Consider the following 57,671-nt stretch of genomic DNA (forward strand, 5'->3'; position numbering starts at 1 on the left):
GTTAGCAGTTAGCAGTTAGCAGTTAGCAGTTAGCAGTTAGCAGTTAGCAGTTAGCAGTTAGCAGTTAGCAGTTAGCAGTTAGCAAAAATAAAATTTTTAGTGTAAATTATTGATACTTCAAAAGAATAATTTAGATTACACCTTATTAATTATTTATTAAAAATTAGTGTTGCTAATTACACATTACTCATTGATCATTACTAATTACTTTTATGACTCCACAGCTGCTTTTTTATATTCTTATTGCAATTATTGTCTTCAACTTTATCTTTGATCAAGTTTTAGATGCGCTGAATGCGAAACATTTTAACGATAAATTGCCCGAAGAGCTTGCAGATGTCTACAAAGACGCCGAGTATCAACGCTCGCAAGCCTACAAGAAAACCAACTACCAATTTGGGATCATTACCTCTACTTTCTCTTTATTGCTCACACTGGCTTTCTTCTTTTTAGATGGTTTTGCCTATGTGGATGAGATGGCTAGAAACACCAGCGATAATCCTATTATCATTGCATTGGTTTTCTTCGGAATTATTTTATTTGCCAGTGATATTCTAACCACGCCGTTTTCGTATTACAGCACCTTTGTGATTGAAGAAAAATTTGGTTTCAATAAAACCACTAAAGCCACCTTTTTTCTAGACAAATTAAAAGGCTGGCTGATGGGAGCCGTTCTTGGCGGAGGAATTCTTGCTTTGATTATTTGGTTTTATCAGCTTACCGGAAGTGATTTCTGGATCTACGCTTGGGCGATGGTTACTGTATTTTCTATAGTGATGAATATGTTTTATAGTAGATTAATTGTCCCGTTATTTAACAAACAAACTCCGCTAGAAGAAGGTTCTCTTCGACATAAAATTGAAGCTTACGCCAAAAATGTAGGTTTCCAAATCGATAAGATTTTTATTATTGACGGTTCCAAACGCAGCACCAAAGCCAATGCTTACTTTTCTGGGTTTGGGAAAGAGAAAAGAATTACGCTTTACGACACTTTGGTCAACGATTTAGAAGAAGAAGAAATTGTAGCTGTTTTAGCGCATGAAGTAGGGCATTACAAAAGAAAACACATTATCTATAACCTAAGCTTAAGTGTGATCACCACAGGAATCACCTTATGGGTTTTGTCACTTTTGGTTAATAATCCGCTGCTTTCCCAAGCTTTGGGGGTAGAAGAAACCAGTTTTCATATAGGTTTAATCGCTTTTGGAATTTTATACACGCCCATTTCAGAAATTACAGGTTTATTGATGAGTTTACTAAGTCGGAAATTTGAATATCAAGCCGATAATTTTGCCAAAGAAACCTACGCAGCTCTACCTTTAATTAGTAGTCTAAAAAAGCTTTCTAGCAACAGCCTCAGTAACTTAACTCCGCATCCGGCTTATGTATTTTTCCATTATTCACATCCTAGTTTAGCACAACGCATTTTTAATTTAAAAAATAAGAGATAATTAGTACCTTAGACTTATGATGACAGAAGAACAAATAAGCAAAGAGAACAAGAAAATTGCTCGAGAATATAAAGAACTCTTACGCATTAGTTACCGCGCTTTAACTGATGAGGACAAAGTTCTCATTAGAAAAGCCTTTGAGGTTGCGGTAGATGCTCACAAAGAACAACGAAGAAAATCTGGAGAAGCCTATATTTTTCACCCTATAGAAGTGGCAAAAATAGTAGCTTCAGAGATTGGTCTAGATGCGACTTCTATTGCAGCTGCCCTTCTGCATGATGTGGTAGAAGACACGGTTTTTACGCTTCAAGACATGGAAGACATGTTTGGAAAGGTGGTCGCTAAAATTGTAGAAGGACTCACCAAAATAAGTGATTTAGAGCACGATAAAGATGTTTCGCTTCAGGCGGAAAACTTTAGAAAAATGTTGCTTACGCTGAATGATGACATCCGAGTAATCATTATTAAAATCGCCGATCGACTCCATAATATGCAAACCATGGATTCTATGCGGGAGGATAAGCAGGTTAAAATTGCTTCAGAAACACTTTATATTTATGCGCCCCTAGCCCATCGTATTGGTTTATATAACATAAAAACCGAACTGGAAGATTTGAGTTTAAAATATACCGAACCAGAAATGTATAAGGATATTTTAACTAAAATAAAAGACAGTAAGGAAGAGCAAGACCTCTATATAAAAGATTTTTCTAAAGTAATTTCTGATACCTTAGATAAAGAAAATATAGATTATGATATTAAGGGAAGACCAAAATCTATTTATTCCATTCGGAAGAAAATTTTAACGCAAAATGTAAGCTTCGATGAAATCTACGATAAGTTTGCCATTAGAATTATCTACAAGGGTAAACCCGAAGAAGAGAAATTTTTAGCCTGGAAAATATACTCCATTGTCACCGATCATTTTCGCCCCAATCCCATTCGCTTAAGAGATTGGATTTCTTCTCCCAAAACTACAGGGTACGAAGCCTTGCACATTACGGTTATGGGCCCCAAAGGTCGCTGGGTAGAAGTACAAATACGCAGTGAGCGCATGAACGAGATTGCAGAAAAAGGCTACGCAGCACATTACAAATACAAACACGGTGCAAAACAAGAAGATGAAAACTTAGAGCAGTGGCTTAATAAATTGCAAGAAGCCTTAGAAAATAGTGAAGGCAACGCGGTAGATTTTGTAAAGGAATTTAAACTCAACCTCTACTCTAAAGAAATTTTTGTTTTTACACCAAAGGGAGATTTAAAATCTTTACCCAAAGGTTCTTCCCCATTAGATTTTGCCTTTAGTATACATACCGAAGTAGGCTTAAAAACTAGAGGCGCCAAAGTAAACGGCAAGCTGGTTCCGTTAAGTCATACCTTAAAAAGTGGAGATCAAGTAGAGATCATTACTTCTGAAAACACCAAACCCAACAACAATTGGCTGGACTATGCCACTACAGCAAGGGCCAAATCTAAAATTAAAAATGCCTTAAAAGATGAGCATAAAGATTTAGCAGAAGATGGCAAAGCCATTTTGCAAAGAAAATTACGCTCGCTTAAAGTGCCTTACAGCCCCCAAACCATTAACGAATTGGTTAAGTTTTTTAAACTCAAAACCAGTTTAGACCTATTTTACCGCGTAGGTATAGGGACTATAGATAATATAGCGCTTAAAGAATATAACGCTTCTAGAAGCAATGCCTTGGTTTCTTTCTTTAAAAGTAAGATGAGAAAACCAAGCGTTCCTGAAGAAGTGAATAAAGAGGAAATCACCACTAATTATGATTTGCTCGTCTTTGGAAAGGAGGAAGATAAGTTAGAGTATAAATTAGCGAATTGTTGTAATCCTATTCCTGGAGATTCTGTATTTGGTTTTGTCACCGTTAATGACGGAATTAACGTTCACAAGAAAGAATGTCCTAACGCCATTCAGCTGCAGAGTAATTATGCATATCGCATTATGACGGCCAAATGGGTGGACTCTACTCAACAAGAATTTAGAGCGATCATTAAACTTACGGGATTAGATGATTTAGGCTTGGTAAGTCAGATTACCAAAGAAATTTCCAATAACCTCAATGTAGATATGCGTAACATATCTTTTGATAGCCACGACAGTGTTTTTCAGGGAAAAATTACCGTTATTGTAAAAAATAAGACGATTCTAAAAAAATTAATGACGCGACTTAAAAAAATAAACGGAATTGATAAAGTAACCCGTGAATAAAGCTTAAATTTGCAACCAGCGTATGGAAAGCACAAAGAAAGAAAATAACGACCAAGCAGTAGTTAAAAACGTATTTACCAAGTTTTTAGAGGATAAGAAACACCGTAAAACGCCCGAGCGTTTTGCTATTCTTCAAGAGATTTATGATAATGAGGAGCATTTTGATATTGAGACCTTATACATCACGATGAAAAATAAAAACTACCGTGTAAGTAGAGCTACTTTATACAATACCATAGAGCTTCTTTTAGATTGCGGCTTAGTAAGAAAACATCAGTTTGGCAAAAACCAAGCACAATATGAAAAATCTTATTTTGATAAGCAGCACGATCATGTCATCTTAACCGATACAGGAGAAGTAATAGAATTTTGTGATCCAAGAATAGAATCCATTAAGAAAACTATAGAAGAAGTGTTTGATATAGAAATTAGCAAGCATTCCTTATACTTTTACGGAAATAAAAAAACATCCAAATAAAAATTTTATGGCAGTAGATTTGCTATTAGGACTACAGTGGGGAGACGAAGGAAAAGGAAAAATCGTTGACGTACTCACTAAGAATTATGATATTATTGCACGATTTCAAGGAGGCCCAAATGCGGGTCACACCCTAGAATTTGACGGCATAAAACACGTCTTGCATACCATCCCTTCGGGAATTTTTCACGATAAAACCATCAACTTGGTAGGGAATGGTGTGGTGATTGACCCTGTGATCTTTAATAAAGAACTGGACAATCTAAAACAGTTTAATATCGATATCGTTTCTAAGCTTTTTATCTCTAGGAAAGCACATATTATTCTTCCCACCCATAGGCTTTTAGATGCCGCTTCAGAAACGTCTAAAGGGAAAGCTAAAATTGGTTCTACCTTAAAAGGAATTGGCCCTACGTATATGGACAAAACCGGAAGAAACGGTTTGCGTATAGGAGATTTAGAAATGGACAATTGGAAAGAGAAATACCGTGCCCTAGCTAATAAGCACGAGTCTATGATTGCTTATTATAATGTAGATATTCAATATAATTTAAAAGAATTAGAGAAAGAGTTTTTTGGAGCTGTGAAAGCCTTAAAAGAACTTAGATTTATAGATTCTGAAGAATATTTAGATCAAGCGCAGAAAAATAATAAAACTATTTTAGCAGAAGGAGCGCAAGGTTCGTTATTAGATATTGACTTTGGAACCTACCCTTTTGTAACTTCAAGTAATACTACCGCTGCTGGAGCCTGTACAGGTTTAGGCGTAGCACCAAATAAAATTAAAGAAGTTTACGGGATTTTTAAGGCGTACACCACGCGTGTGGGTAGCGGTCCTTTCCCTACTGAATTGTTTGATGAAGACGGTGCCAGAATGGCAAAAGCAGGAAATGAGTTTGGAGCCACTACAGGAAGAGCAAGACGTTGTGGCTGGTTAGATTTAGTAGCTTTAAAATATGCCGTTCAAGTGAACGGGGTAACGCAACTCATGATGATGAAAGGCGATGTACTCAGCGGCTTTAAAACCTTAAAAGTATGTACTCAATACAACTATAAAGGAGAAAAAATTGATCACCTACCTTTTAATATAGAAGAAGAAAATATTTCTCCTATCTATGAAGAAGTGAAAGGTTGGAAAGAAGACCTTACACAAATGTCTTCGGAAGATCAATTCCCAAAAAACTTTAGTGATTACATCAAGTATATCGAAGACTTTATAGGCGTGCCTATTAGCGTAGTTTCTGTGGGGCCAGATAGAAAACAAACTATCATCAGGAATTAGTAATAACTGAAAATAATTTTAAAACGCTCCATTTTTGGAGCGTTTTTTGATTGAAGACAAATGCTAGCTTAACATAGCATTCCAATTTAATGATTACTTTTGATAAAAATTAAAGCATTGAAAAATCACCTTCTCTTTCTTTTTGGCTTTCTAGCTTTAGGATTCTCACTTCAAGCGCAAGAGGATTCCAAAAAAATAGATTATACCAGTGAAAGATCTATTAAAAACGAAGAAAAATATCCAGGAGCTTTCTTATTGAGTAAAGTTACCAAACAAGTATACTTTAATCACGAAGGGATTGAGGTTTGGTGTGATCAAGCTATTTTTTATAAAGAAGACGATTTCTTTAAGGCCTTCGGAAATGTAAAAATGGTTCAAGGCGATACCATTAATATGACGAGTGAATACGCCGAATACAATGGGAGAACAAAATTTGCTTTTGCCAGCACCAACGTATTTCTCACCACTCCAAAAAATACGCTTACTACCGATACCCTCTTTTTTGACCGTACCAAACAACAGGCTTTTTACAGAAGTGGTGGAACGGTAAGAGATACGGCCAGCACCATTAAAAGTAGGGTGGGAAGATTTTTTATGGAAGAGGATAAAATTTCATTTATTCAGAATGTGGTAGTCACTAATCCAGAATACGTGATTAATTCCGAGCAAATCGATTTTTATTCAGAAACAGGGCATGCCTATCTTTTTGGACCTTCCACCATTAAAGGGGAATCCAGTGAAGTTTACTGTGAACGCGGTTTTTACGACACTAGAAATGATAAAGGTTACTTTGTCAAGAACTCCACGATTTATTACGAAAATAGAAAGTTACAAGGCGATAGTATTTACTTTAATCGGGAGAATAGTTTTGCGTCTGCCACCAATAATATTAAAGTTACTGATACCGCCAACAAATCTCTTATTACAGGGCATTACGCCGAAGTGTTTCGAGCGAAAGATTCTGTTTTTATTACCAAAAGAGCTTTGGCCTCTATGAAGCAAGAGCAGGATTCTATCCACATTCACAGCGACACCTTAATGATTACCGGCAAACCAGAACGCCGATTAATTAGAGGTTATTACGATACGCGCTTGTACAAATCTGATATGAGCGGAAAATGTGATTCGGTGACCGTAAATGAATATACGGGCTTAACCGAAATGATAGGAAAACCCGTGGTATGGACCAGCGACAATCAAATGACGGGAGATACGATTCATTTATTGAACAACGTAAAAACCAATCAGCTCGATTCGTTAAAAGTCTATGAGAATGCATTTATGATTCAAAAAGACTCCATTAGCGGCTTCAATCAGGTGAAGGGAAAAGAAATGATCGGTTTGTTTGAAGACAATGAAATCACCGAGACCAATTTCATCAAGAATACGGAAACGATTTTCTACAGTAGGGATGATGATACTTCCCTTATCGGAATTGATAAAGCCATCTCCTCCTCCATCAAGATTCTCTTTGAACAAAAAGCCATCACCGATATTTATTATTACACCGATGTAGAAAGCACTTTATATAGAGAGGAAGACTTTCCCGAAAACGCTCGGGAGCTCAAAGGCTTCAATTGGCGTGGGGACGAGCAGTTACAAAAGAAAGAAGATTTGTTTATCAATGATCCTCCGCTAGATTTACCTAAAATACAAGGAATTCCGTTACCGGAAGAAGAGGAAGAATTTTTTGAAGAGAAAGGGGAAGGAGAAGAAGTTATCTTGAATAAAAACTCTAGACTTACCCCCCAACTACTTCAAAACAGGGACAAAGACAGTGTTAAATTAAAAGAACCCAAAGTCCCTGAATTAAAGAAAGAGAAACCCGAGTTAAAGTCGAAGCCATGAGAAAGGACTTTTTAACCTATCAAGCACAAACCACTCCGCATCCTTTAGGAATCGAAGTGCAGTGTGCCAAAGGCTGTTATATTTATGATACTTCGGGCAAAAGCTATTTAGATTTTGTTGCCGGAGTTTCTGCTTGTAGTCTAGGCCATTTGCATCCTAAAGTAGTCGCTGCGATCAAAGAACAATTGGAGTTGTATATGCACGTCATGGTGTATGGCGAATACGCTCAACTTCCCGCGATTGAGTTTTCTAAATTATTAGCTCAACATATCGAAATTGAAAATGCCACCACGTATATGGTGAATAGCGGCACCGAGGCAATTGAAGGAGCGCTTAAATTGGCGCGAAGGTATACAGGACGGCAAGAAATTATTTCGGCGCATCAAGCTTATCATGGCAATACGATGGGCTCTTTAAGTCTATCAGATTTTGAAGAACGAAAAAAACCTTTCTATCCTTTAATTCCGCAAATTAGCCACATTCGATTCAATGCGGTGGCAGATATTGAAATGATTACCAGTAAAACCGCTGCGGTAGTCTTAGAAACCATTCAGGGGGGCGCAGGAATTATAGTGCCTAAAGACGGTTATTTACAAAAAGTAAAAAAACGTTGTGAAGAAGTAGGCGCTTTATTGATTTTAGATGAAATACAACCAGGGTTTGGGAGAACGGGACATTTATTTGCTTTTCAGAAATATAGCGTAGTTCCAGATATTTTGGTCATAGGAAAAGGAATGGCAGGAGGTTTACCCGCAGGAGCATTCGTAGCAAGAAATGAGGTCATAAATACGTTAAGTGATGCCCCAAAAATGGGACATATTACCACTTTTGGTGGAAACGCAATCATTTCCGCGGCAGCGCTAGCCACATTAAAAGAAATTACTTCCTCTAATCTTATGCAAGAAACCTTAGAAAAGGAAGCCTTATTCAAAGAATTATTGCAACATTCGCTCCTTGAAGAAATTCGTGGCATAGGATTAATGTTAGCTTTAATTGTTACTTCGGAAGAAGTTGCTAACCAATTGATTTTAAAGGCGCAAGAAGAAGGACTTATCTTATTTTGGCTTTTATTTGAAAAAAGAGCGGTACGCATCACGCCTCCCCTCACCATTTCTAAGCAAGAAATTAGAGAAGGTTGTAAAAAGATTATACATCTCTTAGATGAGATCGAAACCCAAGCTGTTAATTAATTTGTTAACAACAAACAAAGGCTAGTGTTAGTTTTATTAAAATTACTGACTAACTTTAGTAATGTAGAAATATTAAACATTCGTGTATGTACTTGAGTCAAAACGAAGGACACCATTTCTCTCTTTCTAAATTTGAATCGATGCTTAAAACAAATGATATTTTGTTTTTTGACTCGGAAGAATTTGAAGCTATTATATTTCATTACCTAGAAGTCGGCAAAATTGCTTTGGCAAAAAAAGCGGTGCGTTTAGGTTTGGAACAGCATCCCAATTCAATACATTTACTGCTCTTTAAAGTGGAGATTTTCATTTTTGAAAATAAATTGGAAGATGCAGATTACATTTTGAATAATTTACACAAAATAGAACCTTCTAACGAAGAAATTTATATACAAAAAGCAAACATTCTCTCTAAAAAAGACAAACACCTAGAAGCGATTAAAATGCTAGAGATCGCATTAGAGAATACTACAGATGCGCCAGATGTTTACTCTTTACTGGCTATGGAATATATGTTTTTGGAAGATTTTGAAAATGCCAAAATCAACTATATGAAATGTTTGGAAATAGACCAAGAGGATTATAGTGCGCTATACAATATTATCTATTGTTTTGATGTGTTAGAAGAAAAAGAAGAATCTATAAAATATTTGCTTTCTTTTATTGAAATAAATCCTTATTGCGAGGTTGCTTGGCATCAAATAGGAAAACAATACTGTAATTTAAAGAAATACGATGAAGCTTTAGATGCTTTTGATTATGCCATTATTGCAGATGAATTTTTTATTGGCGCTTACCTAGAAAAAGGAAAAGTACTGGAAAGATTAAAAAGGCACAAAGAGGCGATTCAAAATTACCAGATCACCTTAGAGTTAGACGATCCTACTGCTTTCGCTTATTTGCGTATTGGAAAATGCTACGAAAAATTAGGGGTGGAAGATCTCGCCATTCATTATTATAAAAAAGCAACTCATGAGGATCCATTATTGGACAAAGCTTGGATTGCCATCACCGATTTTCACTGTCGCAAATTCAATTTCCAAAAAGCCTTATATTATATCAATAAAGCGCTACAGATTGATGAAGAGAACATATTGTATTGGAAGCGATTTTCTAAAATAAATAAAAAGCTTAACTTTTTGGAGGAAGCCGAAAAAGGACTTCAGAAAAGTTTAGAGCTGGGGAATTATGAGTTAGAAACTTGGATTACCCGCTGCGATTTACTCATTAGTTTGGGAGAATATGAAACTGCCATACAGGCAATGTATCAAGCTACTGAATTTTATCCAGATATGGCTGAAATTGAATACCGCTTAGCTGGTTTACACTTTAGCATTAACCAAGGCATAAAAGGATATGCCCATTTAGAAAAAGGCTTAACATTAGATCAAGAATATGTACTCTTAATGGATTATGTTTTTCCTAATATTTTTAATCGACCTAGTATTCAGAAGCTTATCAATAAATATAAAGCTTAATCAATTCTCGCATTAAAATTAGCGCCTTCTTTTCAATTTTAGTATTTTTACTTTTACAGAATTGAACCAACTTGATGAGAAGAACATTTAAAGACTATTTCTCCATAGGATTAAAAGGAATGGCTATGGGAGCTGCAGATGCAGTACCGGGAGTTTCTGGAGGAACCATCGCCTTTATCTCGGGTATTTACGAAGAATTAATCAACACGATTAGCAATATAGATATTGCACTAATTAAAACCATTCCCAAGGAAGGTTTTTCTACATTTTGGGAAAAGCTAAATGGCAATTTTATCCTTGCTTTGCTTTCGGGAATCATTATTAGTTTTGTTTCCTTTATGCAATTGGCAAAGTATCTCATTGAAAATGAATCCGTTTTAATTTGGTCGTTCTTTTTTGGCCTTATTGTCGCTAGTATTTACTTTATTGGCAAACAGATTAAAACTTGGAGCATTCCAGTTATAATTTCCCTCGTTTTGGGAGCCGCAGTCGCTTTTTATATTTCTTCCCTCCCACCACTTTCCAGTAATTCTAACTCGTATTTTTTATTATTTGCGGGAGCTATTGCTATTTGTGCGATGATTTTACCAGGAATTTCAGGATCCTTTATTTTATTAATTTTAGGAGCTTATAAAACCCTGAGCGATGCTATTCACGACTTAGATTTTAAAAAAATAGCCTTATTTGCGGTAGGAGCTGTCATTGGGCTTTTAAGTTTTAGCCGAGTTTTAAAATGGCTTTTTAATAACTATCATAATTGCACTCTGGCCGTACTTACCGGATTTATCTTTGGATCCCTAAATAAAGTTTGGCCTTGGAAGATTACCGAAAACGTATGGAGTAAAGAATTAGGAAAAGAAATTAATTTATCTCAAGTTTCAGATTATGGTACGCTAGCTGTTTTTCAAAAAGAAACGCAAGACTTTGAAACCCTCAAAACGATTTCTGAAATAAGTGTACTTCCCACAAAATATGAAGCCCTTAACCAAGGTATAGATCCGCAAATTATTTGGGCGATTATATTAATGATAATTGGGTTTTTAACCATCTTTTTATTAGAAAGATTTGGTCAAAAAGAAGTATAATGCAACAAACCCGAACGTTTACAGATAAGTTATTTTTGGTTCTAAAAGGACTTGCTATGGGAGCTGCTAATAAAGTTCCTGGGGTTTCTGGAGGCGTGGTCGCTTTTGTAGCTGGCTTCTATGAAGAGTTTATTCATTCGCTGCAAAGAATCAACTATCGTTCGTTTTTATTGCTTCTCAAAGGAAAATTTAGGTCTTTTTATCACTACGTAAACGTTAAGTTTTTGGGTCTTCTCATCTTGGGAATGGTGATTAGTTATTTTAGCGTTTCCAAAATTCTCGATTACCTCATCGTTCATTACGAACTCTATGTTTGGTCCACGTTTTTTGGAATGATCATCGGTTCTATTTACTTTATCGCTAAAGACTTTAATCTTAAATCTACTAAAAACCTTCTTTTTATCCTTCTTGGAATGATTGCAGGAGTCGGGATTAGTTTATTAGAACCCGCCACAGAAAATGACAACCTTTGGTTTGTATTTATTTGCGGAATTATAGGTGTTTCGGGAATGACACTTCCCGGATTGTCGGGATCCTTTATTCTTATTCTTATAGGTAATTATGTATTGTTGCTCGTCGATTCGGTCAACGCGCTTTTTGACACCATTACAGACCTTATGAAACTAGACTTTTCATTTGCTAACGATCCCGAGAGGGTTAGATTGCTGCAGGTACTTACCAGCTTTACCGCAGGATCTGTGGTTGGATTGGTGACCTTGTCTCATATTTTGGGTTTTGTACTTAATCATTACAAAAACATCACCTACGCCATTATTATTGGTTTTATTACAGGCTCATTGGGCGTAGTTTGGCCTTGGAAAGAAAAGATTTTTAAAACTGGATATGCCGGAGAGTTCTTAAAAGATGCCAATGGCAACCTTGTTTTAGACAATTACGACCGTTATTGGCCTAGTCTTTCAGATTCAAGTACTTACCTTGCATTTATTTTTATTATTATAGGTATCTTATTTGTTATAGGTTTAGAACGTTACGGAAAAACTTCAAAAGAAAAACAAGCATGAAAAAATTTGGACTCATAGGCAAAGACATCTCGTACTCCTTCTCTAGAAAATTCTTTCAAGATAAATTTAATCAGCTTCAGATTGATGCGGTTTACGATAATTTTGATATAGAAAACATCCAAGAGTTTAAAACTGTTCTTCGCAAAAACAAACAGCTTAAGGGGTTAAACGTTACCATTCCTTATAAAGAAAGCATCATTCCTTTTTTAGACGAACTTTCCGCGGAAGCGCAACAAATAAAAGCCGTGAACACCATCAAATTTGTAGATAATAGGCTTATTGGTTACAATACCGATGCTTTTGGGTTTATGAAATCTCTATTTCCTATCTTAGAAAAGCAACACAGCCACGCGCTTATTTTAGGAAAAGGAGGTGCATCAAAAGCGGTGGCCGATGCTTTAAAATCTATGGGGATTGATTATCGTTTTGTTTCTAGAAATCCGCAGCATAATGATTTCGCTTACGCGGAATTGGATGAGAAAATAATTCATGAACATCCTTTAATTATCAATTGTACACCCTTAGGAACCCATCCTAAAGTGAAAGAATCCCCAAACATTCCTTATAATTTTCTAAAACCTTCTCACCTCCTCTACGATTTGGTGTATAATCCTGCTATCACAGAGTTTTTAGCCAAAGGAAAAATACGCGGTTGTAGTATATATAACGGTAAGAAAATGCTAGAATATCAGGCAGAAAGAGCTTGGCAAATCTGGAATGAATAAACAAGTCCTCCTTCGGTTTATTTTTTCTTGCAGAAACAACTCGTAGTTACTATCTTTCAAGCCTGTAACTAAATGAACTTAAACATTGAAAAAAATGTCTGATAAGGAAACTCACGATCAAGAAAACGAAGAACAACAAAAAAATCCAACGCCATCAGCGGAAGCTAAAGAGAACAGCGATAAAGATGCTAATATAGAAGATGCAATGGTAGAGGAAGCAGATTTCGAAAGAAACGTGGAAACTCCTGTAAGCGCGGAAGATGATGAAGCGGAGACAGAAACAGAAATGTTAAAAAAATCAGGTTCCGATAAAAAATCTGAAACCACAGATTCTAAAACCAAAGAAGAAGGTAATGATGCCGATTTGGAAAATGCCATCGTAGATGAATCTGGTTCTGAAAAGCAAGCCGAAACTCCTATTTCTGATCCTGAAGAGAAGGAAGAAGAAGCTAAGGACGGCGATATGCATAAGGAAATGGATGAAGCCATTGCGGAAGAAAGTGAAGATGAGGATTCCGGGAAAAAACATGACATTGAAATGAAAGACTATCATGCGATGAGCATGAAAGACTTAGTTAGTGAGTTGCAGTCCTTGGTCAAGAATCAAAAAATTCAGGCCATAAAAGATCATATAGAGGAAATCAAAACCGAATTTAATGCGAAGTTTGAAGAAGAAATGGAGCAGAAAAAGGAGGATTTCTTGGAAGATGGTGGAAACATCATCGATTTTCAATACTCTACTCCCGTAAAAAAAGAATTCAACTCTGCTTATTTCGATTATAAAGAAAAACGTAACCTTCATTACCAGCAGCTAAAGCAAAATTTAAATGAAAATTTAAACCGCAGGCTGGCTATTATTGAAGAGTTAAAAGGGATGATTGGGGCTGGAGCCGACATGAATGCTAACTTTAAAGAATTTAAAGAGCTGCAAGAACGTTGGAAAAAAGCGGGTGCCATCCCAAGAGATCAATACAATACGGTTTGGAACAATTACCACCATCACGTAGAACACTTTTATGATTTCTTGCACCTAGATAGAGAGTTTAGAGACATGGACTTTAAGCACAATCTAGAGCAGAAACTTAAAATGATCACTAGAGCTGAAGAATTGGCTCAAGAAACCAATATCAATAGAGCATTTAGAGAACTACAAATGCTTCACAAAATGTGGAAGGAAGATGTAGGGCCTGTAGAAAAGCAGTACCGCGAAGATATTTGGGGAAAATTTAGTGAGGCTACCAAAAAAATTCACGAAAATAGACAAGCTCATTTTGCGGAATTAGATAAAGAGAAAGAGAAAAATCTAGAGGTTAAAAATGACTTGATTAGTCAAATACAAGAATTTGCAAGTCTAGACATCACCTCTCATAACCAAGCTCAACAACGCATTAAAAAGATAGAAGCTTTAAGAGAGCAGTTTTTTAAAGCGGGAAAAGTTCCTAGAAATGTAAATGAGGAAACTTGGTCTAAGTTTAAAGAAACGGTTAGAGAATTTAACCGCAAAAAGAATGCTTACTATAAAGATCTTAAAAAAGAGCAGTACCAAAATCTAGAGAAAAAATTAGAATTGGTAGAAATTGCCGAAGATAATAAGGACAATAACGACATGGAGGCGACTACGCCTATCATGAAAAAGGTACAAAGCGAATGGAGAAAAGTAGGTCACGTTCCTAGAAAAGATAGTGACAAGATCTGGAAACGCTTTAAAAAAGCCTGTAACCACTACTTTGATCGTCTACATTCTAAGCAAGACGAAGAGAATAAAGAAGGCATAGAAGCATTTGAAAAGAAAAAGCAAATGCTGGAAAAAATCAAAGAGCTTGAATTACCTAAAGATCACAAAGAAGCCTTAGCGCTGATTAAAACCAAAATTTCTGAATGGAAAGAATTGGGAAGAGTACCTTATAAAATGAAGTATATTGAAGGAAAATTCAATAAGATATTGGATCATTTATTCAATGATTTAGACTTGAGTAAGAAAGACTCTGAAATGCTGAAGTACGAAAATCGTTTACAAGCATTAGATGATGCAGACGATACCGAAAAAATAAGAAAAGAGCAGTTCTTTATTCGCAAGAGAATTGATGAGACCAAAGCAGAAATAAGACAATTGGAAAACAACATGCAGTTTTTCTCTAATGCAGATGAGTCTAACCCCCTATTTAAAGAGGTCTTAAAGAACATTGAAGGTCATAAGCTAGATTTGGAAACTTGGAAAGCTAAATTAAAGAAGTTAAGAGCTTTATAATCTTTAGCTCTCCTTATTACCTCCAAATATAAATTATGGCTTCAGGAATATTTGCAATTTTAGATGACATCGCTGCCTTAATGGATGATGTGGCGATGATGAGTAAAGTCGCTGCAAAAAAAACAGCAGGTATATTAGGAGATGATTTGGCGGTAAACGCCGAAAAAGCTTCCGGCTTTGTTTCTTCTAGAGAAATTCCTGTGCTTTGGGCAATCACCAAGGGTTCGCTCCTAAACAAAGCCATCATTCTCCCCATTGCCTTTTTATTAAGTGCTTTTTTACCTTGGGCCGTTACCGCGGTTTTATTACTAGGTGGACTTTATCTAGGCTATGAAGGTGCCGAAAAGATTTATCATTTCTTTAGTCCTCATCACGATGAGTCCAAAAAAGAAGAGTTAAAAGAAGTAAGTAGCAAGGAAGACATTTTGGCTTTAGAAAAAGAGCGGGTAAAATCGGCTATTCTAACCGACTTTATTCTTTCGGTTGAAATTGTCATCATTGCTTTGGGAACGGTCGTTAATGAGACGATTACTACCCAAATTATTGTAGTTACCATTATTGCTATCATTGCCACTGTAGGTGTCTACGGAATTGTAGCACTTATTGTAAGAATGGATGAAGCTGGTCATCATTTGATAGAAAAAAGCACATCAGAAAAGAGTTTTACCAACAAGTTAGGACAACTATTAGTCGCAGCTTTACCCAAAGTCATTAAAAGCTTAAGTGTTATTGGTACCATTGCCTTACTTTTAGTAGCAGGAGGAATTTTTGTTCACAATATAGAATTTATACACAACTTCTTACCAGAATCTATACCCTCCATTGTTTGGGAATTTTTAATCGGTTTAGTCGTTGGATTTGTGTGTTTGCTTTTGGTAGAATTATTCTTAAAAATTAAGAGAGCTTTTTAGAACCTATTAAGTTTCGTTATCTTTTTCTTACTCCTCATTTCATTGCAGAGATGGAAGCTTAACGATACTCTCTATGAATCATTTTTCTAATTCGGTTCCAAACTTATCCATTTCAATGCCACAGTTCGTACACGTATATCCACCGTATAAAGCTTGCTTCATATTATTTGGTTTTCGTATGATCTCTTGCTTCTCATTGCACTTAGGACAATGCACCCGACTTAAATTAATTCCCATCTTTGAGTCTTTACTTCCTTTTTGCAATAAAGTAAAAACAACTAATAGTGCAATCCCTATTATAACTCCTATAACCATCATACGTATAAAATTTTCTTGAAATTGATTTGAAATAGCTAGACTTCGTTATAAATATAAGCGTTTATTTCACTTAATTTCAAAGAATAACTACTTTATTGCGGAAGACTTTTAGGAGTTCAATATATTTAATTTTCAGCATTTATCACTCTTCCTCCTGGTTGATGTTGAGGAATCTCCTTGTTGTTTTATACAAATTTTAGGAAAATACCAGTTAGATTTGATTAATTTTAAAGCTATCTGTATTAACCCGTCTGTATGGGTAATCAGATTGCCTAGAAGTAGATCAATAATAAAGTTTCATCTCTGCTGAAGTCTCAGCATTAATTTTTAAAACACATTAAGAATGAATAGCAATAGAAAATACGGTATTGGCGGTAGTACGCCAGAAGAAGAACTTTCTAAGTTAAGCGCTCCAACCAAAAAGCCAACTCCTATTAAGGATAAAGAATTTCAAGATAGAATTGATAAAGCATGTGCAGCTTTAAAAGCAAAAGGATTAGATGCACTTTACATCAATGCAGGAACAAATCTCTATTACTTTACCAATACGCAATGGCATCCTTCAGAACGCTTAGTAGGAGCGCTTCTTTTTGCTGATGGAAGTCTTCAATATGTAGTTCCTGAATTTGAAATAGGTACTTTTAATGATTTCATCGGAATTAAAGGTGGCATCATTCCTTGGTTAGAACACGAATCCCCCATCCAGAAAATTGCTGAAGCTGTTGCAGAAGATACCCGTTTAGCGATGGATGATTCCACTCCGTTTACGATGGTTTCTCATTTTCAAGAACATAAAAAGTTTAAAATTAGCAGTGCGGAAGAACTCATTAGAGATATTAGAATGTTGAAAAGCAAAGCTGAAATCGCACACCTTCAATACCCAATGGACTTAACCCTGCAAGTACACCAAGCGACAGCGAGAATTCTAAAACCAGGAATTACCACCGCCGAAGTGGAAGACTTTATTCACAAAGCGCATCAAAAATTAGGTATTGCCAGTGGAAACTACTTTTGTATTGTTTTATTCGGAAAAGATTCTAGTTTCCCTCACGGCGTAAAATCACCAAAACCACTGGAGGAAAATGATATTGTTTTAGTAGATACCGGTACGCAGTATAACGGTTATATTTCTGACATTACCAGAACCTATAGTTATGGAGACGCTACCGATAAGGAAAAAGAAATTTGGAAAAATGAAAAAGCAGCTCAATTCGCTGCTTTTGATGCCGCACAACTCGGCAAGCCTTGCGGGCATATAGACGACCAAGTACGCGTGCAATTAGAAAAAGACGGACTCGGCCCCAACTACGACCTACCGGGTTTACCGCATAGAACAGGTCACGGTATTGGATTAGACATCCACGAACATCCATTTATTTTAAGAGGAAATGACATTAAGATACAAGCAGGAATGACGTTTAGTATTGAACCTATGATTGTGGTTCCAGATGAATTCGGAATTCGATTAGAAGATCACGTTTATATGACAGAAGAAGGTCCGCAATGGTTTACAGAGCCATCACATAGTATCGATAACCCGTTTGGAGTTTAACGTTGTTGTCACTTCGATTGGGCTGCTTTAGAAAACAAGCAATCTTAGATGGCGTAGCTTTTCTTAGTAGGTTGTATCGAGAAGACTCGGCTAAAACGATTTTCGTGTCTTGATCATGAGTTCTCGATACACTGCTTTCTCTCCATTGCATTACGAAAGAGCAGCACTCGAACTGACATGTCACTTCGATTGGGCTGCTTTAGAAAATAAGCAACCTTAGATGGCGTAGCTTTTCTTAGCCCGTTGTATCGAGAAGACTTGGTTAAAAACGATTTTCGTGTCCCGGTCATGAGTTCTCGATACTCTGTTTTCTCTTCACTGCGTTACGAAAAGCAGCACCTACCGCAGGCAGGCTTCTACTGACATCCATTTAAAAATAGAGCTCACGATAAATTTTTATTTACTAACTTAGTAATACAAAAACACAATACACTAAATGTAAACACTTTATACTGACTTAAGAAAGAAAAGATGCTAGGAGAAATTATAGGAGCGATTGTACAGATATTAGTTTTTACACTGATTCCATTTCTAGTATATCTGGTTAAGAAGAAAACTTTAAAAGGATTTTTAGATTCTATAGGCTTAAAAAAATCTAATATAAAAGCCAATTTACTTGCTGTCTTGGCATCACTTATTTTAGTGATTCCCCCCTAAAGAGTGATTCCTTTAGAGAAATTATGTTTAATCCGCATAGTATAACCGGGAAATTAGGAGAGATGGGGGTTGGGACTAATTCAATAATTATTCTTTTAATCGTGGCTATATTCAAAACATCTTTTGCTGAAGAGATTCTATTTCGTGGATTTATAGGCAAAGGATTAATTAATTCAATGAGGTTTATAAAAGGCAATACGCTCCAAGCAATCATTTTTGGAGTATTACATTTGGCGCTCTTTGCTACTATTACGCTTAACCTCTCTATTTTAAGTATCATTTTTATTTCTACAGCGCTTATAGCTTATGTTTTTGGGTATCTAAATGAAAAAAAAGCGAATGGGAGTATTATTCCTAGCTGGATTGCCCATGCCTTAGCAAATACGGCCACTTACATATGTGTTGGATTCTTGATGTAACGAGATAAAGTAGAAATAAATCGGTTGTCTTATCAAAAATAGAAGTTAGCGTTTACATCAATGATACCTAACCAATGAACGAAGGTGTTTTAATGGATGCAGTGCTCAACTCTGGATGATAAGTGATAAAAGTTTATTATTGGAGAGAGAGTGGATAGTACAATTGAATTTCATAAAAAAAACTTTAAAAAAATCCATAAAAAAAGCCCTCTCCAAAGGAGAAGGCTTTTTATTTATGGATAAATAGTCAGAAAATTACTTCCCTTCCATTTTATCTTTTAAAGCTTGTAAGTCTGCATTAGCATCTCCAAGAGTAGGTTTGTTCTCCTCTTGTGATTTCTTAGCGGCTTGTTTTACAATCTTAGCTTCGTCTTCTTTATGAATAGACATATGAGAAGCAACTACACGCTTAAATTCTTTATTGAATTCAATGATGATAAACTCAGCTTCGTCTCCTTTACCTAATTTAGATCCATCTTCTTTCTCTAAATGACGTGTCGGTACAAATGCGGTGATATCTTCGTTAAATTCAATCGTAGCTCCTTTGTCTACCATCTCATCGATAGTAGCGGTATGCTTCGTTCCTACTGCGAACTCAGTTACATACTTATCCCAAGGATTATCTTCTGTTTGCTTATGACCTAAACTTAATTTACGTCCTTCCACATCCAACTCAAGAACTACAACGTCTAATTTATCTCCTACGTTACAGAATTCTGATGGGTGCTTAATTTTCTTAGTCCAAGAAAGGTCTGAGATATAAATTAAACCATCAATTCCTTCTTCTAATTCTACGAACACACCAAAGTTAGTAAAGTTTCTTACGATACCATTATGACGAGAACCAACTGGATATTTAGTAGTAATATCTGTCCAAGGATCTGGCGTTAATTGCTTAATACCAAGAGACATTTTACGCTCTTCTCTATCTAAAGTTAAGATTTGCGCTTCTACCTCATCTCCTACATTTACGAAATCCTGAGCCGAACGCAAGTGCGTAGACCAAGACATTTCAGAAACGTGGATTAATCCTTCAACACCTTCGGCTACTTCGATAAATGCACCGTAATCTGCGATTACAACTACTTTACCTTTTACTTTATCCCCAACTTTTAAGTTTTCGTCTAAAGCTTCCCAAGGATGTTTGCTTAATTGTTTAAGACCTAATTGAATTCTCGTTTTAGCCTCATCAAAGTCTAAAATTACAACATTCAATTTCTGATCTAATTCAACAATCTCATTTGGATGGTTGATTCTAGACCAAGAAAGATCTGTAATGTGAACTAATCCATCAACTCCTCCAAGATCAACAAACACACCGTAAGAAGTAATATTCTTCACGGTACCTTCTAATACTTGACCTTTTTCTAATTGACCAATAATTTCTTTTTTCTGTTCCTCGATATCTGCTTCAATAAGCGCTTTATGAGAAACAACAACGTTTTTAAACTCGTGATTAATTTTCACCACTTTAAATTCCATTGTTTTATTTACGTAAGCATCGTAATCTCTAATTGGCTTCACGTCAATTTGAGAACCTGGTAAGAAGGCTTCGATTCCAAATACATCTACAATCATACCACCTTTAGTACGACATTTAACGAATCCATTAACGATAGTCGCTTCTTCATGGGCCGCATTAACGCGATCCCAAGCCTTAATTACACGAGCTTTACGGTGAGAAAGTATCAATTGTCCTGTTGAGTCCTCACGAACATCAATAAGCACTTCTACTTTATCTCCTTCCTTTAAACTTGGGTTGTAACGAAATTCGTTTAGAGAGATTACCCCTTCACTCTTTGCGTTGATATCAATAATCGCATCACGATCTGTAATGTTGATTACCGTACCTTCTACTACCTCATCATCTAAGGTATCTACAAAGTTTTCGGCTACTAATTTCTCAAACTCTTCTAACTTTGTATCATCAATTGGGTCAATTCCCTCTTCATAATTGTGCCAGTTAAAATCTTTTAAGAATTTTTCAGGATTTTCTTGTTGCTCGCTTGGAGCTGGTTGAGAATCGGTTGCCATTCCAGCTACTTCTTCTACTTCAGGAGTGTTTTTTTCTTCAGCCATTGCTGATTATCAATTTGTATTCTGTAATTTCTTCGGAAGGTTTAAACAACTGAAACACAGAAGTGTTTATAAAAAATTTAGTTTATTTCCTTTCTCATTTTCCGAAACGCTGTGAAAAGGAGTGCAAAAATACAACTTATTTTTTGATATTCAAACGCTTAGCTCAAAATTTATAAACGAGAATAGTGCGCTAGTTTTCTATGTATTCTAAAGCCAACCGTTTTAGTTTTTCAAACTGCTCCTCTTTAGATAAAATACTGTTATCAAACAAGATGGCGTCTTCTGCTTTTACTAAGGGAGAGTCTTCTCTGGTAGTATCTATATGATCTCTTTCCTGGATATTTTTCAACACCTCTTCATACGTTACTTCATCGCCTTTAGCCATAAGTTCTTCATACCTACGTTGTGCTCTTTTTTCCGCGGAAGCGTTCATAAAAATTTTAAGTTCGGCTTTGGGAAAAACTACGGTACCAATATCCCGACCGTCCATTACGATGCCTTTCTCTGCGCCCATTTTTTGTTGCTGCTCTACCAGTTTTTTTCGTACCGAAGAAATCGCAGCAATCGGACTCACAAACTGAGAAACCTCTAGACTGCGAATCTCGTTTTCTACATTACTTCCGTTAAGGTAAACCTCTGCAATATCATTTTTGGAGTTCAGCTTAAAATTGATTTGAATCTCGCTTAATTTTTTTTCTAAATCTTGCTCTTTCAAATAGTCATCCCCCACCAAATTATGCTTCATTGCAAATAAAGCCACAGCTCGGTACATCGCTCCCGTGTCAATATAAACGTATCCCAAGGCTTTGGCTAGTTGTTTGGCAACGGTACTTTTCCCCGTAGAAGAGAATCCGTCAATGGCAATAATAATTTTTTTCAAAACTAAGCTAATTTGTATGGATGAATCAAAATTCAATAAATACGAAAATAGAATTTATTTGGCAGTTCTAGCCTATGAAAAAGTTTCTTTTTTACTCGTTCTATGATTCTTATTTTTTTATCCTTAACGGAATTGCAATCAACAAAACTACCTAAACGCTTACTGCTTTTAATACTTTTATCATATAAGAAAGATTTTTTACTTCTAGCCCTTAAGCTTAAATGAACTCATATTCAAAAAAGTATTTTAAAAAGCTGACAACTACTAATTAGAGAAGTTTTATTATTGCAAATCAATCTGAAGTCCGAAGAAACTAGAACTGGACGCACTGCTATAACGGGCATAACTATAACTTAAGCGAAGTTTATTAAACTTCACAGATAAACCACCACTAATTCCAGCAAAGGAACGCTGGTCTACAATACGCAATTCTTCCCCGCGTCTAAAGCTGTATCCCAGTCTTAGATTGAAACCCCCATCTGGGAAAATTTCGGCACCTATAATGGTATGCCTAAGCACATTATTAAAGAAGCCAGGATCATCTTTTTCTACATTCCCTTCTAAATCGGTTTCATTTCTAGCCGAATTGCTAAAAGCAATGTTCCACTCTTGTAAATTCTCTAAAGTCACATGCCAGCGAATAGGAATATTCTCTGCTCTTTGAGAAATTCCCAAATCTATTTCTAACGGAATCTTTTCGTAAGATTCAGCATAAGGGGTAAATTGGGTTCCTATATTTCTAACCACTCCGGCTACAACTAAACCCCAATCTTCATAAAAATAGGTAATTCCCAAATCTACCGCACCTCCAAAGGAAGAATATTGCTCTAATTTAGAAGAAATTAATTTCACACTGGCGCCTACATGAAAATCAGTCCACGGGATATTATACGCATAACCAAAAGAAAGCGCTGCTTCCCCTCCACTAAAATCTCCTGTAGCTTCTCCAAATTCATTATAACCATCAAACTGACCATAATTAATATAAGTGATTCCTGTATGAAAAACCTGCGTTCTTCTATCAAATAAATAAGCGTAGGATGCAGTCCCGTAGTTAACATCACCCAGGTAATTCACATAGTTGACAGACAGCTGATTATCCATCCTAAAGTTGATCAAAGAAGGGTTGTAAATTGCGGCAGTAGGATCGTAATCGTAGGTCGTAATGTTTTTACCTCCCAAGGCTGCTTGCCGCGGAGAAGCTACCAAATTAAGAAATTGGTACGTAGACTGTCCTCCTATTTGCGCCGACAAATGGAATGAGCAGATAAATAATAAGAGTACCAAGCCTATTCTTTGCATAGCGGCAAAAGTAACTATTTATGATAGGAAACGGAATAGGAACGTTTTTATTTTCGAGGAAGGAATAAAAAAAGTCCCAATTAAAAAATTGAGACTTTATAAGTTTATCATTTAAGGAAAACTAGGATCTAAATAATCTGGTGTCCCATTTCCATTGGAATCAGGAAATGTGATTTCGTCTGAAGAAATCCATCCGTCTTCGTTAGTATCATTTACTTCAATTTCATCTTTAGTAAGAACGCCGTCACCATCATCATCGGTATCTGCAAAATTTGGCACACGATCTCCATCGGAATCTGTACTAGGTAAATAAAAATCATTATTAAGGTCTTCCATATATGACGGAATCCCATCATCATCATGATCTATTTGAATCCCTTTGTACAATTGAAAAGAAAAAATTAAAGCTTCGTACTGTCCAATAGGTGAATTGAAAGGTGGATCTGCAAAGTAGCCCAATCCAGAAGGAATAAATACTGCTCCAATACCAAAATCATCATTGTAACTTACGGTTCCATCATTATTGGCTACAAAACCAGAAGCGCCTTTAAATTCATTAACTCCTTCAACAAAACCAGTAATAAAACCTCCTTCTCCAATATCTGGAAGATCGAAACTTGTTGGGTTAATACTTTGGTCAAAAGGCTCACCATCTAGTAACTCTCCTCTATAGGTAACAATCACCTTATCTGCAAAAGTAGGCTGGTATTCACTTTCTGCACCTTTTCTTATTTGAAGGTAATACAATGTGTACTCTATATCTCTATCTAAAACCGTTTTAGACTTTAGAAACGGGGAGTCTATGATAGGTGTTTCCCCTGAATTTTCTCCCGCAATGACACCAAAAACCATATTTTGATAATTGGGATTGTTTAGGTTATCCTCCATTTTATAAAAATGGGTTTCTAAAAAAGTTAAAATCTGCTGCTCATTTTCAGCCGCAACCTCTGCTCGATCTCTTAGCTCGACTTTAACACCTCCATCGTCATCACTACCACAAGACACTAAGCTCATAACAGCAATCATCAAGGTAAAAATTAATTTATATTTCATCATTTATGCTTTTTAAGGCTGCAAGATACAATTTTCTTATATTTTTGTTTTGACTTAAAGTTTAAATTTACTCAACTATGCGAATAGATAAGTTTTTATGGTGTGTTCGCTACTTTAAAACCAGAAGCATTGCTACAAATGCTTGTAAAAAAGGACACGTAAAAATAAATGGCAGTAGCGTTAAACCTTCTAGAGATGTTTATGCTACAGATAAAATTGAAGTAAGAAAAAATCAAATTAACTATAAGGTTGAAGTTTTAGATCTACCTCCTTCTCGGGTAGGCGCAAAATTAGTCAACATTTATATTATTGATATTACTCCAAAAGAAAATTTAGAGAAGCTAGATCTTTTAAAGTATTCTAAAGATTATTATCGCAAAAAAGGAACCGGAAGACCTACAAAAAAAGACAGAAGAGATATTGATGAATGGTTTGAAAAACCGAAATCTGAAATAGAACCAGATCAAGAAGAAAAAGACTAAGCTATGAAAAAGGAGACCACATTAATCTTGAACCACACTCAAATAGAGCATAAAATTAGAAGAATTGCTTTTCAAATCTATGAGAACAATATAGAGGAGAAAGAAATAGTCCTTGCCGGAATAGCACGCAGTGGTTATATTTTTGCCGAAAAGTTAAAAGAGTGCCTAGAAAACATCTCCCCTATTCGAATAATTCTTTGCGAAGTAACTGTCAACAAAAAGAAGCCTTTAGATATTGTAAAAACATCTTTAGAAGAAGAACAATACAATAACAAATCTATCATTATGGTAGATGATGTACTCAACTCTGGTGCTACATTAATCTACGGCATTAAACATTTTTTAAATGTACCCTTAAAGAAATTGCAGACGGCCGTTTTGGTAGACAGAAGTCATAAAAGATACCCTATTAAAGCAGATTTTAAAGGCATTTCTCTTTCTACGTCTTTAAGTGAACGAGTGAAAGTATCTTTAAAGGGAGAGTATAAAGCAGAGCTTTTATAATTTTTGCTGAATTAAATCTACCGTTTCTTTTAGGCTCAACGAAGTCACATCTAAGATCAAGTCACTTTGCATATAGTAAAACTGACGCTCAAATAAATGCTTTCTAATAAAGTCATTTAGATCTGCTCTACTTTTTTGAGATCGGATAAGAGGTCTGTTTTCTTTTTCTTCAAACAAGCGATCGCTAAGTACATTTACATCTACTTTTAAATAAATAAGTTTCACCTGCTTATTTTCTTTTAGTAATTCTAGATTATTAGCATAACATGGTGCGCCCCCTCCCAATGCTAAAATGAAACTTTCTGAGTTCGATAAAAGCGATTTTAGCACTTCGTTTTCCTTTTTTCTGAAATAAATTTCACTTTTTATAGAAAAAATTTCAGCGATGGACATTTGCTCATTTTCTTCAATCACTTCATCCAAATCTAAATTTTTTAAACTTAATTTATTGGCTAACAGACGTCCAACTTTAGATTTTCCGGAGCCCATATATCCACACAAAACAATTTTCATAGCCGTAATTTAAAGAGTGTTTATTTTTTTTTTAAAGATATTGAAAATTGTTAGACATTTTACTTGATAAATTAAAAAGACATCTTATATTTGCACCCGCGTTCAAGAAATGAATGTAATTGATAAGATCTGGTAGCTCAGTTGGTAGAGCATCTCCCTTTTAAGGAGAGGGTCCTGGGTTCGAGCCCCAGCCAGATCACAAAAATAAGTTCAGATTTGTTTGGGCGAGAAGTTTATCCTGAGCGGAGCCAATAGGCGAAGTCGAAGGGAGCCCCAGCCAGATCACTTTTTGATTTAAATAATGTGATTCTTTTAGACGAGATGTTTGCAAGTCTTAGACAAAGCAAGCCCCCCGTCCGAACGGATTCATCCGGGCGGGCAGCCAGATCACATAGAATTTAGTTCTTATACATACTTAAAAATGATCTGGTAGCTCAGTTGGTAGAGCATCTCCCTTTTAAGGAGAGGGTCCTGGGTTCGAGCCCCAGCCAGATCACAAAAATAAGTTCAGATTTGTTTGGGCGAGAAGTTTATCCTGAGCGGAGCCAATAGGCGAAGTCGAAGGGAGCCCCAGCCAGATCACTTTTTGATTTAAATAATGTGATTCTTTTAGACGAGATGTTTGCATAGTCTTAGACAAAGCAAGCTCCCCCGTCCAAACGGATTCATCCGGGCGGGCAGCCAGATCACTTTTTATTTATCTTCTTAAATCCTAAGCCCAGGTGCTGGAATTGGTAGACAGGCATGGTTGAGGGCCATGTGTCCTTTAGGGCGTGTGGGTTCAAGTCCCATTCTGGGTACGACTTTAAACTCTAATCTCTTTATTAATAAGTAGTTAGGGTTTTTTTGTTTCTTAAAATGTATCATTCTTGTAGCTTCGATACAATTTTCTTCTGAAAATCACTCAGCCAACCCTCCCACTTTTCAAATCAACATACCTTCAAATTCTCACATCTTCAAATCACCACACCTGCACATCAATTCTTGACTTCATTAAATTTTTGTTTAATCTTTTATTTAAAAAAGTGAACAAAATTAATTTTTATAGCTTAGCTTTGTTATATCAAACCTAGTGCATGTCTTACATAAAAAAAGAATTTAGTATTAAAGACCTAGAGATTCTTAGTGGCGTAAAAGCGCACACCATAAGAATATGGGAAAAAAGATACCATATCTTAGAACCTAATCGAACAGAAACCAACATTAGAGTTTACGATACTATTGCGCTTCAGAAATTGCTAAACATTGCTTTCTTAAATGAAAACGGCTATAAAATATCTAGAATCTCTAAACTTTCCGATGAGGAAATTGCAGATTTGGTTCAGTCTACTTCCTCTTCTAACAATTATGAAAATAGAGCTTTAAAGTCATTGCTTGTTGCGATGTTTAATTTCGATCAAGTATTGTTCTTAAAAACCTACGGTGAACTCCTAGAAACAAGAACCTTTAGTGAAATTTTTAAGGATATTTTTATTCCGTTTTTAAATCAAATCGGCCTTTTGTGGCAAACCAGCACCATTACGCCATCTCATGAACACTTTATTTCTAACTTGATTCGGCAAAAGGTCTACAGTAATATTGAAAAACTTCAATATGAAGAAGCTTTTCATAAAGATCGGTTATTCATCTTGTTTCTTCCCGAAAATGAGATTCACGATTTAGGGATTTTATTTGCCAATTACGAACTGCTCAGTTTAGGCTATAGAGTAATCTTTTTGGGACACACCATTCCGTTAGAAAATTTAAATACCTTTACGAATATGGCTAAAGAAGTCTATTACATCTCCCATTTCACCACAAAACCAGAAAACCCTTCAGAGTATATCAAAAACTTTACAAAAGAGGTTCTTCAAGATTCAAATAAAATAAAACTCTGGGTTTTAGGAAGAAAAAGTACAGATATAAATCCAAGTCTTTTAAATGAAAACATAGCTGTATTTAGTAATATTTCCTCACTTAGCCTACAACTCTAATTATGAAAAAGAAAGTAAGTATTATAGGTTCTGGTTTCTCATCCTTAAGTGCTTCTTGCTATTTGGCTCAGGCAGGTTATGAGGTAGAAATCTTTGAAAAAAATAGTACGATTGGAGGCCGAGCTCGGCAGTTAAAAAAAGACGGCTTTACCTTTGATATTGGTCCTACTTGGTATTGGATGCCCGACGTATTTGAACGTTTTTTCGCCGATTTTAATACTACTCCAAAAGAATTTTATGAGCTCATAAAATTAAGCCCTGCCTATAAAGTGTATTTCAGTAAAGAAGAAAGCATCACTATTGGCGACACTTTAGAGAAGATTTATGCCGCCTTTGAAGAAATTGAAGAAGGCAGTTCTAAAAAGTTAAAAAAATTCATAGATAAGGCAAAAGATAATTACGATATCGCTATCAAAGATTTGGTGTATCGTCCTGGCGTTTCTCCTTTAGAGCTTATTACGCCTAAAACCGCGACCAAACTCAATCAGTTTTTTAGCACTATAGCCAAAGAAGTTAGAAAGGAATTTAAGAATGAAAAACTCATTCAGGTATTAGAATTTCCGGTGTTGTTTTTGGGTGCAAAACCAAGTGATACTCCTGCTTTTTATAGTTTTATGAATTTCGCTGATTTTGGTTTGGGAACTTGGCATCCTAAAGGCGGAATGTATCAGGTCATTCTAGGTTTAGAGAAACTAGCTACAAGTTTAGGAGTGAAAATTCGTCTCAACGCTTCCGCGGAAAAAATACTAGTCAATGACAAGGAGGAAGCTACCGGAATCATTTCCGAGGGAAAAGAATACCCCGCAGATGTAGTTTTGAGTGGAGCTGACTATCATCATACCGAAACCTTATTAGATCAAAAATACCGACAATATTCAGAACAGTATTGGGACAATAAAACCTTTGCACCTTCTTCGCTCCTTTTCTATGTCGCTTTCGACAAGAAAATTAAAAATGTAGAACATCATACCTTATTTTTTGATGTAGATTTTAAAGCACACGCAAAGGCGATTTACGATACCGCAGAATGGCCAGAAGAGCCTTTATTTTATGCCAGCTTTCCATCAAAGACAGATCACAACATTGCACCAGAAGGGAAAGAAGCTGCCATATTTTTAATTCCGCTTGCTCCCGGTTTAAAAGATGAACAATCCTTAAGAGAACGTTATTTTGAGAAGATAATTACTCGTTTTGAAAAGATAACCGACCAAAATATTTCAAATTACGTTATATTTAAAGAGTCCTTCTGTGTAAATGATTTTGTAAAAGAATACAATTCTTACAAAGGAAATGCTTACGGATTAGCGAATACACTTTTACAAACCGCTTTTTTAAGACCCAAGTTAAAAAGTAAGAAAGTAAAAAGTCTTTATTTTACAGGACAATTAACCGTACCAGGACCAGGAGTTCCACCTGCTTTAATTTCTGGCAAACTCGTCGCAGAGCTCATAAAAAAACACAATCATTAAGCCTATGAAAGCAACTTTTGACCTTGTTTCTAAACTTTGTAGTAAAGAAGTTACTCAGTCTTACAGTACTTCTTTCTCTATAGCTACGAGACTATTGGCTCCTTCTATAAGACAAGATATTTATAATATCTATGGCTTTGTACGTTTCGCCGATGAAATTGTAGATACTTTTCATGACTACGATAAGGAGTTTTTATTTAATAGATTTGAAGAAGATTTATATTTAGCGTTAGAACAAAAAATAAGCTTAAATCCTATTCTCAATTGTTTTCAAGAAACAGTTCATAAATATGATATTCCTAAAGAATTATACGTGGCTTTTTTAAAAAGCATGCGCACAGATTTACATAAAACCACCTACCTATCCCAAAAAGAATTTCAAGATTATATTTATGGAAGTGCAGATGTGGTGGGGTTAATGTGTTTAAAAGTGTTTATGAAAGGAAACCAAGAAAAATATGACGAACTAAAAGAAAGCGCGATGCGGTTAGGTTCGGCTTTTCAAAAAGTAAACTTTTTAAGAGATCTTAAAGCAGATTATGAAAACTTAAACCGCTCTTACTTTCCCAATGCCAATCTAGAACAATTAGATGAGCTTACTAAAAATGAGATTATTCAAGAAATTGAAGAAGATTTCTCCCAAGCGCTACACGGAATTACTAAATTACCCGCGGAGGCAAAGTTAGGAGTTTACACGGCTTATATCTATTTTTACAAACTGTTGAACAAGTTGAAGAGAACCCCTTCATTAAAAATAAAGGAACAGCGTATTCGCGTTTCAAATTATCAAAAAGCGGGACTCTTGGCAAAATCATATATCTCTTGTAGATTTAATCTTTTTTAATGATGCAAACACTATATTGGATACTCCTATTTTTTGGCACCTTTTTCTTTATGGAATTTATGGCTTGGTTTACGCATAAATATATCATGCATGGCTTTTTATGGTCGCTACATAAAGACCACCATCATAAAGAACACGGGAGTTGGTGGGAACGAAATGACTTATTTTTCGTTTTCTATGCGTTAGTAAGCATCACTTGTTTCTTACTTTGGCAATATGAAGACATTTGGTTCACTCTCCCTATTGGCTTGGGAATTTTAGCCTATGGTATTGCCTATTTTACCGTACACGATATTTTTATACACCAACGCTTCAAAATTTTTAGAAACGCTAACAACTGGTACGCCAAAGGACTTAGAAGAGCTCACAAAATTCATCATAAACATTTAGGAAAAGAAGAAGGCGAAAACTTTGGGATGCTTATGGTCCCACTCAAGTATTTTAAACGTAAATAACATGCAGAGTCACCACTATGACTATATCATTGTAGGAAGTGGTTTAGCGGGCTTACAACTCGGTCTTGCGCTTTCTAAAGACGTTTTCTTTAAAAACAAGAAAATTGCCCTGATTGATAAGTCTTCCAAATCTAGCAACGATAAAACCTGGTGTTTTTGGGAAAAAGGCAAAGGCCAATGGGAGAATATTATCCACAAATCTTGGAAAGAGGGATTTTTTATTTCCGATAAGGAAAACATCAACCTAAATCTTAGTCCATATACTTATAAAATGATAAGGTCTATAGACTTTTATGAAAACGCCAAAACTCAATTAGCGAATCATCCTTCTATTTCTTTTATAGAAGATTCTATCACTGCCGTGGAAGAAGACGCAGGTAAAGTCATGGTGGTAGGAAAAAAGAAAACCTACACATCATCTCATGTTTTTGACAGTAGAATTTCACCTGAATATTTTGAAAACAAGAATGAATCAGTCTCCATTCATCAGCATTTTAAAGGCTGGATGATAGAAACCGAAGATGAGTTTTTTAATCCAGAAACTTTTACCATGATGGATTATCGTCTTCAGTATAAAAATAGCACAAGTTTTACATATGTTTTACCCATTACTAAAAAGAAAGCCTTTGTAGAGTTTACTTTTTTTACGCCATTTACGGTAGAGGAAAATGTTTACGATTTGTATTTAGAACGTTATGTAAAGGAAATTTTAAAACTTCAGCAATATAAAATTACCGCTACGGAAATAGGCATTATTCCTATGACTAATTTTTCTTTTCAGCAGTATAATTATAAGCGAATCACCAAAATAGGAACCGCTGGAGGTTGGGTAAAACCTAGCAGTGGCTATGCGTTTAAACATACCGAAAAGAAAGCAAGCTTGCTTATAGAAAACCTCAAGAATAATCTCCCCATTACCACCAATTTCCATTCTAAAAAATATCATTTTCTAGATACCATATTCCTCAAAGTGCTTCATAATGAAAATTCTAAAGGAAAATGGATTTTCGAACAATTATATCTAAAAAATTCTACTCCGTCTATATTTAAGTTCTTAGACGAAGAAACTTCCGTCTTAGAAGATTTTAAAATTGTGAAATCTCTTTATAGCAAAGCTTTTATTAAGGCTTTATTTCAGTAAAAAATCAAGAACCTCGGAGCAAGCTCACGAGATATGAATAGAAAAATACTTTTTTAAATTTCAAGGCAAGTCTCGGGGAATTAAACCCTCTGGAGGGATTAAAAACTCTACCAACTTCACCACAATCACATAACATTACATATTTTTCATAAAAAAAACTCCCGCAAAAGCAGGAGTTTTATATTTAAAAGAATGAATTTCTTAATTAGGCATTTGTCTTTTTAATCAAGTTTAAGGCAGAACCTTCTTTATACCATTCAATTTGGTTTTCATTATAGGTATGATTTGCTTTAATAGTATCCTTAGAACCATCGGCGTGTACCACCTCGATCGTAATAGGTTTGCCTGGAGCAAAACTTTCTAAATCTATAAAATTGAAGGTATCGTCTTCTTTTATCAAATCGTAATCACTTTCGTTATCAAAAGTAACTCCTAACATTCCTTGTTTCTTCAAGTTAGTTTCGTGAATACGAGCAAAAGATTTTACCAATACTACAAAAACTCCTAAATGACGTGGCTCCATTGCTGCGTGCTCTCTAGAAGAACCTTCTCCATAGTTATGATCTCCCACAACTACTGTAGGAATTCCTTTAGCTTTATATTCTCTTTGTGTATCTGGCACTCCTGCATAGTCTCCCGTAATCTGGCTTTTTACAAAGTTAGCCTTCATATTATAAGCGTTAATCGCTCCAATAAGACAGTTATTTGAGATATTATCTAGGTGGCCTCTATAACGCAACCATGGTCCCGCCATAGAAATATGGTCTGTAGTACATTTACCGTCAGCTTTAATTAACAATTTAGCTCCCATTAAATTCTTACCATCCCAAGGTTCAAACGGAGTAAGCAACTGTAGACGTTCACTGTCTTCAGCTACATTTATTACTACTCCACTACCATCTTTTCTAGGCTCTACATAACCAGCATCTTCTACTGCAAAACCTCTTGTAGGAAGTTCAATTCCTTGAGGCTCCTCTAACATCACTTCTTCTCCATCTTCATTCATTAATTTATCACGCGTAGGATCAAAATCTAAACGCCCAGAAATTGCAATCGCAGCTACCATTTCTGGCGAACCTACAAAAGCGTGCGTATTTGGATTCCCATCGGCACGCTTAGAGAAGTTTCTGTTAAACGAGTGCACAATAGTATTCTTTTCTTCTCCTTTACGGTCACTTCTATCCCACTGTCCTATACAAGGTCCACAAGCATTCGTAAATATGGTTGCATCTAAATCTTCAAAGATTTGCAATAAACCATCACGTTGTGCAGTAAAACGAATTTGCTCAGATCCTGGATTAATCCCTAAATCAGATTTTGGCTTAATCTTTTTATCTACAGCTTGTTTCGCGATAGAAGCTGCTCTTGTTAAATCTTCATAAGAAGAGTTGGTACAAGAACCGATTAATCCCCAATCTACATTAATTGGCCAATCGTTTTCTTTTGCTTTCACATTCATTTCAGAAATAGGCGTTGCTAAATCTGGTGTAAAGGGTCCGTTTAAGTGTGGCTTTAATTCAGATAAGTTAATTTCGATTACTTCATCAAAATACTGCTCTGGATTTGCATATACTTCATCATCTCCCGTTAAGTATTCACGAACTCCGTTAGCAGCATCTGCCACATCATCACGATTAGTAGCTCTTAAGAAACGTTCCATAGAATCATCGTACCCAAAAGTAGAAGTGGTTGCACCCACTTCTGCTCCCATATTACAAATGGTTCCTTTTCCTGTACAAGAAAGATTTTTTGCGCCTTCTCCAAAATATTCTACAATCGCTCCGGTTCCTCCTTTTACGGTAAGAATCCCAGCTACTTTTAAAATAACATCTTTAGAAGCGGTCCAACCGTTTAACTCTCCGGTTAGCTTCACTCCAATTAGTTTAGGGAATTTAAGCTCCCAAGGCATTCCTGCCATCACATCTACGGCATCGGCTCCTCCTACTCCAACAGCTACCATTCCTAATCCCCCGGCATTTACCGTGTGAGAATCGGTACCAATCATCATTCCTCCTGGGAACGCATAGTTTTCTAATACCACTTGGTGAATAATTCCTGCACCAGGCTTCCAGAACCCTATTCCGTATTTGTTAGAAACCGAACCTAAGAAGTCAAAAACTTCGTTACTGGTTTCATTGGCTCTTTTTAAATCTTTTACAGCCCCTTGCTTCGCTTGAATTAAGTGATCGCAATGTACTGTAGTAGGTACTTCTACGTTTTTCTTTCCTGCCTGCATAAATTGCAATAATGCCATTTGTGCGGTTGCATCCTGACAAGCAATTCTATCTGGTGAAAAGTTTACATAATCTTCCCCTCTTTTAAATGCTTTATTTGAAGCAGCATCCCAAAGGTGAGAGTAAAGAATTTTTTCTGAAAGTGTTAATGGTTTACCCACTACTTCACGTGCTTTATCTACACGATCTGTAATTTGAGAGTAAACCTTCTTAATCATATCAATATCGTATGCCATTGGTTTGTTTTTTTAAGTGATTGCGAAAGTAACAAATTTTAATGAATTTTAAAAATAATTAGTAAAGCAGCATTTTAAGCAAAGATAATTCAGTGAAATAGCAAAATACTTAATTATAACGAATCAAAATAAGGTGATTTTAAAGAATAACTAGCATATCAATAATTTAAGCGAATTCAATTGATAATTTGGTAAAAAAAGCGTGAAAATACTATGATTTAATGAAAGAAGTGTAAAAAAAAAACCTTAGAGAAGAGTCTAAGATTGTGTTTAATTTTGAAATATAGATTATAATACTCTACAATAATTCCTTTATAATTTGCTCTTCAGAATAACCCTCTGCTTCCGCTTTATAATTTTTAATAATTCGGTGTCTTAAGATTCCGTTAGCCACCGCTTTTACATCTTCAATATCTGGAGAAAATTTTCCTTTGGTCGCTGCATTGGCTTTGGCCGCTAAAATAAGATTCTGAGAAGCTCTTGGTCCCGCTCCCCAATCGATATAGTCTTTTACCAACTGCGGAGAAAACTCTCCGTTTGGTCTAGTTTTACCTACTAACTTCACGGCATATTCCACGACATTATCGGCTACTGGAATTCTACGAATAAGTTGCTGGAAATCGATAATCTCTTCCGCAGTAAAAAGAGGATTTATGCTTACTTTATGCGTAGAAGTGGTGCTCTTCACCACGTTGATTTCTTCCTCATAAGTTGGATATTCTAAAAAGATAGAAAACATAAATCGGTCTAATTGTGCTTCCGGTAAAGGATAAGTTCCTTCTTGTTCAATAGGGTTTTGTGTTGCTAATACAAAATAAGGTTGTGACAATTCGTAACATTTTCCGGCAACGGTCACACTTTTTTCTTGCATCGCTTCTAGAAGTGCTGCTTGTGTTTTAGGCGGAGTTCTATTGATCTCATCTGCTAAAACAATATTAGCAAAAATAGGACCTTTTATAAATTTAAAATTTCTAGATTCATCTAAAATCTCTGATCCTAAAATATCACTTGGCATCAAATCTGGTGTAAACTGAATGCGTTTAAAATCTAATCCTAAAGCTTGAGAAAGCGTATTCACCATAAGGGTTTTTGCTAAGCCCGGCACTCCTATTAAGAGGGCATGTCCTCCTGCAAAAACAGACAATAAAATTTCATTAACGACCTTTTCTTGCCCTATAATGACTTTTCCTATTTCTAATTGAAGTTGTTTATACTTTTCTACAAAATTTTCGATGGCACGCACATCTCCAGACATATTTCTTATTGTTTTAACCAATTACCACTAAAAGCACAATCTTTATACTCATCGCCTATTTTTACATAGGTATTTCCAATTTTTTCTTTTTGCCATTTTTCAATAGCTTTAATTTGTTTCTCTCTTAAGGCCAATTCCTTAATCTTAGTATAATCTTGAGCATAATTCGCAATGTGCGCCTTGTACTTGTTATCTACGATAATGATTTTAAAAAATTTAGACCCTGTTCTGGTTTGATCAATCAAGATCATCGATACTTCGCCTTCATTTAAGTTATTTACTTTATCATAAATAAGCGGATCAATATCTGTCAGTTCAAAACGTGTATCCCCCGTTTTTGGGTTGATCAATTTCCCGCCATCTCCACGAGTTTCTTCCTCATCTGAATATCTTCTAGCTGCTTCATCAAAAGAAATTTTATTATTTACAATACTCCTTCTAATCGTATCTAATTTCTCTCTAGCAATTTTGATGGTTTCCTCGGTTACTTTAGGCATAATGATAATATGTCTAATATCTAACTTCTCTCCTCTAACTTTATCTAACTGAATAATATGATACCCAAATGAAGACTTAAAAGGTTTACTTACTTCTCCTTCCTGTAAACTAAAAGCGACTTGTTTAAAGTCTTTATCTAAAGGATCTTTTCTAGTAATGGTCATTTGCCCTCCTTTGGTACTGGTGGCATCTTGCGAGTATAATACCGCTTTGGTTGCAAAGCTGGCTCCATTCTCTACAATATCATTACGCATCTCTGTTAATTGATCGACCACTTTTTGCTCTTCCTCTTCGGGAACATCTGGTTCAATAACCAATTGTGAGATTTTTACTTCATCTCCAAATTGCGGACGCTCGTCTTCTGGAATACGATCAAAAAATTGTCTTACTTCTTCTGGCGTTACTTCAATTTCGCTTACAATCTTACTTTGCATACGATCACTTAAGGCTCTCTCCTTATTAATAACAAATAATTCTGCTCTTAAATCTCGCTCATTTTCTTTGCGGTAAAACTCCAATAGTTTCTCCATACTCCCTATTTGCTGTACCATTCTGTCCATTTGCTGACCAATCATATTATTGATTTCATCTTCAGAAACATTGATGGTACTATCTTGTACCGCGTGGTGTGCATAAAGTTTATTTTCCATCAACCTTCCCGCCAATTGACAATCTGAAATTTCATCAGAATCCATTCCTTGATTCTTAACATCTTCCCGCATTTTAACAATGTCGGTTTCTAGAATAAGGTAGTCTCCAATTACGGCTGCCACCCCATCAGCTTTAAAACGTTTAAAGGCCTGTACCGTGTCTGTTTTTGATACTTCACTAATAACTCCCTTGTCGCCAGTTATCACCAAACTACTATCTACTTCTGTTTTTTGAGCATGTACCGCTGTTATTGAAAATAAAGCCACACAGCAAATCTTAATTATATAGTTCAAATCTTTTATGTTTAATTGCATCCTTAATAATTTCTTTTTCTAATTCTTTTGACAACTCTAACTTTCTTCGGTTAAGAAGAATTTGCTTAATAGTAGGTTTTACATACGCTAAAGGGGCTTGATCATTTCGTTTTAAAACATCCTTAATGTATACCAAATATACTCCTAAAGAATCCTCAAGTTGCAAGAAGTTTTCCTTTTTTAAAAACTCATCGCTCATAGAAGCATCTAAAGGGCTGATTTTTTTATAAATTTCTTTAGGCTTTACCCAAACCGAATCATTTAAACTATAATTTTTAAATTTTAAAGACTCTTCATCTAAGTAAATCTTATCATCTTGATCAAACCTCGTAAATTTCTTTTCAAGCTCTTTTATATCAGCGTAATCTTTTTCTAACTCTATGTACCTCAACTTAACTAAATCTTGGTTCAGCTTAAAATTAATCTTATTGGCTTCAAAATAAGTATTGATGACAGTATCCTGAAATGTGGTATCAATCATTCCCGAAATAACAATATCCTTATAAGCTTCTGTATACAGCTCATTTCTATAAAGATTAACAAGCTTCTTAAAGTCTTCTTGTTTTTTTTCTGATAAATTTATTTTTGCCTGATGCATAAACAATTCCTCCTGCGCCCAACGATTAATGTAATTAGACACAAATATCGCGCTATCCTCTGGAGAGGCTCCATCTGGAATTAAATTTACTATATCTTCCTCATAAAGGTAAGTATCATACGCTCTTGCAAGAACTTTTCGCTCTTCATTTGACTGCAAAAAATCACAACCCATTAAAAGAGTACAACAGCATATAAGTATGTAATTCGGGATTCTATTCAAACTCTTTCTCTAAACTCTTTAATACCTCTTGGTTAATTACTACGTTATTTTTAGCTCGAATATTCTCTATCCATTCCTTTTCTAGCTGCTGCTGATATTGGCTCACCACTTCTCCTCTTGCTTCCTCGAATGTCTTGATTCCTTCTGGTTCTATATTTTCAATATCGAATACAAGAAATACGCCATTATTTTCATACAGCTTAGAAACTCCTTTTCTGTCTTTTATTTTTGAAGGCAAGGCATCGTGATCTTCTTGAAATTCTCCAGACTTAAATAAAACACTATGTCCCATTTCTTTCGCGTCTTTTTCTATCGTGTCATTCTCCACCCCTTTCTTCATCCACTTTCTAACCTGCTTAGCCATCTTTTTCGTATCTGTAGAAGCCATCGTTAAGGTGTAGGTCTTTTCTTTTGTAAATTCTTTTTGATGTTGTTGATAATAAGTTTGAAGCGCTACCGAATCTTTCTTTGCTGCTTGCCAGATATTATCTTCCATCAACTCAAACAACAACAACCCATTACGATATTCTTGAATAATGTATGCATATTCAGCATCCGTCTCGGCCAAATGCTCTTTATGGTAGGAGATTAAAAAATTCTCTTTAAAGAGGATTAGCCATTGCTTTAATAAACTTTCTTTAGATTCTACTTTCCCTATTTGACGTTGGGAGTTACTAATCAGTTTAGCAAAATCTTGATAGGATTTCCCTTCTCCTTTTATTTCGATAATATTTTTCTGCGGAATATCTTTTAAATTATTGATATCCCATTTGGAAGATAAAAGTGCATCAGATACATTTTTACTAAAATAGGCTAAAGCAGCTTCATCTTCTTTTATCGTATAAGTGTTTTGAATATCTTTTAAAACATCCTCACGTATTAATTGTGCTCTCACGTCCCCTTTCATTCTTCTAGAAAGATCTTGCTTTTCATCCTCAAAACTCTTGATGGTATTCTTGTTTAGCAACTTCACTATGTGCCAACCATATTCGGTTTCAAAAGGAGTAGAGGTTTCATCAATTTCGGTTAATCCAAAGGCTACATTTTCAAACGCACCAGAGTTAAGCTTGCCTCTAGAGAATGTATTAATTACTCCGCCATTCACGGCTGTATTTTTATCATCACTATATTGTCTAGCCATTTCAGAAAAACCATTCCCATTATCTAACTTTTCTTTAATTTCAAATATTTGGGTCTTGGCATCAGAGTTTCCTTCCTTATTCTCAATCATAATATGAGCCACTTTTACCGTACCTTCTGCTTTTCTTTTGTCATTTACTTTAACGATATGGTATCCAAACTGAGATCTTGCAGGCATAGAAACCTCCCCTACTTTAGTCTCGTAAGCGGCAGTTTCAAAGGGATACACCATAGAAAAAACCGTAAACCAACCTAAATCTCCATTATTTTTTTCTACTGATGGATCTTCGGAATAGGTTTTAGCTACTTCAGCAAAAGATTTCCCATTAAGAATCTCTTTTCTTGCTTTCATCGCTTTTTGATAAGCTTTTAAAGTGTCTTTAGCGGAAGCGTTACGCGTCACATTTATTAAAATATGGCTCGCATTCACCTCTTGCTTTTTTCTAGAATAAGCTTCTTGAAGTAAGTTTTCTGTAATTTCAGAATCCTTCATATACTTATCGGCTAGCTGTTTTTTGTAGATATTATACTCTCCCATAAATGAAGGAAGCGTATCTAAGCCTTGCGTTTCTGCCTCTAATACTTTCAACTTATAGTCCACAAAAAGATCCATATACTCGCTCACATCTTTTTGATCGTCTTGCAGCAAGTTAAGATTCTTAGAAAACACGCGCTTAAACTCATCGGCATAAACGGGCTGATCATTAATGGTCAATAATACTTTTTGTTCCTTTTTTTGCGCAAAGGCAATACATCCTGTCGCCAAGAAAACAAGTAAAAGTAGATTTTTCATTTTATTAATTTTAAAAGTGGTCAAAAATAAGAAATATAAAAGGTTATACAAGCATTTAAATTAAGAACCTGAAGCAATTCCGCGAAGCAAGAAATGAATTCTTATTTTTTGGTTTCAATACAAACTTCAAGGCATTAAAGCTTCTAGCAAAGACTAACGCATCCATAATTTATTAATTATATTTGAGCTCCACTTTCTAAAGTCATTTCATGAAATACACCTCCCAAATTACCATTGCTATCTCTCAAGAAGAAGTCTTTAAAAAATTAGAAAACATAGAAAACTTACCCCACTGGCAAAAGGGTCTATTAGAAATTACTCCTATAAGTGGTGAACCCGGAGAAGAAGGTTCTAAAATGAAACTTCAATACCAAATAGGCAAACAAAAAATGGAAATCATACAAACCATGATGAAAATTGATTTTCCTAACGAGATACAAATCACTCACGATACTCAAGACACGCACAACATTCAAAAAAATGTGCTCAAAAAAACCGAGAATAATCAAACGCTTTGGATTTACGAAAATGAATTTAAATTTTCGAGCTTAGGACTTCAATTCTTGGGTTGGATTATGCCTAGCGTATTCAAAAAGCAAACGATGACAAATATGGAAAATTTTAAAGCTTTCGCCGAAAAAGGAATCAGTATAAAAAATAACGATGGATAAGAAACAAGAACCTATAGACAAGCGCACGAGTTGCGAATTGGAGAATACTTTTAAAAAATTGCCAGACAAGCCTCAGGAAATTGAACCCTCTGAAGGGATTAAACTTATTTGGGACTTTAGAGGCCCGCATGCTCAAAAAACAGCCGAACATCACGAAATCCATTTAAAGGATTACATCAAAATAGAAAACACCCAATTAGAGATTACCGGAGTTGAAACCTTATCTGAAATGCATTCTATTGCTTTTATGGTGGTGAATAAAGCAGAAATGAAACCTATACGGGATGCTTTAAAACCTCATCGCGGTCAGTTGTACCAAGAGTAAAGAAACAAAAAATGCCTCATGAAAAATCATAAGGCATTTTTTAATACTGCTTTTATATTATCTAGAATAATTAGGTGATTCTTTGGTAATGGTTACATCGTGAGGGTGACTCTCCAAAATCCCTGAAGAGGTGATTTTTACAAATTTCGCATCGTTCTTTAAGGCTTCAATATCTTTAGCGCCACAATACCCCATTCCTGCCCGTAAGCCTCCAATAAATTGGTTCATACTTTCAAGCAACTCTCCTTTATAAGGAACTCTCCCTACAATCCCTTCAGGAACCAATTTTTTAATATCATCTTCTATATCTTGAAAATAGCGATCTTTAGAGCCTTGTTGCATAGCTTCAACAGATCCCATTCCGCGATAAGACTTAAATTTTCTTCCTTCGTAAATAATGGTTTCTCCGGGAGATTCTTTGGTTCCTGCTAAAAGAGAACCTAACATTACACAATCTGCTCCTGCCGCTAAGGCTTTTGGGATATCACCAGTATAACGTATTCCTCCATCAGCAATAACTGGCACACCTGTACCTTTTAGCGCTGCTGCAACTTCGATAACCGCAGAAAACTGAGGAAAACCAACACCTGCGACCACACGAGTGGTACAAATAGATCCTGGGCCAATTCCAACTTTAACGGCATCTGCACCTGCATCTGCTAAATATTTGGCAGCTTCCGCAGTAGCAATATTACCCACCACCACTTCTAAATCTGGATATTTATTTTTTACTTCTTTCAACACGTGAACTACCCCTTTGGTATGTCCGTGAGCCGTGTCTATCACTACAGCATCTACACCCGCTTTCACTAAAGCTTCTGCTCTTTCTACCGCATCTGCCGTTACTCCCAAGGCAGCAGCAACACGTAATCTTCCGTACTTATCCTTGTTTGCATTTGGCTTCTGAGTGAGTTTGGTAATGTCTCTAAAGGTAATTAAACCTACCAGCTTATAGTCTTTATTAACAACCGGTAGTTTTTCAATTTTATTTTCTTGTAAAATGGCTTCAGCATCTCCTAAAGAAGTTCCTTCAGCCACGGTAACCAAATTCTTGGTCGTCATCACCTCTTCTATAGGTCGGCTGTTATTTTTTTCGAAACGTAAATCACGGTTGGTTACAATTCCTATCAAAGCATCGTCTTTATCTACAATCGGGATTCCTCCAATGCTATGCTCGCGCATCAAATCTTTCGCATCTTTTACCGTGGCGTTGATGGACAAGGTAACCGGATCAATAATCATCCCGCTTTCTGCTCTTTTTACTTTGCGAACTTTAAGTGCTTGCTGCTCTATGCTCATATTTTTGTGCAACACACCAATACCTCCTTCCCTAGCCATAGCAATTGCCATACGGGATTCGGTTACGGTATCCATCGCTGCAGAAACGATAGGTACATTAATAGTTATGTTCTTGGTGAATTTGGTTTGAATGTTTACTTCGCGTGGAAGAACATCAGAGAAAGCAGGAACTAAAAGGACGTCATCGTAAGTTAATCCTTCGCCTACTATTTTATTTTCGTGTGCAGTCATCGCAATTAAAGATTTAATTGCATGCAAATTTATACTTTTATGACGAGACAATAATAAAAATAGAATTTTTTTTGAAAAAATATTAAATCTCGCCTTAATTCACTAATTCTAAGAAGCTTAATAAAGCTAATAGGACAACGATTGATAGAGAAAAATATTCATAAAGTAAAGACTTCTATAGACATGGCTTCCTTAAATACAGGAATACATTTGGTGGAAATATTTACAGTTCATGAAACGAAAAATTATTAGAGTTGTAAAAAAGTAAGACTGTTTTAATATCAATTAAAATATGTAATGTCATAAATTATTATTTATTTTGGTATAAGATCTATCGTAATAACCTTCAATTGAATTATTGGGAGGGTGTTTTTTGTATTAACTGAAATAAAACCAGGAGTACCGAAAACACAAAAGAAGTGGTCATTAATATACCAGAAATCATCACGACATAGCGCATCCAATATAGCCCGCTCCACATGAAATAAATTCCACCAAAGGTGACTAAAACCGAAACTAAAGGCTCTAACAATAAGAACTTTTTGATTCCTATTTTTATTTTAGCCATCGCCACTAATCCACCTAGTAGAAAAAAAATCACCGACATTGATAGAATGTGTGTATGAACAATGGTGAGCATTTCTCGCTCTGGTTTTTTAAATTTCATTACCTCTGCCTCCAAATCTTCCTCGTTGCCCAAATAATTTTCTTGAATGCCTTGAGGATGATTTTCTGTAGTATCATTTACAAAAGTCAAACCCGTAAAATAACCGACGCTTAACACTACTAGAAAAGCGCCGATTAATAATTTTACTTCTTTGGGTAGACGATAAATAAATCCGTTAAGATTCATCATAATTGATTTTCCTGTTTTAAAATATGCACTGTTTTTAATACATTATTTACAGCTCTTGCCATAGATGAGGCAGAAATAGTCGCTCCACTAATGGCAGCTATATTTTCTCCATACTCAATTTTAGAGTCTGGTGTCATACCTATAAACTGCTTAAGCCAACGCTGAGACCCTATTTGAAGTCCGTAATCTTCTCTGTAGATAAGAACTTTAGATTTTTTAATCTTCAAATCTTTATCAAACAACACCACATATTCAAATTTCTTCTTTTTACTTGGAGCAGTTCCTAAATAGGTATAACCTATAAGTTCTCCTTGTACAGAAATTCTTGAAAGGTTTTTAGCTGCGGTCTTCGCTGGAATTTTTTCTTCTATATTTCCTGAAGCCGTAATAGATTCCAACTCATAATCCTTTACTTCGTAAGTGCTTTTTATCGCCTTATCAAATTTTTCTTGAAGCCTATCTTGGGTTGTCGTAACCGTAAAAGCAAAACAACTTAATAGACCACAAAATACTAATAACCTTTTAATCATCATTTATTTTTTACGTATTCTTCTACAGTACTATCAATTTTTGCTTGTTTTGTTTCAATATCCATTGGGAATAATTGCATAAATAAAGCTTGTCCTTTTACCTTTTCTTCTAAAGCTAAATTTTTATCGCGACCGTAAACATCACTCCACTTTGTTCTTACTTTACTCCAAAGTCCTTTGTTACTTGCCCACCAGTCTTTTCCTGCTTTACATTGCTCATCGTCCACTTTTTTATAAATATTATATCCCTTTTCTTGCACTAAAAGCACATCTTCTTTACCATCTTCACGAATAACTTTTTCATTATCCTGCTCGTGCAACCACCCTTCTTTTGTAATTTCAACTTGATTACCACGCATCATTACATTATAATCACTTCGTTTAGAATATTCTCTACGCGGCAAAGGAGAACTTGTAGTATTATTCCAATAATGTCTTCCATCTGCATGAATCCAAGTTGCAGAACCTGAGTAACGCGGACTATCATCTACCTGATATACATTTTGTGTCCATTGTCCTTTTACATCTTTCTTATTCATATTTACAAAAGTCCATTGGTTATCGTGGTTAAAGTCATAACGCTTGGTATTTTCATACAACCAATCTTGTCTCCAGTGCTTAATGACCATGGTATCATTAAGAACTAAAAGGTGCTGAATAGAAATTTCGTCTTTTTCATCTTTTATCAACTCTGCCCATTCTAACGCTGTAGCGGTATAATCATAGTGCTTTTCATAATCAATTTCTGGAGAAAATGTCTCGGTATACTTAAAGGTAACCTCAAAACAGCCGCACATATCTTTTATAGCTTGTTTATCTTCTTTTAGATTTTTTTGGGCAAAACCAACGCTAGTGGCTGCCATCAAAACACTTGTCAATAATAAATTCTTGAAATTCATTTTTATTAGTTTTTTATAGATTGATTTCTGCGACAAAAATATAAAATTTATTTAGATTGATTTAAAATAATATATATATTTGCAGAAATATTTTAATTAAGACTTAGTCTAAATAATGGAAAATAGATTTCTACTCATCATTTTACTTTTAAACTTATTTAACATTCAAGCTCAAGAGACTGAGGTTAAAAGAGGTTCAAATGAAAAGAAAAAAGATAGCGTAAAAGTGAATGATCTAGAGGAAGTTATTCTTACAGGACAATACAATTCCCAATCTGTAAAAAAATCGGTTTTTGAAGTACAGGTAATTACAGAAAAAGACATTCAGTTGATGGCAGGAAATAACCTTGCCGATGTTCTTACCCAAACATTAAATATGAATATTATTCCGCAAGCTGGTGAAGGCAGATCGGGAATTCAACAGTTTGGATTTACCTCAGAATATGTAAAAATTTTAGTAGATAATGTACCCATCGTAGGGGATGAAGGTTTTGGGAATGCTATAGATATTTCTCAAATTAACTTAGATGATATCCAACAAATAGAAATTATTGAGGGCGCTATGGGAGTACAATACGGTTCTAATGCAGTAACCGGTGTGGTGAATATTATTACAAAAAAATCCGCGAAAGCGAAATGGCAAATCACGCCATATATTCAAGAAGAAACCATTGGTAGCGAATATGGATTGTTTGATGAAGGTAGACATATACAGTCTTTGAAAGTGGGACATAATTTTACAGATAAGCTCTACGCCAATGTATTATTTACCAGAAATGATTTTCAAGGGTTTCTTAATCAAAATCAAGGAAAAAATTATTTTAATCCAGAGGATGAAAATGATGGTTTAAGAGGTTATGAATGGCTTCCTAAAGAACAAAATAGTATTAAAACTTTAATTAATTATCGTTTTAAAAACTTTACCGTTTTTTACAAGTTCGAATACTTTACGGAAGAAACTAATAAGTACAATACCAATGTATTGCTCAACCCAAATAGCGCTACACAAACTGTTAATCCTACAGCAAACGATGAAATCTTTAATTCAGACAGGTTTTATCATCATTTAAATGCGACAGGGAAAATTAAAAATCAGGTGAACCTTAATATTTCGGCATCTTACCAAGAACAAACCAAGAATATTGAAACCTTTACTTACACCATAAAATCTGAAGAGAAGTCTAATATTGAAAATTATGATTACAATACCCGCAAAGGCTTTTTCTCAAGAGGAACTTTCAACAACTTTTTTAATAAGGAAAATTTTAAATTAGAATTAGGTTATGAAACTACGCTGGATGAAGGTTCTGCAAGCGGACTTTCATCTCAGAACGTCGAAAATAGAACTCAAAACAATACCCTTAATTCATATAGTTTCTTTGCTTCTTCAGAAATAAAACCTACCACCCGCTTATCCTTAAGACCTGGAGCTAGAATTATTACCTCTTCGCAGTTTTCACCTCAGTATGCAGTTTCCCTTAGCGGAAAGTATAGCTTTAAAGATGGTTATCAACTAAGAACTATTATTGGTACAGCACCAAAAACACCTACGTTTGAGCAACTCTATTTTTATATGGTTGATAGCAATCATAATGTACAAGGAAATGAGAACCTAAATCCGGAATATGGAAAATCTATATTCTTACACTTTAAAAAAGCATTTTGGTTAAACGATTACGAATTAAAATATACTCCAAAACTATCGGCTTGGTATCTAGATGTTAAAGATAAAATAGATTTAATTATTACAAATACTTCTCCCCTAGCCTACCAATATAACAATATAGATCTATACAAAACTTGGGGATTATCCTTAAGAAATACACTTAAATACAAAAATCTTTCTGCTACCCTAGGACTTGCTTTCTCTGGAGAATCAAAAGTATTAAACAGTAGCGATGTGTATAATGATGATTTCTTATATGCATTTCAATTCAACACTAATCTATCTTACCCAGTTCCTAAATGGAATACTGTTTTCTCTACTTTTTTTAAAGTAAATGGTCCGCAATATCAATTTGTTTCTAGCATTAATGACGATGGAGAAACTGAAATTACTAGAGGAAAACTAGACGGGTACGGTTGGTTAAATACATCTATCAAAAAGACATTCCACAAAGACTTAGATATTACCATAGGCGCAAGAAATGTATTAGATATTACAGAAGTAAACTCTAGTACAGGCCAAGGTGGTACTCACTCTGCAGCATCTTCATCCCAGTTATTAGGATATGGCAGGTCTTTCTTCGTAAAACTTTTATACCATATAAATTTTTAATTATGAAATCTAACTATTTAGTACTTTTTTCTCTCGTTATTATCTTCTTTACGGCTTGTAATAAAGATGATGATTCGACAGCCAATGATTCTGAATTTGTCGTGGCTTTTAAAAATCCTTCTACAGCTTTCACGGAAACTGATAATGAAAAAGAAATAGACCTTGTTTTTTCTAATGAAGCTCCGCAGGACGGAATACTCATTATTACTTATACCGAAACCAACTTAACTTACGGTGAGGATTATAGCACTACTCCATCCGCGCAAAGCGGAATTATTGAAATTCCTATTGTAATGGGAACCATTCAAACTTCATTTAGTCTGAAAAGATTAAACTCAAATCCTGCTCAAAATGACACTGATAAATCTATTGAGTTCTCCATAACAGAAGTAAATATTCCTAATGGTTTTACTCAAGGAAACACTAGCAATTTGGTAAGTTTCTCTGATACTGCTTCTCTTGGCGGAAGCATTTCTCCCAATTTAGGAGGACCTAATGAAGGAAATCAAGTGTATTTAGATTTAAGTACTCAACAAGAAACCGTAGTAAGTAGAGATAAATGGGATTTAGCTTTTTATAACGGAGATCAATTCCGCGTTAAGCTAAATAGCTCTTTATTTATGATGGCTGCTCCATTAGAAACTACGAATATTGATGCTATTACCGAAGCTGATGTTGCTAGTTTACAGTCACAAATGGCTTTCCTAGTGCAAGGATCTAATGAATTTGTAGATGCTCCTAGCGGAAATTTAAACGAAACGGTGATCGAAGAAATTTCTATCAACCTTGAAGAGAATAAAGTTTACCTCATCAAAATGGGGAACGAGATAGGAACTGACACTCCAGAAACAGGAAGTGTTGCCGTTGCTGGAGCCGATAGAGGCTGGAAAAAAATAAGAGTTGTACAAGAAAGTGGTGCTTATAAATTGCTATATGCCAATTTAGATGCAACTACTCACCAAGAAATCACTATTGGAAAGGATAACCATCACGATTTCACCTATTTCAGTATGGTCAATGAAAATGTGGTAGATGTAGCTCCTGCAAAAGGGAAATGGGATCTTAATTTTACCGTTTTTACGGAAGTGTTAGATCTTCCAGAAGGTGGAGAATCTGCTTATGGTTTTTCTGATTATGTAGCTACTAACGTACTTTCTAACACCAAAGCTTACCAAGTAATGACTGAAGATATTGCCTATCAAGATTTCACTACAGCAAATATCGATAATTCATTATATGAAGTTGACCAAAGAGTAATTGGAGCCAATTGGAGAGATGTTTTTAACGGGCTATTTAACGAGCGTTTTTACATCATTCAAGATACTGACGGAAATACTTATAAATTAAAATTCACTTCGATGGTGAATGAAAACGGCGTACGCGGTTACCCAAAATTTGAATATCAAATCCTTAATTAAATATACAATCATAACTAAAAATTACACCTCATGAATTTAAAACTATCTTTCTTAGCGTTTTTTAGCTTTTGCTTAGTCGCAACGGCGCAAACTACCGTAAATCTTAGCTTAGATCCTTCTTATGCAAACGAAGTTTATTATAAGTTTTCTACCAATCAAAGTTACGACCATACCGCAACCGATTGGGAAATTGCTTTTTTAAGAAATAACAATATGAATTTTGCCATTAGAATTAATGACGGAATTGGTTTAGAAGTTTTTGAAGCAGCCAATACTCCTGCAGATTATGTCACGGTAGATGTTAACAATGTTGCCAACTTCACACAGCTATATAACAGTGACATAAGTTGGTTTGAAGGAGCTTTTAATACAGGTTCTGCTTCTTATGGTTTTGGAGAATACAACCCAGCAAACCACCACGTAGAAGGGACTGTTACCTTTTTATTAAAATATGCTGACGGGAGCTTCAAAAAATTATTTATCGAAGATTACTTTGGCGGATATACGTTTAAGTATGCTACTTGGGACGAGACAACTTCTACTTGGAGTGCAGATACTACCGAAACCGTTTCTAATACCAGCAATCCTAACAACATGTTTAACTACTACAATTTCACTACCGCTACTGAAGTAGTTGCTGAACCTGCAAGTACAGACTGGGATCTAAAATTTACAAAATTCACTACAGATTATGCTTATAGCGGAGGAACTATGAAGTATGTAGTAACAGGAGCTTTACAACATCCAGATGTTGTCGTGGCAGAAAATATAGAGCCTAACGGAAATGGAGATACTAGTAATCTTAATTATTCAGATGAGATCAATACAATTGGTTACGACTGGAAAAGCTTTAGCGGAACTTCTTACGATCTAGATCCAGAATTATTCTACTATGCAAAATACCTTGACGGAACTGTTTACAGGTTACATTTTACCAACTTTGAAGGAAGTTCAACAGGAAATATTCAGTTTAATTATGAAGATGTAACTAGCCAGTTAAACACGGTTGCTTTTGATGTAAAAAATACCTTTAGCATCTATCCTAACCCATCTAGGGATAAACAAATTAATATTTTAACTGAAAGTAATCATGCTAACCAAGTAATTGAAATCTATAACCTTTTAGGTAAAAAGATTTATGCTACTCAGCTTCAAAATACAGGTTTCACAAATCAGTCTTTAAACCTTTCTTCATTAGCTAAGGGTACTTACTTTATAAAATACCAAACTGGAAACCACAGCACAACTCAAAAATTAATTTTAAATTAATTAGCCAATTCTTATCAATTAATTTTAAAGCTACTCTTTCAGAAGGGTAGCTTTTTTAGTTAAAATTAAAAAAATTATTAGGGTTAGCTTTAATGGTATTTTGTGAAGATTTTTGTGGCTTCATTATAAGAAGATTCAAAGCTTGACATCTTTACATTAGCATCGGCTTTTGCCGCATTAAAATAACTCAGCATTTTCTCTGTCGGCATATTTCCTGTTAATTCATCTTTGGCCATAGGACAACCACCAAAACCTTGTATCGCACCGTCAAATCTTCTACAACCCGCTTTATAGGCAGCATCAATCTTCTCGTGCCACGACGTTGGAGTGGTATGCAAATGAGCCCCAAACTCTATATTGGGGTAAGCCGGAATTAGATTAGAGAACAGATACTCGATGGTTTCTGCATCTGAAGTTCCCACCGTATCTGATAAGGATAAAATATTGACTCCCATCGCCGATAAACGCTCGGTCCATTCTCCTACAATTTCCACACTCCAAGGATCTCCATAAGGATTCCCAAACCCCATAGATAAGTAAGCAACCACTTCCTTCCCATGAGTATGCGCTAAGTTTAAAATCTCCTGTAGCGTATCTACCGATTCTTCGATGGTTTTATGCGTATTTCGCATTTGGAAATTTTCTGAAATCGAAAAAGGATAGCCTAAATAATCAATTTCTGGATGTTGAACCGCATCCTGAGCTCCACGAACATTAGCCACGATAGCTAAGAGTTTACTCGAGGTCTTAGACAAGTCTAATCCTGCCAAAACCTCTTTGGTATCTACCATCTGCGGAATCGCTTTGGGAGAAACAAAACTCCCAAAATCGATGGTATCAAAACCACAACGCAATAAAGATTGTATGTACTGTATTTTCTCTGTTGTAGGAATAAAATCTTTAATTCCTTGCATCGCATCCCGCGGACACTCAATAAGCTTGATCTTGTTCATAGCCCAAAGATACTCATTAGGTTTAAATTATCTAAATAAAGTCTAATTCTATAAAAAAATAGTTGTTTACAACTAAGACGTAAGACTACTGAAAGCTTTCGAAGCTGATAGACATAAGATTTAAGACTTGATTTGTTTTCAATTGAAAGTCAACTTATTAAACCTGACTGATTTTTAATTTTGCCGGTAGTTTAATAAAACCATTACAGTTGTAATGAGCTGTCATTTACAATTCTGAAGTAGAAGGAATTTTTTCTTTTGGAATAAAGATTCTTCTCTGCCCTCCCTCAAACATAAAAATAATTTGAGTTGAGATAACAAACGCCCAAAAAATTAAAAAAGTAATTTTCCTAAATATTTAAACCAAATTAAATACCCAAGTATTCCACCTAAGAACCCAGATAAAATAAAAGTAAATCTAAGTTTTAACGGGATTACTTTAAAAATAACATATATCACTATAGCAAAACCGATTACTGCGGTTATGATGGAAATCAACCAATCATTAAGGTCTAAAAATCTTGATATATAGATTTCATCTCCAAGAATTTCATTCCCAGTGATTTTTTTTATGATACCCGTAGAAATATTAAATACTTGTCTTAGACTAAACAATGCCAGCATTACTCCTAACCAATCTAAGCATTTTAATTTTTTCTTTAGATAAGATCTTCTGTAAAAAATTATAATTAAACCTAGAAAACTTGTCAGGAAAGTCTGCGCTGGACCTCCAATGAATATGTATAAAGAATGTTTTTCATTCCAATTGAACTTTGTTTCTATATTAGCAATAACTTTATCAAACTCCTCTTGTATACTTAGATCCAAGTCTTCATAGTTTTGACCAAAATGTTCTTCATTCAATTGGTTAAACTTTTTTACATCGATATCTTCCTCATATCCATTTGGATAATAAATCATACTTCCGTAAGAAAGCTCTGTTTCATAGCCAAAATATTTAGCAACGGCAATATGACCAAATTCATGACTTAGAGTTCCTATTACTGTAAAGAGAATAAATACAATAATAAATCTAGCAAAGAGATTAATGTAAAAGTTAAAAGTAATCATTCTTCTAAAATAGAATAAAAATCGCAATTCCTACAAAGACAATTATTTGCAGCCATTTTAAAAATTTTCCTGCATTCTTATGTCCTTCTATATATCTTTTTAAAAATCCGGAGAGTAAGGCGATACTACTAAAAACCACCAATGAAACCAAAATAAATACGCCTCCTAAAATAATGAATTGATAAGTTTTGGAGAAACGATCACTAAACAAGAACCCGGGAAACAAGGCCAAAAAGAACAAGGATACTTTAGGATTCAACACATTCATTACAAAGCCTTGCTGAAACAGTTGAAACGGCGTTTTAGGAGAAGATTTAGCCGATGATAAATCAATCATTCCCGGAGATTGATAGACTTTATAAGCCAAATACAATAAATAACCAGCGCCAAAAAATTTTAAGGCAGTGAATAGAAATTCATGGCGTACGATCAATAAAGAAACCCCAAAGGCAACTAAAGCGGTATGAATCAAACAACCCGTCATTAAACCTAAAACCGTTGCGAATCCATATTTTTTTCCGAATCGAAGACTTTGCACCAATACAAAAATATTATCTGGGCCCGGAGAAATGGCCAACGCAAAAACCGCCACCACAAAAGATATGAGGATTTCTAAATTCAAGCTTAAGACTTCAAAATCGCTTCATTGATTTCTTTAATCAATTTTGGACCTTCATACACAAAACCGGTATACAACTGAACCAAACTAGCGCCTGCTTCCAATTTTTCTAAGGCATCTTTAGCCGAATGAATTCCGCCTACGCCAATTATCGGAAAAGAGCGATTGCTTTTATCGGCTAAAAATTTAATTACTTCCGTAGAGCGAGAAGTTAAAGGTTTTCCGCTTAAACCTCCCATTTCTTCTTTGTTATCAGAGGTTAAATCCTCTCTAGAAATCGTGGTATTGGTAGCAATTACACCAGCAATTTTGGTTTCGTCCACAATTTCAATAATGTCCAATAACTGACTCTCAGTTAAATCGGGAGCAATTTTCAATAAAATAGGTTTGCTTTTTTCTTTTTCCGCGTTAAGCGTTTGTAAACTATGCAGTAAGTGCTTCAAGGGTTCTTTGTCTTGCAAAGCCCTTAAATTGGGCGTATTGGGAGAACTTACATTCACCACAAAATAATCTACATAAGGAAAAAGTGCTTCAAAACAAATCTTATAATCGTCTACAGCATTTTCATTAGGCGTTACTTTGTTTTTACCAATATTACCGCCAATCAATACCTGTCCGTTATTTTCTTTTAAACGCTTTACTGCCGCTTCTACCCCTTCATTGTTAAAACCCATGCGGTTAATGATCCCAGCATCTTCCTGGAGCCTAAACAACCTCTTTTTAGGATTTCCATCTTGAGGCTTGGGCGTTAGTGTGCCTATTTCAATAAAGCCAAAGCCCAATTGATCCATTTCTTTATAAAGCATCGCATTCTTATCAAAGCCTGCAGCCAATCCTACAGGATTTTTAAAGTTAAGACCAAAGACTTCTCGTTCTAATCTTTTATCATTCACAGCATACTTTTTCGCTAAAACGGAAGAAACGAACGGAAGCTTTAATCCATTCTTCAACACAGAAAACGTAAAGTGATGAACTTTCTCTGGATCAAACTTAAATAAAATAGGACGAATAATAGAGGTGTACATATAGGGCTAGTTTTGACAAAAATACTTTAATTTAAAAAACTTAAAAGCATATTCTTAAAAGTCTTTGTACTCCCCTCATGATTATTTATTTTTACAAAAAAGAAAACCATGATAGAGAAACAACATATTATAAATCGGTTTGTAAGTTACGTGACTGTAGACACCGAAAGTGACCCAGAAAGCAACACCACTCCAAGCACCAACAAGCAGTGGGATTTGGCAAAAGAATTAACCAAAGAGCTTAAAGCCATTGGGATGACCAATGTTCAAATAGATGATAATGCCTATGTTATGGCTACGCTTCCCAGTAATGTAGATCACGAAGTACCCGTTATTGGCTTTGTATCTCACTTTGATACTTCTCCAGATTTTACGGGTGCCAATGTAAAACCTCAAATTATAGAAGACTATGATGGGAAGGACATTGTGTTAAATAAAGAGGAGGACATCGTTCTTTCTCCAGATTATTTTGAAGATTTACTTCAGTATAAAGGTCAGACTTTAATCACCACCGACGGAAACACGCTTCTTGGAGCCGATGATAAAGCTGGAATCACCGAAATTATGTCGGCGATGGAATACCTACTGCAACATCCCGAAATTAAACACGGTACTATAAAAGTATGTTTTACTCCCGATGAAGAAATTGGTCGTGGTGCACATAAATTTGATATCAAAGAATTTGGTGCAGCATGGGCTTACACTATGGATGGTAGCCAGATTGGAGAATTAGAGTATGAAAACTTTAATGCTGCTGGTGCCAAAATAAAGGTTAAAGGTAAAATTGTTCATCCAGGATACGCCAAAGGCAAAATGGTAAACAGCATGTATATCGCTCAAGATTTCATTAACTCGTTACCACGTCTGGAAACTCCAGAACATACGGAAGGGAGACAAGGCTTTTTTCATTTAACTCAAATTAATGGGAAAGTAGAAGAAACCAATTTAAATTACATCATCAGGGATCACGACAAAACGCATTTTGAAGCCCGTAAGCAAATGATGTTAGATTTAGTGGAAGAGATAAATTCGCAGCACGACAAAGAAGTCATAGAGATTGAAATTAAAGATCAATATTTCAATATGCGCGAAAAGGTAGAACCTGTAATGCACATTGTAGATATCGCCGAAGAAGCGATGAAAGAAATAGGCATTAAACCTTTAATCAAGCCTATTAGAGGAGGCACAGATGGCTCGCAGCTTTCCTTTATGGGTCTTCCCTGCCCCAATATTTTTGCAGGCGGACATAATTTTCACGGGCGTTACGAATATGTTCCCGTAGAAAGTATGATTAAAGCGACAGAGGTGATTGTAAAAATTGCAGAACTTACCGCTAAAAAATACGTTTAATTAGGGCGGCACCCAGGCTTTCCGCTTGTAGTTGTCCCTTTAAAAAATAAAAAACCTGTCGCCAAAAGAGCTTCTAAAGTCGCTTTTTGGCTTCGGGCTTTTTTATTTTTTAGCCGTCCAAGCTACCGCTGCAATCCTTGCCGCAACAACCGAGTATAAACTTATGTAGTAATTCCATTTTGACTACCTAATATCGCCTATAAATTGCTTCCTTCCCCCATAATTCGACTTCGCTCAGCACGAGTATTTTAATATAAAATAAAGCCGTAGTTAGACTTCAACTTTGCTCAAGACGAGTGGCTATGCTTTAATTTTCTATTTCATCTGGAATGAAAATAATTTAAATTAGAAATACGACATTAAATAATTAAATTAGTATATGTCTTAAGATTTATACCACAAAAAAAGGATCCCAACAATGGAATCCTTTTATAAGTATATAATAATTTTATACTAAAATTACTTCTCCTTTTTCTCTGCTGGAGGTTTATTCAACTGCTGACTTAATTCCATTGAAATAGAAGTTTTATCAAAAGTGATTTTTCCTGCACCAGTTTCAATGATTACCGTATTTAGTTTTTCACTAAAATCGATAATCTTTCCGTGCATTCCGCTTTTGGTAATTACTTTATCTCCTTTCTTAAGTTCTTCAGCAAATTTTTTCTCGTTTTTTTGTCGCTTTTGCTGCGGTCTAATCATAAAGAAATAAAATATGATGATGATCGCAATAAACGGTAAAAAACTAGTTAAGTTTTCCATAGTACTTAGTCGTGATTATGTCCTTCGTGACCTGGCTGAGTAGATGTCTTTTGCACTTTGCTTACTGGGTTTCCAGTTTTAGCACCTCCTGCTTTAGGAGTTACAAAAGATTTTATTTTAATCATTTCTTGACCAGACTCTGTGTTCGCTGTAATTCTAACTGTTTTCATTTGGTTGTTAGGCTTTCCATTAGAGTTAAACTTCACTACCATCTCTCCTTTTTCACCTGGAGCGATTGGTTCTTTAGACCAAGTAGGAATGGTACATCCACAGCTTCCTTTTGCATTAGAAACAACTAATGGCGCATCTCCTGTGTTTTCGAACACAAATGTATGTTCTACGACATCTCCTTCATTGATAGTTCCAAAATCGTGCATTTCATTGTCAAACTTCATTACTGGAGCTCCAGATGAATTCGCATCACGTTCTGCAACTTCTTTTTGATTTTCCTCATTTACCTTATCTGCCGCGTTATCCTTGCAAGAAGTAAAAACCATTGCCGCAACAGCAGCTAGCATTAAAAATCCTTTTTTCATTTTAACTTAGTTTAATTGTTTGTAATTGATTTTTTCAAGGGCTAAAAATAACAAAATTTAATGGATTACATTAGACCTCGACCAATTTTATTGATTTTTTCCGACTTTTTGTACTCTTTAGAGAGCTTATCCAAAATTCCATTGATGAATATACTACTTTTAGGCGTGCTATATTCTTTGGCAATCTCTAAATACTCATTGATGGTTACCTTAACAGGAATGGAGGGAAACTTCATAAATTCACAAATCGCCATCTTAAGCAAAATGCTATCAATACCTGCAATTCTGTCTTTATCCCAATTGGGGGTTTTCTCCTGAATATCTTCTACGTAAGCTTCCTGATTCAACAAGGTTTTCCTGAACAATTCAATCGCGAACTCTTCATCTTCTCTATTCTTAAAAAGCTTAGGGATTTTTAACTCTAGTTGATCGTCTTTTTCCTTCTTCAAGAATTTTAAAATACTGGTATTTACAATAGGTAAATCATCCAGCCAAGTAAGCTTTTTGTCTTCTAGGTAATCGTAAAGTTTATCGTTAGGAGCGATAATTTCTTTAAAAATGTGAATCACAAACTCTTTATCCTCCTGAAAAGAAGAGACTTCAGAAGCTAAATAATTCTTATAAACCTCACTTTGTCTTACTTCTTCCCAAATGATATTTACATATTCATCATCTTGATGCCAATTAGTAAGTCTTTTATCTTCCAATAACACATTAAGACTTTCACTATCTGCTATTTTGAGAAGTAAACTATTCTCAATAAATTTTAGATTAGGATTTTTGTCCTCACTCGTCGCAAGATGTTTCTTTTGGGATTTCTCTATGTAATCTTGAGCCTTATTTTTTACCTGAACCAGTAAATCTAGATTCAGTAAAAATAAGTCATACATTTCTCCCATACTTTTCTGAAGAAATTTTTGCTCTACGATTATATTATCGTTGGCCGATTGTGTAAACGCATACATAGATTGCATTACTTTTACTCGAATATGTCGTCTTGTTAACATAGTGTAAATTAAAGAACTTAAAATTAAAAAAGGGCGAAATAGTGATTTCGCCCTGCAAAAATAGAATTATTTTATGTTTTTATAAGACTTACTTCTTATTTTCTGCTTTTCTTTTTTCAATCCTGTCTTGAGCCACTTTCAAAGCAGACTGGTGGGTCGTGATTTGATTCGCTTTTGCCGAATTTAAAATCTCTAAAGTAGTGTGGTAAATATTTTCTGTCTTACGCATAATTTCTGGCTTATCGTAACCTTCCAATTCTGCATACACATTAATAATACCTCCCGCATTAATCAAGAAATCTGGCGCATAAACAATGCCTTTTTCTTGTAACATTCTACCGTGGATAGTTTCATCTGCAAGTTGATTGTTAGCAGCTCCCGCAATGATATCCGCTTTAAGCTTATGAATGGTATCATCATTAATTGTCGCTCCTAAAGCACAAGGCGCATAAATATCTACATCTGCCGTGTATAAATCGTCTCCGCTATAAATTACAGCTCCGTATTGATCCCTCACTTGCTCTAAACGCTCTTGGTTGATGTCTGCAATAATCACTTTTCCTCCTTCATCTGTTACGTGCTTTAAAACGGTTTCCCCAACGTGACCTATCCCTTGAATCAAAACTTTTTTTCCTTCTAAAGAATCGGTGCCATACTTGAATTTAGCCGCAGCTTTCATTCCCATATAAACTCCGTATCCTGTAATTGGAGAAGGATTTCCAGATCCTCCTAGATGTTCAGAAATTCCAGTTACGTGCTTGGTTACTTCTCTTACCGTATCCATATCGGCAGTATCCATCCCCACATCTTCTGCAGTAATATATCTTCCGCCAAGAGATTCTACAAATTCTCCAAACTTCCGCATTAATTCAGGAGTTTTTTGAGTCTTCGCATCACCTATAATTACCGCTTTTCCTCCTCCAAGGTTTAAACCGGTAACAGCGCTTTTAAACGTCATTCCTCGAGATAATCTTAACACATCATTTAGAGCTTCCCATTCTGTAGCGTAATTCCACATTCGGGTTCCTCCCAAGGCAGGTCCTAAAGT

At 35.4% G+C, this 57,671-nt stretch carries 51 protein-coding genes and 3 tRNA genes (1 of these 54 cut by a window edge); 31 read left to right on the top strand and 23 right to left on the bottom strand.

The features are described from left to right. Positions 1 to 212: 212 nt before the first annotated feature. The 12 genes from RBU60_RS03990 to RBU60_RS04045 all read left to right on the top strand — a co-directional run bounded on the left by RBU60_RS03990 (position 213) and on the right by RBU60_RS04045 (position 15,945). Entirely contained in the window at positions 213 to 1,451 is a 1,239-nt protein-coding gene (locus RBU60_RS03990; RefSeq protein WP_308863376.1) for a M48 family metallopeptidase, read from the top strand. 19 nt (positions 1,452 to 1,470) lie between these two features. Beyond that, positions 1,471 to 3,678: a RelA/SpoT family protein gene (locus RBU60_RS03995; protein ID WP_308863451.1), complete on the top strand. Its 2,208-nt coding sequence runs from the start codon at positions 1,471 to 1,473 to the stop codon at positions 3,676 to 3,678. Positions 3,679 to 3,700: 22 nt separating this feature from the next. After that, a complete protein-coding gene (locus RBU60_RS04000; RefSeq protein ID WP_308863377.1) occupies positions 3,701 to 4,156 on the top strand; it encodes a Fur family transcriptional regulator in 456 nt (151 codons plus the stop codon). A 7-nt stretch (positions 4,157 to 4,163) separates the two neighbouring features. Then, complete coding sequence (locus RBU60_RS04005) at positions 4,164 to 5,438, top strand: adenylosuccinate synthase (RefSeq protein ID WP_308863378.1); 1,275 nt, start codon at positions 4,164 to 4,166, stop codon at positions 5,436 to 5,438. Between the two features lie 117 nt (positions 5,439 to 5,555). Next, positions 5,556 to 7,286 (top strand): OstA-like protein, encoded by a 1,731-nt coding sequence (locus RBU60_RS04010; protein ID WP_308863379.1) that lies wholly within the window; start codon positions 5,556 to 5,558, stop codon positions 7,284 to 7,286. After that, the gene (locus RBU60_RS04015; RefSeq protein ID WP_308863380.1) at positions 7,283 to 8,476 is read left to right on the top strand and encodes an aspartate aminotransferase family protein; all 1,194 of its coding nucleotides are present in this window, start codon (positions 7,283 to 7,285) and stop codon (positions 8,474 to 8,476) included. Before RBU60_RS04010 ends, RBU60_RS04015 begins: the two co-directional genes overlap by 4 nt. A gap of 86 nt (positions 8,477 to 8,562) precedes the next feature. After that, positions 8,563 to 9,954 carry a tetratricopeptide repeat protein gene (locus tag RBU60_RS04020; protein WP_308863381.1) on the top strand — a complete coding sequence of 464 codons (1,392 nt, stop codon included), beginning with the start codon at positions 8,563 to 8,565 and terminating at the stop codon, positions 9,952 to 9,954. A 74-nt stretch (positions 9,955 to 10,028) separates the two neighbouring features. Beyond that, complete coding sequence (locus RBU60_RS04025) at positions 10,029 to 11,039, top strand: DUF368 domain-containing protein (RefSeq protein ID WP_308863382.1); 1,011 nt, start codon at positions 10,029 to 10,031, stop codon at positions 11,037 to 11,039. After that, positions 11,039 to 12,061, top strand: coding sequence for a DUF368 domain-containing protein (locus tag RBU60_RS04030; protein WP_308863383.1), 1,023 nt, complete (start codon positions 11,039 to 11,041; stop codon positions 12,059 to 12,061). Before RBU60_RS04025 ends, RBU60_RS04030 begins: the two co-directional genes overlap by 1 nt. Next, positions 12,058 to 12,786: a shikimate dehydrogenase family protein gene (locus RBU60_RS04035; protein WP_308863384.1), complete on the top strand. Its 729-nt coding sequence runs from the start codon at positions 12,058 to 12,060 to the stop codon at positions 12,784 to 12,786. The genes RBU60_RS04030 and RBU60_RS04035 overlap by 4 nt, the downstream gene beginning before the upstream one ends. A gap of 94 nt (positions 12,787 to 12,880) precedes the next feature. Then, positions 12,881 to 15,034 carry a DUF349 domain-containing protein gene (locus RBU60_RS04040; RefSeq protein ID WP_308863385.1) on the top strand — a complete coding sequence of 718 codons (2,154 nt, stop codon included), beginning with the start codon at positions 12,881 to 12,883 and terminating at the stop codon, positions 15,032 to 15,034. Positions 15,035 to 15,069: 35 nt separating this feature from the next. After that, positions 15,070 to 15,945, top strand: a complete 876-nt coding sequence (locus tag RBU60_RS04045) for a DUF808 domain-containing protein (RefSeq protein ID WP_308863386.1) — start codon at positions 15,070 to 15,072, stop codon at positions 15,943 to 15,945. Between the two features lie 78 nt (positions 15,946 to 16,023). On the opposite strand, the gene RBU60_RS04050 is transcribed toward RBU60_RS04045, so the two are convergent. Continuing rightward, a complete protein-coding gene (locus RBU60_RS04050) occupies positions 16,024 to 16,263 on the bottom strand; it encodes a hypothetical protein (RefSeq protein ID WP_308863387.1) in 240 nt (79 codons plus the stop codon). A 343-nt stretch (positions 16,264 to 16,606) separates the two neighbouring features. On the opposite strand from RBU60_RS04050, the gene RBU60_RS04055 reads away from it, so the two are divergent. The 3 genes from RBU60_RS04055 to RBU60_RS04065 all read left to right on the top strand — a co-directional run bounded on the left by RBU60_RS04055 (position 16,607) and on the right by RBU60_RS04065 (position 18,891). Further along, positions 16,607 to 17,815, top strand: a complete 1,209-nt coding sequence (locus RBU60_RS04055; protein ID WP_308863388.1) for a M24 family metallopeptidase — start codon at positions 16,607 to 16,609, stop codon at positions 17,813 to 17,815. A 471-nt stretch (positions 17,816 to 18,286) separates the two neighbouring features. Beyond that, positions 18,287 to 18,472: a hypothetical protein gene (locus RBU60_RS04060; RefSeq protein ID WP_308863389.1), complete on the top strand. Its 186-nt coding sequence runs from the start codon at positions 18,287 to 18,289 to the stop codon at positions 18,470 to 18,472. A gap of 23 nt (positions 18,473 to 18,495) precedes the next feature. Beyond that, positions 18,496 to 18,891, top strand: coding sequence for a CPBP family intramembrane glutamic endopeptidase (locus RBU60_RS04065; RefSeq protein WP_308863391.1), 396 nt, complete (start codon positions 18,496 to 18,498; stop codon positions 18,889 to 18,891). Between the two features lie 255 nt (positions 18,892 to 19,146). On the opposite strand, the gene rpsA is transcribed toward RBU60_RS04065, so the two are convergent. The 4 genes from rpsA to RBU60_RS04085 all read right to left on the bottom strand — a co-directional run bounded on the left by rpsA (position 19,147) and on the right by RBU60_RS04085 (position 24,208). Further along, on the bottom strand, positions 19,147 to 20,970 hold the full coding sequence (rpsA, locus tag RBU60_RS04070; protein ID WP_308863392.1) for a 30S ribosomal protein S1: 1,824 nt from the start codon (positions 20,968 to 20,970) through the stop codon (positions 19,147 to 19,149). A gap of 190 nt (positions 20,971 to 21,160) precedes the next feature. Further along, positions 21,161 to 21,850 carry a (d)CMP kinase gene (gene cmk / locus RBU60_RS04075; protein ID WP_308863393.1) on the bottom strand — a complete coding sequence of 230 codons (690 nt, stop codon included), beginning with the start codon at positions 21,848 to 21,850 and terminating at the stop codon, positions 21,161 to 21,163. Positions 21,851 to 22,132: 282 nt separating this feature from the next. Further along, positions 22,133 to 23,152, bottom strand: a complete 1,020-nt coding sequence (gene porQ / locus RBU60_RS04080) for a type IX secretion system protein PorQ (RefSeq protein ID WP_308863394.1) — start codon at positions 23,150 to 23,152, stop codon at positions 22,133 to 22,135. A gap of 111 nt (positions 23,153 to 23,263) precedes the next feature. Beyond that, a complete protein-coding gene (locus RBU60_RS04085) occupies positions 23,264 to 24,208 on the bottom strand; it encodes an FKBP-type peptidyl-prolyl cis-trans isomerase (RefSeq protein WP_308863395.1) in 945 nt (314 codons plus the stop codon). 74 nt (positions 24,209 to 24,282) lie between these two features. On the opposite strand from RBU60_RS04085, the gene RBU60_RS04090 reads away from it, so the two are divergent. Together RBU60_RS04090 and RBU60_RS04095 are read left to right on the top strand one after the other, a co-directional pair. Continuing rightward, positions 24,283 to 24,687: an RNA-binding S4 domain-containing protein gene (locus RBU60_RS04090; protein WP_308863396.1), complete on the top strand. Its 405-nt coding sequence runs from the start codon at positions 24,283 to 24,285 to the stop codon at positions 24,685 to 24,687. A 3-nt stretch (positions 24,688 to 24,690) separates the two neighbouring features. Then, a complete protein-coding gene (locus RBU60_RS04095) occupies positions 24,691 to 25,191 on the top strand; it encodes a phosphoribosyltransferase family protein (protein WP_308863397.1) in 501 nt (166 codons plus the stop codon). On the opposite strand, the gene RBU60_RS04100 is transcribed toward RBU60_RS04095, so the two are convergent. Further along, on the bottom strand, positions 25,186 to 25,704 hold the full coding sequence (locus tag RBU60_RS04100; protein WP_308863398.1) for a shikimate kinase: 519 nt from the start codon (positions 25,702 to 25,704) through the stop codon (positions 25,186 to 25,188). The two genes, RBU60_RS04095 and RBU60_RS04100, sit on opposite strands and share 6 nt — an antisense overlap. Positions 25,705 to 25,830: 126 nt before the next feature. Here RBU60_RS04100 and RBU60_RS04105 point away from each other — a divergent pair. The 8 genes from RBU60_RS04105 (at position 25,831) to RBU60_RS04140 (ending at position 31,586) form a co-directional block, all read left to right on the top strand. Then, positions 25,831 to 25,903 (top strand) — tRNA-Lys (locus tag RBU60_RS04105). A 224-nt stretch (positions 25,904 to 26,127) separates the two neighbouring features. Then, positions 26,128 to 26,200, top strand: a tRNA-Lys gene (locus RBU60_RS04110). Between the two features lie 220 nt (positions 26,201 to 26,420). Further along, positions 26,421 to 26,504 (top strand) — tRNA-Leu (locus RBU60_RS04115). A 276-nt stretch (positions 26,505 to 26,780) separates the two neighbouring features. Then, positions 26,781 to 27,677, top strand: a complete 897-nt coding sequence (locus RBU60_RS04120) for a MerR family transcriptional regulator (protein ID WP_308863399.1) — start codon at positions 26,781 to 26,783, stop codon at positions 27,675 to 27,677. 2 nt (positions 27,678 to 27,679) lie between these two features. After that, positions 27,680 to 29,146: a phytoene desaturase family protein gene (locus tag RBU60_RS04125; RefSeq protein WP_308863401.1), complete on the top strand. Its 1,467-nt coding sequence runs from the start codon at positions 27,680 to 27,682 to the stop codon at positions 29,144 to 29,146. A 4-nt stretch (positions 29,147 to 29,150) separates the two neighbouring features. Then, positions 29,151 to 29,990, top strand: coding sequence for a phytoene/squalene synthase family protein (locus tag RBU60_RS04130; RefSeq protein WP_308863402.1), 840 nt, complete (start codon positions 29,151 to 29,153; stop codon positions 29,988 to 29,990). 2 nt (positions 29,991 to 29,992) lie between these two features. After that, positions 29,993 to 30,445, top strand: a complete 453-nt coding sequence (locus tag RBU60_RS04135; RefSeq protein WP_308863452.1) for a sterol desaturase family protein — start codon at positions 29,993 to 29,995, stop codon at positions 30,443 to 30,445. Position 30,446: 1 nt separating this feature from the next. Continuing rightward, the gene (locus RBU60_RS04140) at positions 30,447 to 31,586 is read left to right on the top strand and encodes a lycopene cyclase family protein (protein WP_308863403.1); all 1,140 of its coding nucleotides are present in this window, start codon (positions 30,447 to 30,449) and stop codon (positions 31,584 to 31,586) included. Between the two features lie 205 nt (positions 31,587 to 31,791). Here the strand turns inward: RBU60_RS04140 and RBU60_RS04145 are convergent, their stop codons facing one another. The 5 genes from RBU60_RS04145 to RBU60_RS04165 all read right to left on the bottom strand — a co-directional run bounded on the left by RBU60_RS04145 (position 31,792) and on the right by RBU60_RS04165 (position 39,527). Continuing rightward, a complete protein-coding gene (locus tag RBU60_RS04145) occupies positions 31,792 to 34,056 on the bottom strand; it encodes an aconitate hydratase (protein WP_308863404.1) in 2,265 nt (754 codons plus the stop codon). 298 nt (positions 34,057 to 34,354) lie between these two features. Next, a complete protein-coding gene (locus RBU60_RS04150; RefSeq protein ID WP_308863405.1) occupies positions 34,355 to 35,311 on the bottom strand; it encodes an AAA family ATPase in 957 nt (318 codons plus the stop codon). A gap of 5 nt (positions 35,312 to 35,316) precedes the next feature. Beyond that, positions 35,317 to 36,753 (bottom strand): peptidylprolyl isomerase, encoded by a 1,437-nt coding sequence (locus RBU60_RS04155; RefSeq protein WP_308863406.1) that lies wholly within the window; start codon positions 36,751 to 36,753, stop codon positions 35,317 to 35,319. Continuing rightward, positions 36,737 to 37,546 (bottom strand): peptidyl-prolyl cis-trans isomerase, encoded by an 810-nt coding sequence (locus tag RBU60_RS04160; RefSeq protein ID WP_308863407.1) that lies wholly within the window; start codon positions 37,544 to 37,546, stop codon positions 36,737 to 36,739. Before RBU60_RS04160 ends, RBU60_RS04155 begins: the two co-directional genes overlap by 17 nt. Before the next feature lie 40 nt (positions 37,547 to 37,586). Beyond that, entirely contained in the window at positions 37,587 to 39,527 is a 1,941-nt protein-coding gene (locus RBU60_RS04165; RefSeq protein ID WP_308863408.1) for a peptidylprolyl isomerase, read from the bottom strand. Between the two features lie 209 nt (positions 39,528 to 39,736). On the opposite strand from RBU60_RS04165, the gene RBU60_RS04170 reads away from it, so the two are divergent. Then, positions 39,737 to 40,198 (top strand): SRPBCC family protein, encoded by a 462-nt coding sequence (locus RBU60_RS04170; protein ID WP_308863409.1) that lies wholly within the window; start codon positions 39,737 to 39,739, stop codon positions 40,196 to 40,198. A 79-nt stretch (positions 40,199 to 40,277) separates the two neighbouring features. Continuing rightward, a complete protein-coding gene (locus RBU60_RS04175; protein WP_407660189.1) occupies positions 40,278 to 40,523 on the top strand; it encodes a hypothetical protein in 246 nt (81 codons plus the stop codon). 57 nt (positions 40,524 to 40,580) lie between these two features. Here RBU60_RS04175 and guaB read toward each other — a convergent pair whose 3' ends face one another. The 4 genes from guaB to RBU60_RS04195 all read right to left on the bottom strand — a co-directional run bounded on the left by guaB (position 40,581) and on the right by RBU60_RS04195 (position 44,338). Beyond that, on the bottom strand, positions 40,581 to 42,053 hold the full coding sequence (gene guaB / locus RBU60_RS04180) for an IMP dehydrogenase (RefSeq protein WP_308863454.1): 1,473 nt from the start codon (positions 42,051 to 42,053) through the stop codon (positions 40,581 to 40,583). Positions 42,054 to 42,408: 355 nt separating this feature from the next. Next, entirely contained in the window at positions 42,409 to 42,909 is a 501-nt protein-coding gene (locus RBU60_RS04185) for a hypothetical protein (protein ID WP_308863411.1), read from the bottom strand. Then, positions 42,906 to 43,442 carry an FMN-binding protein gene (locus RBU60_RS04190; protein WP_308863412.1) on the bottom strand — a complete coding sequence of 179 codons (537 nt, stop codon included), beginning with the start codon at positions 43,440 to 43,442 and terminating at the stop codon, positions 42,906 to 42,908. Before RBU60_RS04190 ends, RBU60_RS04185 begins: the two co-directional genes overlap by 4 nt. Beyond that, the gene (locus RBU60_RS04195) at positions 43,439 to 44,338 is read right to left on the bottom strand and encodes a DUF6607 family protein (RefSeq protein WP_308863413.1); all 900 of its coding nucleotides are present in this window, start codon (positions 44,336 to 44,338) and stop codon (positions 43,439 to 43,441) included. The genes RBU60_RS04190 and RBU60_RS04195 overlap by 4 nt, the downstream gene beginning before the upstream one ends. Before the next feature lie 115 nt (positions 44,339 to 44,453). Here RBU60_RS04195 and RBU60_RS04200 point away from each other — a divergent pair, with 115 nt between their 5' ends. The 3 genes from RBU60_RS04200 to RBU60_RS04210 are packed head-to-tail and all read left to right on the top strand — an operon-like array spanning position 44,454 to position 49,303. Then, positions 44,454 to 46,616 carry a TonB-dependent receptor plug domain-containing protein gene (locus RBU60_RS04200; RefSeq protein ID WP_308863414.1) on the top strand — a complete coding sequence of 721 codons (2,163 nt, stop codon included), beginning with the start codon at positions 44,454 to 44,456 and terminating at the stop codon, positions 46,614 to 46,616. A gap of 2 nt (positions 46,617 to 46,618) precedes the next feature. After that, a complete protein-coding gene (locus RBU60_RS04205) occupies positions 46,619 to 48,034 on the top strand; it encodes an HmuY family protein (RefSeq protein ID WP_308863415.1) in 1,416 nt (471 codons plus the stop codon). 30 nt (positions 48,035 to 48,064) lie between these two features. Continuing rightward, positions 48,065 to 49,303 (top strand): T9SS type A sorting domain-containing protein, encoded by a 1,239-nt coding sequence (locus RBU60_RS04210; RefSeq protein ID WP_308863416.1) that lies wholly within the window; start codon positions 48,065 to 48,067, stop codon positions 49,301 to 49,303. An 89-nt stretch (positions 49,304 to 49,392) separates the two neighbouring features. Here RBU60_RS04210 and RBU60_RS04215 read toward each other — a convergent pair whose 3' ends face one another. From RBU60_RS04215 to RBU60_RS04230, 4 genes are all read right to left on the bottom strand, one after another. Beyond that, a complete protein-coding gene (locus tag RBU60_RS04215) occupies positions 49,393 to 50,256 on the bottom strand; it encodes a hydroxymethylglutaryl-CoA lyase (protein ID WP_308863417.1) in 864 nt (287 codons plus the stop codon). A gap of 333 nt (positions 50,257 to 50,589) precedes the next feature. Then, entirely contained in the window at positions 50,590 to 51,327 is a 738-nt protein-coding gene (locus RBU60_RS04220; protein ID WP_308863418.1) for a hypothetical protein, read from the bottom strand. 4 nt (positions 51,328 to 51,331) lie between these two features. Continuing rightward, positions 51,332 to 51,949, bottom strand: coding sequence for a LysE family translocator (locus RBU60_RS04225; RefSeq protein ID WP_308863419.1), 618 nt, complete (start codon positions 51,947 to 51,949; stop codon positions 51,332 to 51,334). 2 nt (positions 51,950 to 51,951) lie between these two features. Next, on the bottom strand, positions 51,952 to 52,971 hold the full coding sequence (locus RBU60_RS04230) for a quinone-dependent dihydroorotate dehydrogenase (protein WP_308863420.1): 1,020 nt from the start codon (positions 52,969 to 52,971) through the stop codon (positions 51,952 to 51,954). Between the two features lie 108 nt (positions 52,972 to 53,079). Between RBU60_RS04230 and pepT the strand changes: the two genes are divergently transcribed. Further along, positions 53,080 to 54,321 (top strand): peptidase T, encoded by a 1,242-nt coding sequence (gene pepT, locus RBU60_RS04235; RefSeq protein WP_308863421.1) that lies wholly within the window; start codon positions 53,080 to 53,082, stop codon positions 54,319 to 54,321. Positions 54,322 to 54,780: 459 nt separating this feature from the next. On the opposite strand, the gene yajC is transcribed toward pepT, so the two are convergent. From yajC to RBU60_RS04255, 4 genes are all read right to left on the bottom strand, one after another. Next, positions 54,781 to 55,080, bottom strand: coding sequence for a preprotein translocase subunit YajC (gene yajC / locus RBU60_RS04240; protein ID WP_308863422.1), 300 nt, complete (start codon positions 55,078 to 55,080; stop codon positions 54,781 to 54,783). A 5-nt stretch (positions 55,081 to 55,085) separates the two neighbouring features. Continuing rightward, a complete protein-coding gene (locus RBU60_RS04245) occupies positions 55,086 to 55,616 on the bottom strand; it encodes a DUF1573 domain-containing protein (RefSeq protein ID WP_308863423.1) in 531 nt (176 codons plus the stop codon). A gap of 65 nt (positions 55,617 to 55,681) precedes the next feature. Then, complete coding sequence (gene nusB, locus RBU60_RS04250) at positions 55,682 to 56,623, bottom strand: transcription antitermination factor NusB (protein ID WP_308863424.1); 942 nt, start codon at positions 56,621 to 56,623, stop codon at positions 55,682 to 55,684. A gap of 88 nt (positions 56,624 to 56,711) precedes the next feature. Then, positions 56,712 to 57,671, bottom strand: partial view of a Glu/Leu/Phe/Val family dehydrogenase gene (locus RBU60_RS04255; RefSeq protein WP_308863425.1) — the 3' portion only. 144 nt of this gene lie beyond the right edge of the window; only the last 960 of its 1,104 coding nucleotides appear in the window; its start codon lies off the right edge, out of view; its stop codon occupies positions 56,712 to 56,714.

It is taken from the genome of Mesonia profundi, from assembly GCF_031085155.1.
Classification (GTDB): domain Bacteria; phylum Bacteroidota; class Bacteroidia; order Flavobacteriales; family Flavobacteriaceae; genus Mesonia; species Mesonia profundi.

Bases quoted from the DNA above. Each gene is read 5' to 3' on its own strand.
- RBU60_RS04050 (WP_308863387.1), bottom strand. From the start codon at position 16,263: ATGATGGTTATAGGAGTTATAATAGGGATTGCACTATTAGTTGTTTTT.
- RBU60_RS04135 (WP_308863452.1), top strand. From the start codon at position 29,993: ATGCAAACACTATATTGGATACTCCTATTTTTTGGCACCTTTTTCTTT.
- RBU60_RS03995 (WP_308863451.1), top strand. From the start codon at position 1,471: ATGACAGAAGAACAAATAAGCAAAGAGAACAAGAAAATTGCTCGAGAA.
- RBU60_RS04120 (WP_308863399.1), top strand. From the start codon at position 26,781: ATGTCTTACATAAAAAAAGAATTTAGTATTAAAGACCTAGAGATTCTT.
- RBU60_RS04150 (WP_308863405.1), bottom strand. From the start codon at position 35,311: ATGTCTGGAGATGTGCGTGCCATCGAAAATTTTGTAGAAAAGTATAAA.
- RBU60_RS04220 (WP_308863418.1), bottom strand. From the start codon at position 51,327: ATGATTACTTTTAACTTTTACATTAATCTCTTTGCTAGATTTATTATT.
- RBU60_RS04160 (WP_308863407.1), bottom strand. From the start codon at position 37,546: ATGGGTTGTGATTTTTTGCAGTCAAATGAAGAGCGAAAAGTTCTTGCA.
- RBU60_RS04100 (WP_308863398.1), bottom strand. From the start codon at position 25,704: ATGAAAATTGTTTTGTGTGGATATATGGGCTCCGGAAAATCTAAAGTT.
- RBU60_RS03990 (WP_308863376.1), top strand. From the start codon at position 213: ATGACTCCACAGCTGCTTTTTTATATTCTTATTGCAATTATTGTCTTC.
- RBU60_RS04085 (WP_308863395.1), bottom strand. From the start codon at position 24,208: ATGATGAAATATAAATTAATTTTTACCTTGATGATTGCTGTTATGAGC.
- RBU60_RS04205 (WP_308863415.1), top strand. From the start codon at position 46,619: ATGAAATCTAACTATTTAGTACTTTTTTCTCTCGTTATTATCTTCTTT.
- RBU60_RS04185 (WP_308863411.1), bottom strand. From the start codon at position 42,909: ATGATGAATCTTAACGGATTTATTTATCGTCTACCCAAAGAAGTAAAA.
- RBU60_RS04140 (WP_308863403.1), top strand. From the start codon at position 30,447: ATGCAGAGTCACCACTATGACTATATCATTGTAGGAAGTGGTTTAGCG.
- RBU60_RS04090 (WP_308863396.1), top strand. From the start codon at position 24,283: ATGCGAATAGATAAGTTTTTATGGTGTGTTCGCTACTTTAAAACCAGA.
- RBU60_RS04045 (WP_308863386.1), top strand. From the start codon at position 15,070: ATGGCTTCAGGAATATTTGCAATTTTAGATGACATCGCTGCCTTAATG.
- RBU60_RS04000 (WP_308863377.1), top strand. From the start codon at position 3,701: ATGGAAAGCACAAAGAAAGAAAATAACGACCAAGCAGTAGTTAAAAAC.
- guaB (WP_308863454.1), bottom strand. From the start codon at position 42,053: ATGACTGCACACGAAAATAAAATAGTAGGCGAAGGATTAACTTACGAT.
- porQ (WP_308863394.1), bottom strand. From the start codon at position 23,152: ATGCAAAGAATAGGCTTGGTACTCTTATTATTTATCTGCTCATTCCAT.
- RBU60_RS04215 (WP_308863417.1), bottom strand. From the start codon at position 50,256: ATGAACAAGATCAAGCTTATTGAGTGTCCGCGGGATGCGATGCAAGGA.
- RBU60_RS04095 (WP_308863397.1), top strand. From the start codon at position 24,691: ATGAAAAAGGAGACCACATTAATCTTGAACCACACTCAAATAGAGCAT.
- RBU60_RS04170 (WP_308863409.1), top strand. From the start codon at position 39,737: ATGAAATACACCTCCCAAATTACCATTGCTATCTCTCAAGAAGAAGTC.
- RBU60_RS04030 (WP_308863383.1), top strand. From the start codon at position 11,039: ATGCAACAAACCCGAACGTTTACAGATAAGTTATTTTTGGTTCTAAAA.
- RBU60_RS04015 (WP_308863380.1), top strand. From the start codon at position 7,283: ATGAGAAAGGACTTTTTAACCTATCAAGCACAAACCACTCCGCATCCT.
- RBU60_RS04005 (WP_308863378.1), top strand. From the start codon at position 4,164: ATGGCAGTAGATTTGCTATTAGGACTACAGTGGGGAGACGAAGGAAAA.
- RBU60_RS04230 (WP_308863420.1), bottom strand. From the start codon at position 52,971: ATGTACACCTCTATTATTCGTCCTATTTTATTTAAGTTTGATCCAGAG.
- RBU60_RS04065 (WP_308863391.1), top strand. From the start codon at position 18,496: ATGTTTAATCCGCATAGTATAACCGGGAAATTAGGAGAGATGGGGGTT.
- RBU60_RS04165 (WP_308863408.1), bottom strand. From the start codon at position 39,527: ATGAAAAATCTACTTTTACTTGTTTTCTTGGCGACAGGATGTATTGCC.
- RBU60_RS04200 (WP_308863414.1), top strand. From the start codon at position 44,454: ATGGAAAATAGATTTCTACTCATCATTTTACTTTTAAACTTATTTAAC.
- RBU60_RS04025 (WP_308863382.1), top strand. From the start codon at position 10,029: ATGAGAAGAACATTTAAAGACTATTTCTCCATAGGATTAAAAGGAATG.
- pepT (WP_308863421.1), top strand. From the start codon at position 53,080: ATGATAGAGAAACAACATATTATAAATCGGTTTGTAAGTTACGTGACT.
- rpsA (WP_308863392.1), bottom strand. From the start codon at position 20,970: ATGGCTGAAGAAAAAAACACTCCTGAAGTAGAAGAAGTAGCTGGAATG.
- RBU60_RS04035 (WP_308863384.1), top strand. From the start codon at position 12,058: ATGAAAAAATTTGGACTCATAGGCAAAGACATCTCGTACTCCTTCTCT.
- yajC (WP_308863422.1), bottom strand. From the start codon at position 55,080: ATGGAAAACTTAACTAGTTTTTTACCGTTTATTGCGATCATCATCATA.
- RBU60_RS04055 (WP_308863388.1), top strand. From the start codon at position 16,607: ATGAATAGCAATAGAAAATACGGTATTGGCGGTAGTACGCCAGAAGAA.
- RBU60_RS04145 (WP_308863404.1), bottom strand. From the start codon at position 34,056: ATGGCATACGATATTGATATGATTAAGAAGGTTTACTCTCAAATTACA.
- RBU60_RS04245 (WP_308863423.1), bottom strand. From the start codon at position 55,616: ATGAAAAAAGGATTTTTAATGCTAGCTGCTGTTGCGGCAATGGTTTTT.
- RBU60_RS04210 (WP_308863416.1), top strand. From the start codon at position 48,065: ATGAATTTAAAACTATCTTTCTTAGCGTTTTTTAGCTTTTGCTTAGTC.
- RBU60_RS04130 (WP_308863402.1), top strand. From the start codon at position 29,151: ATGAAAGCAACTTTTGACCTTGTTTCTAAACTTTGTAGTAAAGAAGTT.
- RBU60_RS04195 (WP_308863413.1), bottom strand. From the start codon at position 44,338: ATGAATTTCAAGAATTTATTATTGACAAGTGTTTTGATGGCAGCCACT.
- RBU60_RS04060 (WP_308863389.1), top strand. From the start codon at position 18,287: ATGCTAGGAGAAATTATAGGAGCGATTGTACAGATATTAGTTTTTACA.
- RBU60_RS04190 (WP_308863412.1), bottom strand. From the start codon at position 43,442: ATGATGATTAAAAGGTTATTAGTATTTTGTGGTCTATTAAGTTGTTTT.
- nusB (WP_308863424.1), bottom strand. From the start codon at position 56,623: ATGTTAACAAGACGACATATTCGAGTAAAAGTAATGCAATCTATGTAT.
- RBU60_RS04040 (WP_308863385.1), top strand. From the start codon at position 12,881: ATGTCTGATAAGGAAACTCACGATCAAGAAAACGAAGAACAACAAAAA.
- RBU60_RS04020 (WP_308863381.1), top strand. From the start codon at position 8,563: ATGTACTTGAGTCAAAACGAAGGACACCATTTCTCTCTTTCTAAATTT.
- RBU60_RS04125 (WP_308863401.1), top strand. From the start codon at position 27,680: ATGAAAAAGAAAGTAAGTATTATAGGTTCTGGTTTCTCATCCTTAAGT.